This window comes from Bacteriovorax sp. BAL6_X (assembly GCF_000443995.1).
GTDB lineage: Bacteria > Bdellovibrionota > Bacteriovoracia > Bacteriovoracales > Bacteriovoracaceae > Halobacteriovorax_A.
The window spans coordinates 921,554-979,224 of record NZ_AUMC01000010.1 but is presented as its reverse complement, the minus strand read 5'-3'; the positions used below and the strand labels follow the sequence as shown (position 1 = coordinate 979,224).

Genomic DNA, 57,671 nt, shown 5'->3' with positions numbered 1-57,671 from the left:
ATCAGCAACGTACTCGTTAGCTGTTTGATCACATTTAGGAACAGAAATTCCGTAACCATTATCTTGGAATACGAATACAACTGGAAGTTTCTCACGAGAAGCTCCGTTAATTGCTTCATAACAGTAACCTTCAGAAACTGAAGACTCACCTTGTGAAGAGTAAACAACACCATCGTGCTTATAACGATTAAATGCTCTAGCAGTCCCTACAGCGTGTAGCGTGTGGTTACCAGTACAAGAAGATACGTTATGAATATTCCACTCCGGCTTTGCAAAGTGGTTAGACATGTGACGTCCGCCAGAAGCAAGGTCAGTTGCTTTAGAGATACCATTTAATAGGATCTCTTCTGCAGAAAGTCCCGCTGAGAATGCCGTTAACATATCACGGTAGTATGGAAATAAGTGATCCTTTCCAAGTTCGAAAGTTTGACCGATTGCTAGTTGGATTCCATCGTGTCCAGCATATGGAGCGTGGTAAGACCAACCAATTGCTTGCTTAAGATAGTTTGGCGCACGATCATCTAACATACGTCCAAGGCTCAGTAGTTCATACCACTGCTTAAGTGTTGCTTTATCTGTGTTTTTCCAAGTGTACTTTTTCTTAGGCTTAAGAACAGTTGCCATTATCAACCTCGTATTTTCATCTAGTTATAAATCTTAAGTGAAACGGAATTTAACCATAATTTAACGGAATTGGAAAGAAATAGTGGCGCTGTCGTAACTAAAGACAATACTTTTTATGACCAGTTGCGCAAGCGTAGTCTTGGTATTTTTTTGAAAGTACAGGGGATTCAGACTTAATCAACTTCCCAAGCTTTCCACACGCCAGCATATCTCCACCGCGACCTTGCCGACAGGCCCTATTTAATAGGCTTTTGTAATCGCTTAGCGATAATAATTTTTTTTTGATCTGGCTTAACTCATAGCATGAAGAAGCATCATCGATGGCGCATAGGTGTTCAATATACTTTAACTCTAGCTGTTTTTTATTGTCTAACTTGGCAAGTTTTCTGCCGTCAAGACACCCCTGAAGTTGACGTCCACGAGAAAAATTGTCACTAAAACATATCTTATCCGCATCGTTTCTCAGCTTATCTTGTTCTACTTGAACGACTCTTTTTTGCAATATCTCCATTATTGGGTTTAAGAATATAACTGCGACTCCCACTATGATTGTAAGAAATAACCAACCAGGAATTAATTCCCAAATTTTATTAAGCTTCTTCACATTTTAGATCAATAAATTCGAATTTTGTCACATCCACAAGTCCCATATCTGTAATCTTAAGGGTAGGGATTACAGGAAGAGCTAAGAATGCCATCTGAATGAAAGGCTCACTTACGGCCACTTCAATTTCTTTACAGGCAGCTTTTAACTGAATGATTCCTTCATTGATTGTCTCAGCAGATTCTAGGCTCAAAAGACCAGCAATCGGAAGAGACAGAGAAGCTGTTACTCTCCCCTTATCAACAACACAGAAACCACCTGCATTTTCAATGACCTCATTTGCGGCAGTTGCGATATCCTGTGGAGTTTTTCCGATGACAACAATATTGTGAGAATCGTGAGCAACACTCGAAGCAATCGCACCACGAGTAAGGCCCATCCCTTTAACAAGACCTAGGCTAGGCTTTCTATTTTGGCCGTATCTTTCAATAACAGTGATATATGAAATATCGTCTTGTTCAAAATCTTCACCATCAAACTTTACTTTAAGGTGATTTGTGATGATTTCATCTTTTACAATTTCCATCACATTATAAGTCCCAACGCTCAGATCATAATTAAAATCAGTTGGTGCTAAGAAATTTCTCTTGATTGTATTTTCTTTTGGAGGTCGAGACTCATCTAGTTTCTCAGAAACTTTTGATGGAAGATCTAATTCACTTACAAGCTTTCCTTTCTTGAAAACTTCTTTCACATCAACATCTTCAAGCTTTCCAACAAGCACGATATCAGCTTGTTTACCTGGGGCGATTAACCCTAACTTCTTTAGACCAAAGTGCTTGGCCGCTGAGAAGCTTGAAAGCCTATAGGCGATGTGGGCTGGAGTCCCTAGCTCATTGATCATTTTTCTAATCATATAATTAATATGACCTTCATTAAAAATTTCATATGGGTTTCTATCGTCTGTACATAAGAGGCACTGACAAGAATTAAATTCATTAACAACAGGAGCAAGAGTCTTTAAATTCTTAGCAACAGAGCCTTCACGAATGATAAGTCCCATTCCCTTTTGAAGTTTCTCCTTTGCTTCATCTGCAAAAATTGTCTCGTGACAATTTTGAATTCCTGCCGCGATATAAGCATTTAACTGCTTTCCACGAAGCATTGGTGAGTGGCCATCAAGATTAAGCTCTGCAAATTCTTCAACTTTTTCAAGAACTCCTTCTACACCATTTATGACGCCTGGAAAATTCATCATTTCAGCAAGCCCAAGAACACGTGGGTGTTCTTTATATTTCTTCATGTCGATAATATCGAATTGCCCGCCATTTGTTTCAAAACCAGGAAGGGCCGGGATACAAGAGCTCACCTGAACAAAGAGATTTTGATCCATAAGCTCACTACATCTTAGAAACCAAGAAAAACCTCGGTCTCCCATAACATTTGTAATCTCATGCGGGTCACAAATGGCCGTAGTTGTCCCAAGAGGTAGAGTCAGTCTTTCAAACTCAAATGGATGCATCATTGAAGATTCAATATGTAAGTGACCGTCGATGAAGCCCGGTACAGCAGTTGCCCCCTGCGCATCGTAAATACGTTTAGCAGGTTGTTCATCGTATTCTTTTCCAATTCCTGCAATGGTTTTACCTGAAATGGCAATTGAGCTCTCAACAACTTCCCCGTTAACAAGGTCGAGAATCTTTACATTCTTAATAAGTAAATCAATCTCACCATCACCGCGAGCCGTTTTCAAAACTTCTCTTAGTTCCTCAGGTGATAATTTTTGTGTTTCCTTATTTGCAAGTGACATCTTTGACCTCTATAATATTGTGGAATCTTAATCTTACTATAACTAAAAGGAGCACTGGATGCCAATAGCTACTTATGAACAATACTGCGATATGTTAGACAGCGCAAAGAAAGGTGGATATGCTTATCCGGCCATTAACGTAACTTCTACTTCAACAGCAAATGCTGCCATTAAGGCCTTCGCTGATATGAAGTCTGATGGAATTATCCAAGTTTCAACTGGTGGTGGTTCATTTGCTTCAGGACAGGCCCTAAAGGATGAAGTCTTAGGAGCAATCTCACTTGCTCAACACGTTCACCTTGTAGCAGCTAAGTATGATATTCTTATTGCGCTTCACACAGACCACTGTCATCCTGAAAAAGTTGATAGCTTCCTTATTCCTCTAATTGAAGAAACTGAGAAGAGACGTGCTGCTGGCCAGCCTAACCTTTTCCACTCACATATGTTTGATGGTTCAGTTTTACCGACGAAAGAAAATATTGAAATGAGCAAAAAGCTTTTAGAAAGATGTGCTAAGAGTGAAATTATTCTTGAGATTGAAACTGGTGTTGTTGGTGGTGAAGAAGATGGTGTTAATAATGAAGATACACCAGCAGATAAACTATATACAACTCCAGAGGAAATGGTTGAAGTAACAAAAGCACTTCGCCCTCTTGGAAAATTCATGTACGCAGCAACTTTTGGTAATGTTCATGGAGTCTATAAGCCAGGTAACGTTAAACTTCGTCCACAAGTACTAAAAGACGGACAAGCGGCCGTAACAGCAGAGCTTGGAGCCGACGCTGAAAATTGGCTTGTATTCCATGGCGGTTCTGGTAGTGAGCTATCAGAAATTCACGAAACACTTGGATACGGTGTTGTGAAAATGAATATCGATACTGATACTCAATATGCTTACTCTCGCCCAGTGGTTGACCACATGTTCAAGCACTACGATGAAATGCTAAAAATCGAAGGCGAAGTTGGAAATAAGAAGCAATACGACCCAAGAGCTTGGATGAAGAAAGCGGAAGCCGCAATGACTGAACGTATTGCACAAGCTTGTCGTGACCTTAAGTCTGATGGGAAATCGATCAATCTTTAATTAAACTATTCTAAAGAGTGGGTATTACGAAATTCGTGATACCTACTCATACTTCGCATATAAATTCTTCACATTTCATCCATATACTAAAAACATGAAAGTATTAATTAGTGGTGGTTCAGGCTTTATTGGAACAAATATAACGCAATCTTTGCTTGATCACGGCCACGAGGAAGTACGTATTCTCACTCGTAATACAGCTAATAAACAAGGCAATGAGCAAGTCAAGTACTTCAAGTGGGATGTAGAAAATGGTGAAATGGATATGGCCGCTCTAATGGGCGTGGACGCCGTTATTAACCTTGCGGGAGAGAATATCGCAGACTCTCGTTGGAGCGAAGAAAAAAAAGATAAAATATATAATTCTCGAATAAATGCAACCAACTTACTACACGATAAATTAAAACAGCTTAAAACAAGAGGGCTTCCTCTTCCCAAAAAGTTTGTTAGTACTTCTGCCATTGGTATTTATGGTGACCGCTCAGATGAAGAACTTACAAGTGATAGTAGTATAAGTAGCGACTTCTTGGCAGAAGTGTGCCAACACTGGGAATCAAGTGCTCTAAGAATTCAAAATTTAGATGTTGATGTGAAGATTATTCGTGTCGGGATAGTGCTCTCAAGTGAAGGCGGTGCACTGGCAAAAATGCTTCCTGCCTTTAACCTTGGACTTGCAGGACGCATTGGTGATGGACATCAATACATGAGCTGGATTCACATTAGAGACCTCTGTGATCTCTACCGCTTTCTTATTGAACACGATACCGAAAAACAAATCATCAATGGAGTTGCTCCTAACCCAATTGAAAATATTGATTTCACACAAACTCTAGGAAGAGTTCTTCATCGCCCAACACTTATTCCATTACCTGAATTTGCAGCAAAAACAATTTTTGGTGAGATGTCTCAAATTATGCTAGGAAGCCAGAAAGTCTCTTGTGAAGAGACTAAAGCATGTGGATTTGAATACTCATTCAATTTTCTTGAGGCCGCCCTTAGAGATACTTTAAAAAACCATAGCGAATAAAATTTATCCTCCACTATCTTTCTATCTCAAAAAGAGTCATAATCAACTTATGGAAGATTTCACATTAGTTCAAGCGGTTACAATATTCATACTCATTACATTTGCAGGTTTTATTGACTCCATGGCCGGAGGTGGCGGATTAATTACAATTCCTACATATATTGCAACGGGAGTTCCAGCTCACCTACTTCTTGGAACAAATAAGTGTGTTTCTTGTATCTCTAAATCTCTTTCAATTATTCGCTATATAAAACGCGGCAAGATTGACTTTAAATTTATCCTGCCACCAACGATCGCGACATTTAGCGCTTCATTAATTGGTGCTCAACTTAGTACAATTCTTGAATCAAAGCATATGGTCTATATTCTTATTCTCATCATTCCAATAATTTTCTTTATGAATCACCTAAAGAAGAAAAGAGAATTAGTGGATCACGCACCTCTTGAAAAAATACAAGTTCTCTTTCGCTCAGTTCTTATTGGGCTTGTTATTGGTGGATACGATGGTTTCTTCGGTCCAGGAACGGGAACATTTCTTATCATCTCAATGATGTTCTTTCTGCATTTTGATATTCTTGATGCCTCACCTCATGCGGCATTTATGAATTACGTGAGTAATATTGCCGCCTTTATTACATTCCTAATAAAGGGTGCCATCATGTGGAAGATTGTTGCGATTGCGCTACCTGCGGGACTTCTCGGAAATTATCTTGGATCGAATCAGGTTATCAATGGGAATAAGGCCACAGTCACAACAGCATTTAATGTTGTTCTTGTGGGCCTTTTATTTAAGTCTATTTACGATATTAGTACGATGTAGGACAAGAAACTTTCTTAAGCTTGAAAGTAAACGAGCGATTGATACGTCGAGCATATGACTTAAGTTCAACACTGCCCTCAAAGTATAGACCAACTTTTTCAACTAATAGTTTTAAACGATGATCGACTTTTTCATACATCTCTTTTTGAGATCGGTACATATAAATATCTTCGTCGACTTCATAGCTCAGGGTATTTTCGTCCCACTTATATTCACCTAGGTTTTGGAAAAGAATTATTGGTGAATATGAGTAGTAAACATCATCTCTAACACCTGTAAAGAAATTGAAAACATTTATTGGCTCTACGAGATTTGTCTCTACATTCTTATATGTTCGAGAGAAGCTATAATCTTCATATGTCGAAAGATTTCTCTCGTAATCTGGCCCATGAGGAACCGACTGCTGATTATGTTCAATTGTTTCAAAACACCCGTAAAGGTCCTGTGGTGTTATAGCAAATAGATTTGCAGTTATAAGTAAACTTAGTATGTACTTCATGAGGGAATCCTTTTCGTAATTAATTCTAAGTTACTATTTTAAGTGACAATTAAATTATGAGCAAATGATGAAAACTTACATTAGCATTTTAAATTAAGAATTAATTATAATCCATACGCTGCTCATTCGTTATGGCATCATATGGAAATGCAGGATAAGGCCACTTACAACTTGATATCGATAATCTTCGCTACTGTTAATTGGGTGCATTCATGGATAAGAATCAAGTATCACTAAAGTTTAATTTAGTTCATTCAACAACTGATCTCAAAACTCATTTAATTCTAGTATTGAGACAAAGCTGACTCCAAGTAATTAGGTATAAAGTAAAAAGAGCTTCTTAGTGTTTAATTATAAAGTCTTCTTTTGGAAAACGAAACTGAGGGCCATACACGCCCTTAGCAGATCTCTTTCCAACTCCAAGAATCATTGTTACGTGATCCTTACATCCAAGCCCTAAGAGCTTCTTAACTCTCTTAGCATCAAAGCCTTCCATAGGAAGAGTGTCATAACCCTGAGCACGAATAGAGAGCATAATATTTTCACATGCAAGAGCGGTTGTCTTATGGGCCCAAGTTCTTAAATCAGATGGAAACATAGGTTCACGAAAGATCACTTGGAAGAGGCCAATAGTATTATAGAAGGCCCACTTTAGAGGAGAAAAAATTCCAAATGGACCCATATAACCATAGGCCATCGGAGCGATTTTACTATAATAGGCTTTTACGGCATTTGGTACTTCAATACCATCTTTCTTTGAAGTGGCCTCTAGGGAAGCAAGCATGCGTTGGCAATTATTCTTCCAAGTTCCAGTCTTTGCCACACAAACAATTAAGTGCTTTGCAGTCTTTGCGCCATTTTGGCCAAAACACATTTTAGAAAGAGCACTTCTTTTATCCTCAGACCTTACCCAATGAAACTCCCATGGCTGAAGATTTGAAGAATTAGGAGCTAAAAGTCCGTGTTCGATTGCTTTTTGGACAACTTCTTCTGGTACTTCCTCATCTCCAAAGACACGAACAGAACGACGTGAAGTGATAACCTTTTCAAACTCTACAAAATCAATTTCCGGAGCAACTTCCGTATAATTTAATTCAAGCTCTTCTGTAAAAATATTATCACTCACGCCAGTCTCCGTATTTTATGAATCTAATGTTTTAGAAAGTTTTTCAAAAACGTTCTTTGACGTCTTCTCGTCGTTTACAATTGCCTCTAGCTCAACACGAGCAATTTCTTTTAAGTCTGGCGGCATCTTACGATAGTCATTGAATGCACCAGCAAGTCTTGATCCAGACTGAGGATTAATTGCGTCAACCTTTCTAATCATTTCAGCGATGAACTTAAGGCCACGTCCACTTTCGTGATTAAACTGAACTTTATTGCGTGCAAAAGTTCCAATTAGTGAAGACACAAGATTAGGAACATTCATATCAAAGACTTCATCTTTCATAAGCTCCCCAACACGATCAAAAGTAGAATCATCACATGAACTTGCTTGAACACTTAGCCACTTTTGCATAACAAGAGTTTGATCTTTAAAACGTTCGTAGAATTCTTTAAGAGACTCATCAGCACCAGGAAGCATTTCATGTACCATAACTGATAGAGAGTTCATCATATCTGTCATATTTGTCGCAGACTTATAGCACTTGCGAGCAAGTTCTTTATGGCCATCAATTTTTGCAAGACAACTAAGGGTAAAGCCTCTAAGTCTTCTCTCTCCCATTGCCTTTGCATCAACTTTAAAATCTCTTTCAGTGCTTAGATCATTATAAATTGTGACAAGCTCTTGTTCAAAAGTACTTGCAAGAAGTTTATATAGCTGCTCTTTTACTTCATCAATTGCACGGTAATTTGGAATATCAATAGTTGAAGCAACATCCGTCATCGATGGAAGTCCAAGACATACTGCCTTAAACTCTTCATCAATATTTTGATCCTTAAGGATAGCTCCCCAGGCCTGAACAAACTTATCGTCAATTTGGAAATTCTCATCTTTAAGAAGTGCGTGGATATTTTTAAGGGCCAGAGTTTGTCCAGCTTCATAGCGATTAAAGTCATCATTATCATTGGCCATTAGGAAAATGAAATCATTGTCAGTTAGGTCTGATCGTAGAACAACTGGAGCACTAAAGTTTCTATTTAGTGAAGCAACAGGTCTCTCTGAAACACCTTCAAAAACAAAAATTTCTGAATCAGCTTTGATATGTAAAAGTCCTCTATCAAGATCAGTTTGATCGTCTCTATTTTTAAGAGTAAGCTTCATATCAGCACCTTTGCTATCAAGAAGTCCGATAACAAATGGCATATGGAATGGCTCTTTTGTTGGCTGTCCAGGTGTAGCAGGAGTCGATTGGTTTACTGTTAAAGTAAACTCTTTAGCTGCTTCGTCATAGCTAGTTGTTACATCAAGAACAGGAGTCCCTGCTTGATCGTACCATCTTCTAAATTGTGAAAAGTCATAATTGTCGTTTGCAACACTCATTGCATTTGTGAAGTCTGCTGTTGTTACGGCCTGACCATCATAAAGCTCAAAGTACTTATCCATACCACGTTGAAAACCTTCCTCTCCTAGAAGAGTGTGATACATACGAATAACTTCAGAGCCTTTTTCATAAATTGTCATTGTATAGAAGTTATTCATTTCAATATACGACTTTGGTTGAATTGGGTGTGACTGAGGCCCTGCATCTTCTGGAAATTGAGCCGCTCTAAGGTTAATAACGTCATTGATACGACACACTGATCTTGAGTTTAAGTCCGCAGAGAACTCTTGATCTCTAAATACCGTAAGACCTTCTTTAAGAGTAAGTTGAAACCAGTCGCGACAAGTAACACGGTTTCCTGTCCAGTTGTGAAAGTACTCGTGTCCTACTACAGATTCAATACCGAAGAAGTTATGATCTTCTGCTGTCTCTTTTGAAGCCAGGACATAAGCAGAGTTAAAGATATTTAAACCTTTGTTTTCCATGGCCCCCATATTAAATGAGTCAACTGCTACGATCATGTAGATATCAAGATCATACTCAAGTCTAAATCTGTCTTCATCCCATTTCATTGACTTCTTAAGAGACTCCATTGCGTGGTGAGACTTATCTTCGTTTCCTTTATCAACAAATACCTGAAGCTTAACATCGCGTCCTGACTTCGTTGTAAATGTATCTTCGATTAGTGCAAGATCCCCTGCCACTAGAGCATAAAGGTATGCAGGTTTTGCAAATGGATCATTCCAAATGGCAAAATGCTTTCCATCATCAAGCTCACCTTTTTCAATTAGGTTTCCGTTTGAAAGTAGGAATGGGTAGTCTTTCTTATCTGCAACAATCTTCGTTGTAAAAATACTTAAGTTATCTGGGCGATCGATAAAGTAAGTAATTCTTCTAAAACCTTCTGGCTCGTTTTGCGTACAAAACATTCCACCTGATTTATATAAACCATCAAGTGCAGTGTTGGCCTTTGGATTAATTTCATTGTGAATTTCTAAAGTAAACTTTTCTGTTGGAAGAGCTGAAAGAGTTAGAATCTCTTTTTCCTCGTTGAAGATTTTAAACTCTTCACCGTTAACTTTAACAGACTTCAGAATTAACTCTTCACCATTAAGTTCAAGAGTTTGGCCATTTACCGGCACGACTTCCATCTTTGAATATACTTGAGTTTTTGTATCGTCTAAGTGAAATTCTAATTCCACAGTTTCGATTTTGTGAGTTGGCGCTTTATAGTCCGCCAAATACTTGACCACAGGAGTTTCGCTTTTCATATATACCTCGTTATTTCCTATAATTTTGAGTATTTATTTGTAGAATTTGCCACAATTTGAACTGAATGAAAACTTTGATTAGAATATATTTAATATTAAACACTTAAATTAATTTAGATATTATTAAAGTGAGAACTTGATGGATGCGAATAAGAAATTTTATTTCTCAGAAATACCCTTTGAAGAGAAGATAAGTTTTTTAAAAAGGGCCCTAAGCGATGGATTAATCATTGAAATCTGGCGTAAGGGACAAGAAAAAGATAAAGTGGAAAGCTTCAAAATTAAGTCATTTAATGAAAATGATCTCGAATTCACTCTTGATTTTGACGCAAGCCTCATTGCGAAACTCGCCGGTTCAAAAAACAAGGATAGCGAAGTTCTTCTAAAAATTAAGTTTAAATCAGTTATTTTGTTTTCAAGTTCATTCTTAAGCTTTCTTCCAGCAGAAGAAGTCTATAAGTTAAAAGTTGACCGTCCAGTCTACAAGAGTCAGCAAAGGTCTAACTACCGTTTACATGCAAATGCTTACATCCCTATTCAGATAAAAATCGAAGATAATGTCTTTGATTGCAACGATATTTCAGCTGGTGGTATCAGCTTTAATTGTCCAAAAGATTTCGTTGATAAATTCAAGAAAGAATCAATCTTTGATAATGCAACCGTAAGACTTGCATCAAAAAGATTTGAAATACCTCAAGCTAAAGTTGCAGCTACTTGGCCTATTGAAAATAATGAAGAGACACCAATGGGTATTGGTATTGCATTTATGAATATGGATAAGGAAGTTGAAGAAGATCTCGTTCTTTCAATTAATTCAGAGGCCCGCGGTGAAGAGCTTAGGAAGCAGGCGGCAATGAAGAAAGGCACTTAGAGTCTACATTCTCTTTAAGCTTTAATTCCTTAAAATAAGTATTAAGCTCGTCTTGCTTAAGAATATCTTTTAGCACCCTCTCATTCCCCTGCGAGAAGTGATCCTTAAAAGCTAGAATCGTTTTAAGCTTTGGACAGCCAATAGGCATACTAAGAAGAAAAGCACTAATGTCTTCATCTTTCACATTCTTATTTAAAAACCGTTTGTAATTACGATCATGCCATCCTTCTTGGTAGCGGGCGAGATAAACAGAGACACCGGACTTGTGAGAGTCTATCTTAAAGAAGTTCCTTGCAACAAAATCCTTAAGGACTTCATGGTTTGGAATCGCACTGATTAACGCTCCAAGATCTTTATATTCAATTTTTTCTCCATTCTTCTCAAGTAAATGAATATACATTCTTAAGTCACCAGATTTTTCAAACCAAGGTCTAGGGAGTTTAATGGCCATTAAGTAAAAAGACTTCTTGGCCTTAAGCGACTGTGAAGAATTGGCCAGCTTTAAAAACTTATGTCGTGAGCCTTGAAAATAATCATAGCATTTATAATGATGACAATTGGCCATGGCGATGAAGTATAGCTCAATTTGCTCAGGGGACAAATCGGCTTGTTCTAATGACAAATAAGAGCATCCTCCTACAGAAATAAGCTTTCCACAGATGTAGTATATATAATCTGCGTAGTGTAGCTGATATTTTTGAAAGCTCTCTTTTGAAAGATTTAAAATACTTACAAGGGATTGTCGATATTCAATAGGCCCATTTAAAGAGCTTAAAATTTCTTTTCGTCCACAGAGTGAATTTAAATCACATGGAGGCTCCCAGTCAGAAACTTCGACTTGAGTTGTTTCATCCTGATTAGTCCTGCTCTGACACGAGACACCAATAGTTAATAGAATGAATATGATGCATGTTTTCAAAGTGAATAATTTAAATACCATAGCTACTGTCACTGTGCGCATAATTTGTTGACTTGTCAATGTATACTGGCTAAATTCAAACCTACCTCTATTATTAATACTAATCGAATGAGATGTGAAATATGGCCCTTAAATTCTCTAGCGCAGCTGACCGTCTAATGGACAAAGCAGCAATGCTAAAGTCAAAAGATCTTTACCCTTTTTTCCGCCAAATTGGTGATTCAGAAGGAACAATAGTTAAAATTGATGGAAAAGATCAAATCATGATCGGCTCAAATAACTACCTAGGCCTTACACATCACCCACATGTAAAAGAAGCGGCCATCAAGGCCATCGAAAAATATGGAACAGGATGTACAGGCTCGCGTTTCCTAAATGGTAACTTAACCATACACGAAGAACTTGAAGAGAAGCTTGCTCGCTATTTAGGACATGAGAAGGCCCTTATTTTCTCTACAGGTATGCAAACAAACCTTGGTGCTCTTTCAGCAGTATGTGGGCCAAGAGACTGTATGCTCTTTGATTCAGAAAATCATGCATCTATCATTGATGCTTCTCGCTTAGCAATGGGAACGACTTTCAAATATCGTCACAATGATATGGAGTCCCTCGAAGAACAGCTAGAAGCAAATATTGACCGCTTTCAAAAAGTTATTATCGTAGCTGACGGTGTCTTCTCGATGACTGGTGATATTGCAAACCTTCCGGAAATGGTTAGGCTTGCCGAAAAATATGGTGCTTATATTTACGTAGACGATGCCCACGGTATCGGTGTTATGGGAGATAAGGGCGCTGGAACAATGAACCACTTTGGAGTAACAGATAAGGTTCATTTGAATATGGGAACTTTCTCGAAGTCATTCGCATCGATTGGTGGTGTACTTTCAGGTGATGCTGAAACTATCAACTATGTGAAGCACCTAGCAAGATCATTTATGTTCTCAGCTTCAATGGCGCCTTCTGCAGTTGCAACAGTGTCGGCCTGTATTGACGTGATCAACTCTGATGACACAATCCATGAGCGTCTTTGGGATAATGTTAAATTTATGAGAAACGGTTTTCAAGAAATTGGTTTCTATACTTATAATTCTCAAACTCCAATTATCCCTATTTTCATAGGTGATGATGTTAAATCAATGCTTGTGACAAAATTCCTAAGTGAAAATGGTGTTTTCGCAACTCCAGTTGTGCCACCAGCAGTACCTAAAGGTGAAGCGTTAATTAGAACTAGCTATATGGCCACTCATAACAAGAGTGAATTATCAAAAGTTCTAGAAGTATTTGCAAGAGCGAAGAAAGAGTTTGATATCCCTTCAACAATGGGACAATAGTTAAATTTTAAGGAGATAAATCTATGGCCATTTATATCGAGAAAGTTGATATTTTAAACGATAAAAAGGCCCGCAAAAGATTTATAGATGTCCAATTTAATGTCTACAAAGAAGATAAATATTGGGTTCCACAACTTCGTATGGAACTCAATAAGCTCTTTAGTCAAAAACATCCATTCTATCAAACTGCACAATGTGCTTTCTATATTGCAATTAAAGATGGAAAAGATGTTGGCCGAATCATGGCCATCAATAATCACAACTATAATCAATTCCACCATACGCAAGAAGGCCATTGGGGCTTTTTTGAGGCCATCGAAGATATTGAAGTTTTTAAAGCACTCTTTAATTCGGCAATGGAATGGACCAAGTCATTAGGCCTAAAAAAGTTTGTAGGGCCATTTAACCCTTCGACAAACTATGAGTGTGGAACACTGATTAAGGGACATAGCGAGATACCTGTACTTATGATGATGTACAATTATGAGTACTATCACCAATACTTAAATGAGCTTGGCTTCACAAAAGCAAAGGATCTTTTGGCGTATCATATGAAAAGTGACTTCGAGATGCCAGAGGTGATCAAGAAAGTAGCACTTAGGGCCGAAGAGAAGGCCAATATTACTTATCGAACAGTTTCAAAGAAGAACTGGACGAAAGAAATTGATTTAATGTACAGCATCTATAACGATGCGTGGGAGCAGAACTGGGGCTTTGTTCCAATGACAAAAGATGAGTTCTATGCCATGGCCGCAGATCTAAAAACTGTTGCAGATGAAAAACTGATTCTCTTTGCTTTAGTTAATGGAGAAGTGGCCGGTTTTATTGTTTGTCTCCCCGACTTCAATCAAGTGCTACACAAAATTCCAGATGGAAAGCTATTTCCAAAAGGAATCTTTCAAGTCCTTCGCGCGCCAAAACTTATCGACGGTGTTCGCGTCATTACAATGGGTGTGAAAAAGAAGTACCGTTTATATGGACTTGAATCAATTCTGTATTACAGATGCCATGAGAATATTAAGCAATATAAAAAATATAAGAATGTAGAGATGAGTTGGATATTAGAAGATAATCTTAATATGAATAAACCACTCATTCGCATGAACGCGGTTCCATATCGCACATATCGAATTTTTCAAAAAGAGTTATAATGAAAGTTTTAGTTACTGGTGCAACAGGTTTTGTCGGCTCACATCTATGTGAAAAGTTAACTCAACAAGGTCATGAGGTTTTTGCCCTTGTAAGAAGTCCTCAAAAGGCAGAGAGACTAGAACTACCTGGTGAATATATCAAAGGCAACCTTGAAGAAGAATCAATTAAATCTTGGGTAAAGAGACTTCCACAAGATATCGACTGTATAATCCATACGGCCGGTGTTGTATCTGCAAAACATTCACTTACCTTTGCAAAAACTAATCATCTCGCAACTGAAATTTTAATTAAGGCCTTAAAAGATAAATATGAAAATCTTCACTTTATGCTTATCTCTTCTCAAGCTGCCGCTGGCCCTTCTGCACAACTAATAGACGAAAGCATCGATTGTTTACCAGTCTCTGCCTATGGCCACTCTAAGCTGGCCGCCGAAAACGCTGTTAACAAGCTTTCACCAAAGAGTTGGAATACGACAATAATTCGTCCACCTATGGTTATCGGCCCTCGTGACAGTGCTGTTCTTGATGTCTTTAAAATGGTAAAAGGTCGAATTGTTACTGGCCCTGGACTTAATTTTAAAAAGAAGAAATATAGCGTCGTTAATGTCTTTGATCTAGTGGATGCGATTATACTTTGTGCCTCGCAAACAAAGACAGAAGTTTATAAAGAAACATACTTTGTGACATCTATTGATGAAGTAACGTTTGAAGAGCTAATCAATGAAATTTCAGCTGCACTTGGTATTAAGAAGGTCATGTTTATGGCCCTACCTATTTGGTTTCTAAGGATTGTAGCAGGGATTATCTATACTCTTCCAATTCACTTACCTCTTACAGGGGATAAGATTAATGAACTAGAACAAGACGCCTGGCTTTGTAGCAACTCAAAGATTAAGGGCCTAGGCTTTATTCCAAATTACAACTTGAAGGATACCATTGAAATGACAGCTAAGGATTACCAAGAGCGCAATTGGCTCTAATCTAATTTAATCTTCCTTAGGCCCCGTCACTGTTCTAAACACATAGTCCCATAGCGGTGAACTTACACCGTACTTCGCTTTCTCATGTCTAAAGTGGTGTTGTAGGTGAAACTTTTTTAAGTAGCGCCCTACTTTTCCACTCATCTTAAAATGATGAGTCGCATAGTGAATATAATCGTAGCAAAGATAGCCTACTGTGAAAAAGGCCATAAATCCTGGCATGTAAAAAGCAGGAATAAATAATGAAAAGAATAACCAAATCAAGGCCATAATAAGAATGGCCGGTACAGGAGGCATAACCAGTCTTGTCGGGTCATTTGGGTCATCGTGATGAAGTCCATGAAAAAGGAAGACAAATCGCTCAGAAAGAGGACCAATCGGCCTTAAATGGAAAACAAAGCGGTGTAGAAGGTACTCTGTAAGAGTCCAAATAATAAGACCACTCACAGCACATAGAAGCATCTGTAAATGAGTATAACCAAGTTCAAAATATGAACGATAAATTAGAAATCCTATAAATGGTGTCCAAAGAACCAAAGGTACAATTGGATGGACATGCGTAAATGACTCAAGAATAGGATTTTTAAATATTCTAATTGATTCGTATTTTTTCACTTCTTCTACCTAATTAAATATCACATATTTCTATCAAAATTTTTCTTTAAAGTCAGCACAGGCCAGCTATTTGAGCATGTAAAATTCGTTTCACTAAGTCATCAAAATATTAAATCAAAAATAGTAATATTTTATAATGTCAGAAAACAGAGAAACATATTTTATAGAGTGTGTAAATACCCTATAGTAAGTGCATAAGAATAATGGACTAAGTTAATCTCTAGTGCGAGCTACTGTAAGAAAAAATCTCTTGTGGTTTCTGTAAAATAGAATAAACTTATTAATAAGCAGAGACAAAAAATTAAAGACACTTCGGCGTTTCGGGAAAGGACTTTTTAGGAACGTCGTTTTTTTTACCTCAACTCACTTCAAAATACCTTCAATCCCCTTTTAACTAGTTCTAATTTCTTCGATATAGGGCTTCCACTGTCCCATCCACTGATTCATTGACGCATTAACTAATGATTTGCTCTCGGGATGTACAGTAACACTACAATAAGTAAGACTTAACGTATCTTGGTGCTTTCCTGCATCAATAGAAGGGATATTATTCCAAGTTCCGGTATTAAAGTAATAGCGTCCTTCTGGAAATCGTCTCCACTCTTGTAGGTGGGTATGTCCCATAACAACTGTATGGATTGAGCTGTCGCGATCCAGGATTCGTCTGGCCATACGCTCATAGCGTGGATAGATTGTGATTTGTTGTAGGATTTTTATATTAGTTTTAAAATTTGAATTTTGACGTGTGTAATAATTTGAATGAGTCTTGATAACATAATTTATACAAGTCATAAAAAGCCGCCAAAAGAATCTCGTATCATTAAAAAGACACCACTTCACGTATGAAGACATTGGCCTAACCTTATCAATATAAGGTCGCTCTTTTTTAAGCTTTGGAAGGACATTGATGCAAAATAGAGAGCCCCATGGAAAGTTAAGAATTTCTTTTCCTCCAGGTCCACGAATGAATTGCTTGGCCTTTGGAACAGTGTTGACTGCCTCGAAACGATGTCCGTGCTCTACATGAAGGCCATTTTCTAAGAAAGTTTCAGTAAAGAAGATATTATCACCACAAATTTTAGAAAACTTCTCTTGAGCTCCCTTAAAAAGCATCCCTACATCATGATTTCCAACAACATAGACGACCCTCTTATGAGGTGCCCTTAGAAACTTTTTAAGTCCAGCAAAAAAGCGAGGGTGTCCTTTTGCAATATCTTCAATTTGCTTGATTGTCATTTGCTCATCTACAACATGAGTAAAGACACCGTCTGAATCAATTTGAATAAGATTTAGAATATCTCCATTCATAATGATTGTGACAGGTTTTGAATAATACTCATTCGTTGAGAAGTAGTCACAGAATTCATAGAAACGATTATCTTCGAAGAAATCTTCTAAGATATTAAATTCACCGTTTTGCAGGTAACTACCTTTGCCTAAATGGAGATCAGATAAAATTAGATACTTCATATTTATGAGTCTGCTACACAGACTTTGCCACGTCCAGACTTTTTTGCTTCATACATCATTCTATCTGCCATTCCGATGATTTCATTACGTCCAGAAGCGTTAGTTGGGTAATTGGCAACACCAATTGAGACACTCAGTTGGACGTCTTCATCCTCATGAGTATTGATTTCAAGATCAGCTTCGATCTTATAAACAGTCGACTTAACTCGGTTAAGAATTCGTTGACCAATCATCTTAGCGTCTTTTAGAGAAGAATATGGGGCAAGAACAACAAATTCGTCTCCCCCATAACGATAACAAAGATCATCTTCTCTAACTGTTGCACGAATAGTTTCAGCAACCTGCTGAAGTAAACTCGTTCCAATTAAGTGGCCATGGCCATCATTGATACTTTTAAAATAATCAATATCAATGAAAATCAAAGAGAATGAGCGCTCTAATGCTTCAAACTCTCTAATAGCAGCATCAATATCACTTTTAAACTTTCTTTGATTATACAGTCCTGTGACATCATCAACATGTGCTAAGGCCTGAAGACGTTGTAGTTCTTTGACTCGTAAAAGGCTTCTAAATTTCGATTGAATATAATTTTCTATTTGATTAAAGATTTCTGTTGAATACTCTCCATTAAGAACTAGGTATAAGCTTTGGCTACCATTAAAGCCGACTTCCACGAAGCGGTACTTATCACCTTCGATATCAACGTGCAGCTTCTGCGTCTTTAAGGCCCCCATAAGTTCTTGATAGACCTTACTTGGGTACTCTTCAATAACTTTATTATTATAGAAATCTCGAATGATGGGATTTGCCGAATCATTATCAAGTGTTGCAAAAACAAGTGGCGTTTTTGAATCAAACTCTGTCCTAATAAAATCACGAAAGGACTTCAAAATGATATTGAAGTTATGCTCTTCAACATTTTGACAGATAAAATCTAAAAGTGCTTTATATTGTTTTTCCAGCATATTAATTATTAATCATCCAATCCTAATTCATCATCTAATTCTAATGTATCAGCAACCACATTCAAAGATCCCCTTAAGTTTGTTATAAGACGTTCAAGTTTTTGCTGCGCTAGCATTCTCTCTTTCTTCGCTTGTCTCTCGTTGATTGTAGTATTTTCCATATTAAACTCAAGAGTATCTATTTTACGCTTAAGCTCCAAGATCTTTTCATCTCTTGCTTTAATCTTGTTATCACTGTCAATGGCCATTAGCTCTAATTGACTTTCCAACTCCTGTTCACGTGCTCTAATACTTGTATGATCAATCTTTAGGCGCGTGCCAATCTCCGCCATCTCTTCTTTCATGGCCTTATTTTTCGCCTCACTTAATTCTAGGCCATGCTTATACTTGTCAAGCATCGACTTAGTCTCTTCAAATTCGATAGCATGACGTTTTTTGGCTATTGATAGCTCAATATTTTTTTCATCAACTTCTGTTCTTAAGTTAAGTGATTCTCTTTTTAAAATTTCAATCATGGCCTTAAGTTCGTTTAACTCAGATAGTAGATTGATTCGATCTTCCTTCAATTCAGTTACAGTAACTCTCAGATCTAGAAGCTGGTCTTCACTCAGTGAGCTTAAAATGTGCCCAGGATGAAAATTAATATTTGCACTGGCATAAGTTCGAGAAGTCCCATGTTCAGATGAAGCAAAGTCTTGTGGAGCTTCTGCTACAGGAGTCTCAACTGCTCCATGGCCATTCATATCAAAATTAGAAGTTTCATCTGTTGGCGATACAGCTGTCACTGTTAGTGTTTCTTCTGATGAGACAGAAGGTATCTCGTGGTGTTCTTGGTTTGCCTCAACCATACCATCAAGCTGTGCCATTGTATCTTCAGCTTCAATTGAGTCTTGCACCATAAGACTTTCAACTTCGTCTGTGATGTCATCTTGCTCAAATGTATCAAAAGACATATCAAGGTCTGAATCTAAGTCTGCATCAACATCCTCGAAGTCTCCTAAATCATCAAGCTCCCCTAGACTATCTAGGTCGCTCAAGTCTCCAAGGTCATCATCGAGTTCATCATCAAGATCATCACCTAGTGACATTTCAATTTCACTGAGTTCATCATCCAGATTATCCAAGTCATTCAAATCGTCTGCATTGTCCATTTCGCCTAGGCTCATCTCAATGTCATCTTCAGAGATATCTTCTTCAAGTTCTTCAACTTCTTCTACTTGGGCCTCTGGTGTATCCGCAACTTTATCTTCAACAATAATGGGATTATTATCCAGGTCGAGATCATCCTCACGAGCAGCATCAATTGATGCATTAGGAATAGTATCGCCTTCTTGAGTTAAATTAATCTTAATGCTTGATGAAAAGTCCATATCTAGATCGTTTGGAGAATCTGAATTTGCTGGAGCATTCTCAACAATATCCCCTTCAGCACAAAGATCAATGGCACTTACATCATCAAAGTTAAGCTCGATTCCTTCGTCTAGTGGAGAGCTAGCTTCATTATTTAGTTGAGAAAAGTCAATATTTGTGTCAACGAGCGTTAAGGAAGTTTTCTCCTGTGCGTCACTAATTGTCTCAGTATCGCTTCCAAGAACTTCATCAACTGCATTTTGAATTTTCTCACTTTCAGCAAGTAAATCTTCTTGTTGCTTCTTTTCTGCTGACATATTTTTCCCCATCGCGGCCATGCAAAACGTATGAAATTTATTTAAATATGGCCTATTCTTAAATCCTTACCCTCTGCTTTTCGCCTTTTTTTGAAAAAAGTTAAGTATTTACGACTAGTAAAGATATTTTATCGAAAGTTATTTTGCTTTTTAGGGGATAAATACTTGAGTAGTGGTAAAAAAATGTTCTACAATATTAGGTAGTTATCAAATATAAAGGCTTTTCATGATTAAAAAACTATTATTTTTATCGACTATTATTACATCGACTATTTTTTCTATGAGTAGTGTCGCTCAGGAATTCTATCCATCAAATCTGCTTTTATTAAATGATTACTTCGCACACCATGTGATCGTTGCAGAGAAATCAACTCATACACTCTATCTATATGAAAATAACAATGGCCTACCACGATTAATTAAAACTTATCAGATGGCCACAGGTCAAAAGGTTGGAAATAAGTCTTACCAAGGTGATCGTAGAACACCAGAAGGTGTTTATCATTTCAATCAATTTATTGAGCACAAAGACCTCATCAAGAGACATGGAGAACTTGGTGCGCAATACGGGGTTGGAGCATTTGTTCTTAACTACCCTAACCCAATTGATAAGGCCCAAGGAAAAACAGGTGGCGGAATCTGGCTTCACTCAACAGACAACGAACCAAGAATTGACAAAGGTCTTGATTCAAAAGGATGTCTAGTTGCTCACAATATCAACTTAATTGATATTTCAAAGTTTATTGAAATTAATAAGACTAATATTGTTGTTGTTCACAACCTGAAATTTTTCAACAAAGAAACATGGTTAAAAGAAAAAAATGAAATATTAGATACAGTTAACGGTTGGCTAACAGCTTGGTCAACGGAGAATATTAAAGACTACCTAAGCTTCTATTCACGTACAGAATTTGTTGATCCAAGCCGTGGGAACTATAACTCTTTTGCACAATACAAAAGGGCCGTATTTGCAAACCCTGGCACACCATCAATTCAACTTAAGAATCTTACCGTCTTAAAAGCTGATGACTATGTTGTCGTAACGTTTAAGCAAGATTACACTAGTAATACAATTAACGATATTGGAAAGAAAACACTCTATTTAAAACGTGACGCTTACTACAAGTGGAAGATTGTAGCAGAGCGATGGCAGCGTATTCCAATGGATATTACAAACGAGAGGGAGCACTTAAGTTTTGAACCATCACAAAGGTTCTTTACTTCGCAAGACCCAAAACAAATTTTCACATTGAATCTCACTTTAACGAGACCATATAGCGAAAATTAAAAGGGAACGGGATGTCCACACCATCAAGTAATTCGAAGGCAAAAAATAATTTGTCTTTTATTCTTTATGAAAATAATAAAGTGCCAAGGTACTTACAGCTTTCTCCACGTGAGTATAAAGCAATTCTTTATGTACCAGTTGTGCTAACAGTCTTTTCCATCTTTGCCCTAGCTGGGTCATATTTCTATACGAAGAATATCGAAAAGCTTATTAAGGCCAAAGAACCTCTTATTATAAAAAACCTAAGAGATGAGAACTCTACTCTGGCCCAGAAGAATACTGAACTAACAACTCTTAACCTTGATTTAACAAACCGTCTTGCAAATGAAACAATTAGTGCAGTGAGTGCAAGTTCACTTAATATTATTGCTCCTGTAAAAGGTCAAAAAGATCTAACTAGTCCTTCAAGTATTAATATTGAAGATCTTAAGGTTACTAAAAAGGATGATAAGGCAGAACTAAACTTCAATATTATCAATATAACTAAAGATAATAATAAGGTTTCCGGCTATATTCATATCTTCTTATTTGATGGAAATAACTACTTTCACTATCCAGAAGGTGGAGACTCAATTAGAAACTTCTCTCTTAACTACACAAAAGGTGAATCATTTGCGACATCACGCTTTCGTCCTGTAACAGCGAAGTTCGATATGCCTAAGAATAAAACTGTAATGTTTAAAATTCTAATCTTTAACCGCCTTGGTGATATTGTTCATCAACAACTTTTCAGAGAAGAGATTAAATAAGGGCATATTATGGATTTAAGAGATCAAAATTTTACTTTTGTCGGTATTGGCTCGGTTATAAAAGGTGATATCGTTCTAGCAGGGCCTTCACATATTTGTTCAACGATCGAAGGTGATATTCAAATCGATGAGAAACATCAACTGACAATTGAGCCTCAAGGTAATGTAAAAGGACGAATTCGCTGTGGAGACCTAAATATCTATGGCGTTGTTTGTGGTGATATTACCGCACAGGGAAAGGTAAAGGTCTTCCCTACAGGAACAGTTAAAGGTCAAATTGTTGCTAAGAATATTAATATTGCTCCAGGAGCAAAGGTTAATATGCAAGGGCATACTCTAGAGTCGTAATTTATTTTTTTTTTAACGAATTAAACGATCAAGAATTCCGCGATTAAACTTAAAGACAATCCCTAACGAAATTAGATTCTCGTGTCCATTACCATTTTCTTGGTAAGTATAACCTGATTGAAAGTGTAGCTTTCTTCCAATATGAAAAAAATCATATGCTACGCCTAGTCTTAGGCCACCTAATGTCGTATTTCTTTTCAGCCCGTAAGTACTTGCGGCCCCTGCAAAAATATTGTCATCCGTGTTGTTTTCAAGGTAATCATTAAATGACGAAAATGCGTAACCTAACTTTATGGCAAGCCTCAGGGTCGGATAAAAGTGAAGTTCAACACCATAAATATTGAGAGATTGTACGGCCACACGATTAACTCCCCCATGACTGATATCGCCACTTAAATCTATACTTGTATAAAATGCCTCAATTCCAATGACTCGATTTCTTACCCCATAAGAAATATTGTAACCGATACCAGTGGTTGCCGTATCATATTGGTCCATTTTATCATTTGTTCCAATTCCAAAGATTCCATCTATTTTCAGGTATGAAAATTCGGCGCTGGCAGCTTGGCCAAGAAAGCACAGAATGAGTAGTGTGAATAGTTTTAAATATTTAGCTAAGCTCAATTAAACACCTCTAAGTTATTGTAACAAAAAGAAAATAAAATTTCCTGAAATGAGATAACCGGAAGATTTTTCTCAATTTAATCTATTTAAAACTAGAATTAACTTTATTTTCGGCCCACCCCGATTCTTTAGGCATGAGAAAGTTTAAAATTATACAGCTAATATTTTTTATCACCTTAATCCATGGCCTAACTTCTTGTGAGGAGGTTGAATCAGTTATTAAAGCAGAGCCCCTGCCAGCACCTAGTGGTAACTATCTAGAGCCAGGAGATATCATTGTAATGAATTACACTGCCGATTCGATTGTCCAACTTGATAGTAATGGAGTTTTTAAAAGAACAATCTATCAAGTGACAGGCAATAGTGTTTTGCTTTTGGCACTAGGTTGGTCAAATGAGAAAAACCAACTTCTATTTACAACTGATGGTAATGACCGAGTTTTAGGAGTAAATGCTTATACAGGAAAAGTTTCTGATGTGATTGTTCACTCAGGTCTTAATGGTAGCCTTAGGGGTGTGACAGAATTAGTAAATGGAAATATTGCTGTTCTTGAGTCAAATAATCTCGAACTATTTACACCTCTAGGAGATGGCCATCAAAGAGAGACTTCTGGTTTTCCAATTACAAATATTATTAGTACTGGACAAGGAATGGCACCACTAGCAGATGGTGGATTTTTAATAAGCTCTCGTGGCTCTGATCAGATAAGAACTTATGATGAAGATGGTGTACAACAAAATAGTGTTGGAAGTCCTGCCGGCGCAAATGATGGCTACTTTGCTATCGAGTTAGATAATGGAGATATTGTCGGTATATGGAATGGAACGACAGACCAAGTAGTTGAATATGACAGTTCTCTAAGCGCAACAGGAGCGAGCTATAGTAATACAACATACCTTACAAATCCAAGAGGTGTCGCACAACTACATAGTGGTAATATTATTGTTTCTGATTATTCATATAATCACTTAGTGGAAATTGATATTAGTGATTACTCTTTAGTTAGAACAATTGGGCAAGGCCTTTCAGGCCCTACCCATGTTCTGGTTGTACCAGATTATTGATTAGAGAAAATTCTTATAAGAATAAGTTTTAATCTTTCCTATTTTGCTTAAGGCCTTCTTCATAGACTTATCACCAAGAACTACAATTTGTACCTTATCATATGGGAAGGCCGCATAGATTGTCTTTGCGACATCCTCCTGCGAGATCTTATCAACAGACTCCGTGTACTCAAGGAATCGTTTGATATCAACTTGAGAATTATCAAGACTTACAAGTTGTCTCATAAAGCTTGAAGGCTTTTGAAATTGAAAAGCAAATCCACCCTTAACGGCCTTTCTAACTTTTTCAATTTCTTCCATCGATATATTTGTTGGCACAGAATTGTCTTTTAATATCTTCACGACTTCTTGAACCATCTGCCCTACTGTTTCTTCCTTTGTAAAAGTAGAAAGAATCGAGCGGCCATAATCTTTTTGCATACCAGCTGTAGCCCAGGCCGAATATGTTAGCCCTCTTTTTGTTCTTAGTTCTTTAACAAGAATCGATGTGAATCCACCACCTAAGTATTGAGACATAAATTCTAGATTTTCAAAACCAGGATCCTCTTTTTTTGCAATATAAACCCCTGCTCTAACTTGTGCTTGATTTGCCTTAGGGACTTCAACAAAGTGTATAAGAGGTTTCTCAGGATTAAATTTCTTTATCTCTTTAACCTCAGTATCCAATCTTCTGATGAAGCTTGCTTTAGCATTGAAGCCACATTCGTCTGTAATAATATTTTTGACTTTAAGAAGTGAACGTGGCCCAGTGATATAAACTTTCTTTTTCACATCATCTCTAAAATACTTCAGGCGACTTTGAAGATAGGCCCTCTTAATACGCTTAATATCTGCAAGCCTACCTCTAACATCTGAAACGTATGGAGTTCCCTTAAGGCTTATTGAACGAAAGGCAATAGAAGCTAGCTCACCGTGATTAGATACTAGGTTTTGCCTTTGAGCGATGAGAGACTTCTTTGCCTTAGATAACTCTTGGTTTGGATAAACTGCATCCCTAAATATATGACAAATTTTCTTTGTTGTTGGAATCACATCTTTTGCAAGTCCACTATAAGAATAGCTTGAGAATTCATGTGTTACATTTGAAGTAGTTGAAACACCATAGAATTCTAAATTGTCCGCAATTTCATTTAAGCTAAAACGATTTGTCCCACTCTCTAGTAGGTCAAACATCATCTTAGTTACACCTTTAGTACGTCCGTCTTTAATTGCACCATCTGCAAAGAAGATCGTAACATTGTAAGTTGGAAATTTATCATCTTGAATATAAGTGACATCAATATTGTCCCACTTAAACTTTTCAATTTTATCGACAAGTTCATTGGCACCAACACTTACGAATGTAGATGCAATGATTAATGATTTTAAAATTTTATTCATAGCTACTAACCCTTTCATTCTAGTTACGATCCCAAATTGATAAGAATACATATTCGTTACCAGAGATATAACGACGACAAACATCACGTACCTGATCAACAGTCATTTCACTGTAGCTCTTTAGCTGTTTCTTATATTCTTTATAGTCACCATTAAAAAACTCTGATGACCCTAAAAAGCTTGCTAAACCATCATTTGTAGAGATCGCTTCATAGTACTGCTTAAGCAGCATATTCTTAGTTTTTTGAACAGCACGTGGAGTGATTGCTTTAGAGCAAGATTTCTTTAATGTTCGTAGTAATCGACGGCGAGTATCTTTGATCCCTTTCTTTGGAAGCAGCTCTCCTCCAATAACAAAAATTCCGCCATTTTTTAGGCCATAATTATATGAATAAACTTTTGAAAGTCTTGGCGACTTAGAAACAACATAATTTTTAACAAGATAAGAGCTTGTTCCAGTTCCTAAAATATCAGATAAGAAATCTAGGGCATATGAGTCTTCATGAGTAACTGAAACTGCAGGAAAAGCTAGTCTAAACATTGGGTTCTTAGATTGCCCCTTAAGGCTTCTAACGTAAGGAAGCTTTGCTTGTCTCTTATATCTTCCAGCATCATCAAGCTTTGACTTTTTTGCTTCAAGATTCTTATTCATTGGAATTTTTCCAATTGTTTTTTTCACTTTAGAAAGTATTGAAGAAGGATTGATATCTCCAACAATTACCATAATAGCATTATTTGGAGCATAGAAATCATGATAAAACTCAAGCATTTGCTTACGATCTAAATCCTTTACGTCTTTAGCATCACCAATGACAGAGCCTCCATATGGAGTTCCTTTAAACATTGCTTTCATCATAGCAAGGTGAATCTTTCCACTTGGCCTATTTTCATAGCGCATCTTTCTTTCTTCAAGAACAACTTGTCTTTCTTTTTCAAAAGGCACTTCTTCAAGCATTAAATTTGCCATTCTTTCAGCTTCAAGTTCAATCATTTTTTCAACAGTAGGAGCTGCAATATTTTCGTAGTAAACCGTGTTATCAAATGTCGTGTATGCATTTGAGTTCCCACCATATGTTTCAATATAGTCTGAGAAGTACTCTGCTGGAAAATTCTTTGTCTTCTTAAACATCATATGCTCAAGAAAGTGAGTTGCTCCAGTCGTGCCCTTTCTTTCGTAGCGGCCACCGACATCATAAAATGTGTAAATTGAGGCAATCGGTAATTTCGAGTCTCGAACAAGTAGTAAGCGCAGGCCATTATCTAAAGTATACTTTTGCACATCAATATTAAGCTCAAGAGACCCTAGATCTGTGTTGCCAGAGTGTTTTGCTTCATTTGTTGATGAACATGATGAGTTTAGAAAAAGAGCTGCAGTAATAAAGGCAAATAAATTAATTGCTTTAAACATCAAATCTCCAATAAAAGTTAATATAAATAGCTTAAAAACTTATGATTTTCTTGGCAATATAAAGTTATGAATTTATTAGTTACGTTCCTAGGTACCGGAACAAGTACAGGTATTCCAATGTTAGGCTGCAGCTGTCCAGTTTGCACGAGCTCTAATAAACACAATAAACGTTTGCGAACATCATTTTTAATCCAACATGATGATACCACAATTCTCTTTGATACGGGGCCAGATCTTCGCACGCAATTATTGCGTGAAGGAGTTCAAGATATCAGTGCGGTGATTATTTCACATGCTCATGCAGACCACTTGAACGGTATTGATGACATAAGGCCATTCACTTTTAAACATCCTATCAACCTCTACACAGATCAAAGCAGTGCCCATATTATCAAAAATAGATTTGGTTATATTTTTGGAAATAACCCTGGTCACATTGGCTCAAGTCCGAGGCTTTTGCTCAACGAAATTGAACTAAATGCAATAACTAGGATTTGTGATTTAAGATGTGAATTTATTGAACTGCCCCATGGTAATGGTATATCACTTGGCCTTATTATTGGAAAGCTGGCGATCATATCAGACTGTCATGAAATCCCACAAAGAGAGATCGATAAGTTGCGCTCATATGATTTAGACTCACTCATTATTGACTGCGTGCGACATAAGCCACACCCGGCCCATCTCTACGTAAAGCGCAGCTTTGAATACATCAGAAAAATAGGTGCTAAGCATAATTACCTGACTCATATGGGCCATGAGCTTGATCACAGCAGCTTGCAAAAAGAGTGTGACCATCACTTTCCAGATGGAAGTGTCAAAGTTGCCTATGACGGGCTAAAATTCGAGGTTTAATATATTGTAATAGCAAATGAAAACAATTATATTTGCCTCATATATTTTATGAGTATTTTAACGCCTTCAATTTAATGGAGTTTTTATGATTATTGGTGTTCCTAAGGAAATTAAAAATAACGAAAATCGCGTAGGTCTAGTTCCAGGTGGTGTAAGACAGCTTATCCACGATGGTCACGAAGTTTACGTGGAAACTAATGCAGGTATTGGAATTGGTATTTCTGACGAAGCATATATTCAAGCTGGTGCAAAGATTCTTCCATCTCTTGAAGAAGTATTTGAAAAATCAACAATGATCATTAAGGTTAAAGAGCCTCAAGCAAGAGAGATCGCTCTTTTAAAACCACACCATATTCTTTACACATACCTTCACCTTGCGGCGGATGAGCCACAAACAAAGGGTCTTATGGAGTCAGGATCAACTTGTATTGCATACGAAACGATCCAACCAGCAGATGGCTCACTTCCACTTCTAACTCCAATGTCAGAAGTAGCAGGAAGAATGGCAACGCAAATTGGTGCTTCTTACCTACAAATTGACCACGGTGGAAAAGGTGTACTTCTTGGTGGTGTACCAGGTACAAGAAGAGCAAAAGTAACTGTTATCGGCTGTGGTGTTGCGGGGACTAACGCAATTAAGATGGCAATGGGAATGGGTGCTGATGTTACAGCAATCGACCTTTCGACTAAACGCCTTGCTGAGCTTGATGACCTATTTGATAACAGAATCACGACTCTATTTTCAAATATCGACAATATTGAAAAAACAGTACAAGAGTCAGATCTTGTTATTGGTGCAGTTCTTGTTCCAGGAGCAAAGGCACCAAAACTTGTAACAAGAGAAATGATTTCTAAAATGGAAAAAGGTTCAGTTGTAGTTGATATCGCTGTCGACCAAGGTGGATGTATTGAGACTTGTAAGCCAACGACTCACCAAAATCCAACTTTCCTAGTTGATGGAGTTGTTCACTACTGTGTTGCAAATATGCCAGGTGCTGTAGCTCAAACTTCTACTTATGCACTGACAAACGTAACTCTTAAATATGCTCGCATGATTGCAAAATACGGGGTTGAAGAGTCTGCAATGATGGACGACGCATTCAAGAAAGGGATCAATATCTACAAAGGTAAACTTGTGTACAAGCAAGTTGCTGAAGATCTAAACCTTGAGTACACTCCACTTAACCTAAACTAAGACTTAAAATATTGGCCCCAAGCTGGGGCCATTTTCTTACCAAAAAGAGCTTACTCCCTAAATATCCACACTAAATAACTGTCATTTTTCTTAAAATATCTTACATTGTGAAGTTAATTTAAAATTAACCTTCGTATTTTTTTCAATTTCACTTAATTCTCGATAAAAACTCTCAACTGTTATTTTTTAAGGGGGAGAAATGTCAAAAATTCTAATCGGGCTTATGCTCGTATGTTACACTCTCGCTGCGAATGCAAGCGATCATCAATTAAACTTCTCATTCAACGGTGGTGATAATGATGTACAAGTACTAGCTAAAGAAGTTGAAGTTACTAAGTACAAAGAAGAGCCATACGAAGGGACATGCTACCGCCAAATTCCATACCAAGAAACAGAATGTGGATATGAAACAGACTATCGTAGAGAATGTCGTTGGGAGCCAAGTCGTCAAGTCTGTGAAACAGATTACGATTACCAATGTCGTTATGAAACAAAATATCGTCGTGAATGTACACGTGGGCCTTCGAGACAAGAATGTCGTACCGTTCCAGGTCAAAGAGTTTGTCGCACAGTAAATGGAAGACAAGAGTGTCGTCAGCGTGATAGCCGTCGCGTGTGTGAAACAAAACCAGGTCGCGAAATTTGTCGTTCAGTACCATATCAAGATCGTGTTTGTCGTAATGTTCCAATTAGAAGATGTCACACTCGTCCAGGGCGAAATATATGCGACAATGTTCCTTACCAAAAATATGTATGTCGTGATGTTACGAAGTACCGTTCAGAGCCGTACTCTTGTACAAAGACTCGTACAGTTGCATACAAAGAGATGGAAAACGTAACTCACAAAGTGAAAGTACAATATCTTGGTGCAATTGATAAGGCCGATGCTAACTTCACACTTAAATTCAGTGATGAACTAAAGAGCTTTGATACTCTCGTACAAAACTTAAATAAGGAAGCGACTCAAGTGAACTTCCAAGTATCAGACTTCACAAGAACTTCTGACTACAGCTATGAGTCAACTCTTAAGGTAGAGTTCTTCGATCTAGATGAAGCAAAAGCTCCAATTCTAGTTAATCCAGAAAAAGTAAAAGTTGGCATTAAAGGTCAATTCGAACTAGAGCTTTCTAACTATACAGAAGGCATGGAGCAACTTAGAGCAGAAATTGTAGTTTACGATAAAGAAAAGAAGAAGATTCACTTTAAGAAAATAATTGATCTCTTAACTTTCAATAAGTCTCTACTTGAGAATGGAAATATTCTATTCAAAGAAGAGCTAAAGAAACATGGGTTTGAAAAGATTAAGAAATTTCCTCTCGGACCTTTTGAAAAGGCACGAGAGCTTAAGGTTACGCTTACATTCTTCCCACTAGTATCAAAAGTACCAGGGCAAGAGCTAAAGTCAGTAACGTACACATTAAATACAAAAGCTAAGTTTTAATAAATTGGCCCTTATTTAAAATAAGGGCCTTCTTCAATATTAGGGAATTGATGAAGGCCACTTATAATAAAGAACCCTCTATTTTCGTATAGAGGGTTCTTCTATTATTTTCTCCTCACAATTATCTAGTAAAAAGAAGTTATATTTAATCGAATTGCCGCTAGGCATTGTTTACGGGACCTTAAATGCTACGTATCATTTTGATTAAACAAAATTTAATTTATTTTAAGTAAGGGAGAGAAGAATGCTTAAAAGCTTAATGGCCGTACTAATGATGGCCACACTAGTTGTCTCATGTTCAGGAAAGAGCGGCGCCAATAAATCAACTTTTGTCTATTGTTCAGAGGGCTCTCCTTCTGGTTTTAATCCACAATTCTTAACAGATGGGCCTTCACATAATGCTGCAGTCTACCCTCTTTATAATCGACTTGTTAAATTTGAAACGGGATCGACCAATATCATACCTTCAATTGCTGAGAGCTGGACGATCTCTGATGATCAGCTAACTTATACTTTCAACATTCGTAAAGATATCAAGTTTCATACAACAAAAGAATTTAAGCCAACTCGTAATCTTGATGCCAGTGATGTCGTCTGGTCATTCAATCGAATGTTCAAAAAAGATCACCCATACCATAAAGTAAGTGGAGGAATCTATGAGTATTGGGATGGAATGGGAATGAGTAATATTATTAAGAGTATTGAGCAAACAGATAAGCATCAACTCCAAATTTCATTACACCACCCAGAAGCTCCCCTACTTGCAAATTTTGCCATGGCCTTCACTAGCGTTCTATCTCGCGAATATGGTGAAAAAATGTTGGCCGCACAAACTCCGGAGGTTCTGGATCGAAAGCCAGTTGGTACAGGACCATTTATTTTTAAGTCTTACCAAAAAGATACAATGATCCGCTATATTGCAAATGAGCAATACTTTAACGGTGTTCCAAAAATTAAGCGTATGGTTTTTTCTATCACACCAGATGCCTCTGTTAGAACGCAAAAACTTGTCGCCGGTGAATGTCACCTAGCAACTCAACCTGCACCAACTGATATTGCTGCACTTGATGCTAATAAAGACATTAATGTTCTTTCTGGCCCAGGGCTAAATGTTGGCTATCTTGCTCTTAATACACAGAAAAAGCCATTTGATAATATTCATGTAAGACGTGCCATTAACTATGCACTTAATCGCAAAACATATATTGAACCAATATATCTTGGATATGCAACAGTTGCTAAGAACCCAATGCCACCAACTATTTGGGGATATAATAGCGACATTAGAGATTATGATTACAATATTGAGATGGCCAAAGAAGAGTTAAAAAAAGCAGGACTCGCCGATGGCTTCAGTACAACTCTTTGGACCCTTCCTGTTTCTCGTCCCTATAATCCAAATGGAAAAAAGATGGGTGAACTTATGCAAGAAGACCTTGCAAAGATTGGTATTAAGGTTGAGCTAGTCACTTACGACTGGCCAACTTACCTTAAGAAGGCCCATGCAGGCGAACACGCAATGCTACAAATGGGTTGGACTGGTGATAATGGTGACCCTGATAATTTTCTCTATATGCTTCTAAGTTGTGAAGGTGCGAAGGCCGGATCAAATTATGCTAACTGGTGTAATAAAGATTATGACCGCGAAGTTATTGCGGCCAAGCGTCTAAGCGGTAAGAAAGAACGTGCGGCCCACTACATGAAGGCGCAAGAAGTATTCAAAAAACAAGTTCCTTGGATCACTTTATTCCACTCAACTGTACACCGTGCAATGAGAAGTAATGTGAAGGGATATAAGATTCACCCACTAGGAAATGATATCTTTGATAAAGTTTCACTAGAGTAATTTAGATTAATATATGAAAAAATTCTTAAAAAAACGCTTTCTACAGCTAATCCCTACACTCATTGGGATTAGCTTATTTTCTTTTATTGTCGTGCGCTTAGTTCCAGGTGACCCAGTTCTACTTTTACTAGGTGAACGCGGAGCTGATCCAAAAGTCTATGCGGCCATGCAAAAAACCTTAGGTCTTGATCGTCCAATCTTAGAACAGTACTTCATTTATATGAAAAATATTTTCACTGGTGATTTTGGAATCTCCATTGTAACAAAACAAACTGTTACCAATGAATTCTTTTCACGATTTCCTGCAACCTTGGAGCTTGGAATTTGTGCCATGATCTTTGCTATCTTAATAGGAATACCGGCCGGTGTTTATGCTGCCTTAAAACGCAACTCTTTCATGGATTACCTCCTAATGGGTACTTCACTCGTTGGCTATTCAATGCCTATTTTTTGGTGGGGATTAATTCTTATCATTATCTTTTCAGTTAATATGGGAATCACACCAGTATCTGGTAGAATGGATGTTCTCTTTGACGTACCTAGAGTTACAGGTTTGATGTTAATCGATACACTAAATCCAGAGGTAATTTCTTTTGATGGATTTGCACCTTTTAGCTCTGCACTAAAACACCTCATTCTTCCAACAATTGCCATGGGGACAATTCCTCTTGCCGTTATATCTCGAATGACGAGATCAAGTGTCCTTGAAGTATTAAAAGCACCTTATATTCAAACGGCCAAGGCCAAGGGACAAAGCTATCAAAAAATCGTTTGGAAGCACGCTGTACGCAATGCTCTGATTCCTATTGTAACGGTAATTGGCCTTCTTTTTGGAAGTATCATCACTGGCGCTATCCTAACGGAGACAATCTTTTCTTGGCCAGGAATTGGACGCTGGCTTGTGGCAAGTATTCACGCCCGCGACTACCCAGTTATCCAAGGCGGAATTCTCTTTATTGCTCTGATGGTTATTTTCATAAATATGTGTGTGGATATTATCTACTCAATTGTTAATCCAAAAATCTCAGGTTCTAAATAATGGAAGTGCAAAACACTCAAAATTCAAATGTAACAAATATTCAAATTTTAAAAGAATTTATTGATCACTTCAGCGATAATAAAGGTGCGGTCTTTGGGCTCGCTCTTGTTTTAGGCTTTATTATTATCGCACTTCTTGCTCCTTTAATTGCCCCACACGGAGCAAGTGAGATCTTCCCTGGTCAATTACGTCTTCCTCCCTTTTGGGCAAATGATGGCTCATTCCAATTCATCTTAGGAACAGATGACCTAGGTCGAGATGTCTTCAGTCGTCTGATCTACGGTGCTCAAGTTTCACTCTTTGTTGGTATTTCAATTGTTCTAATCTCAACACTAGTAGGAACAATGCTAGGCCTTATAGCCGGATATTTTGGCGGTAAAACGGATGCCGTTATTATGCGATTTATTGACATCCTAATGGCCTATCCAAGTATTTTGCTTGCCATCATTGTTGTTTCAGTTATTGGACCTGGCCTTATGAATGCAGTTTTTGCTGTTGCTCTTGTGAGCATCCCATCATTTACACGTCTTATTCGTGCAAATGTTTTAGAGATTAAAAACCTTCAGTACGTACAAGCAGCAAAAACATTTGGAGCCTCTCCTATTCGCATCATGCTTAAAGAAATTTTACCAAACTGCATGGCCACATTAATTGTTCAAGTAACTCTTGGCCTATCAGAAGGGATTCTCTCTACTGCGGCACTAGGTTTCCTAGGACTTGGAGTCCAGGCTCCTACACCAGAATGGGGAATTATGCTAAGTGATGCAAGGCCTTATATTCAAAGTGCTCCTTGGCTTGTGACACTACCTGGTCTTTGTATTCTGGCAGTTGTATTGGGACTAAACCTTTTTGGTGACGGTCTTAGAGATGCACTCGACCCTAAACTTAAACGATAAAGAAATAAAATATGAGCTTATTAAAAGTAAAAAATCTAAATATACAATTTAAAACCAAAAAAGGACTCATTCATGCTGTCCGAAATGTTTCATTTGAAGTTGAAGCAAGTGAGACACTAGGAATTGTTGGAGAATCGGGCTGTGGAAAGAGTATCACGAATATGGCGATCATGGGTCTTCTTGATGACAACGCCGTTGTAACAGCAGATGAGTTAAGCTTTAATGGCGTTGATCTGCAAAAGCTTAACGAGAAATCATGGCAACAAATTCGCGGTGGAGATATCAGTATGATTTTCCAAGATGCCATGAGTAGTCTTAACCCATGCTATACAGTTGAAAATCAAATTGAAGAAGTTCTACTGATTCACGAACCAAAGCTTTCAAAACAAGAACGAAAAGATCGTGTTGAAAGACTACTCGTCCAAGTTGGAATTCCTGCACCAAAAGAGCGTATGAAGGCCTACCCACATGAACTCTCAGGAGGGATGGCCCAAAGAGTAATGATTGCCATGGCCATCGCCTCTGGCCCAAAACTTTTAATTGCGGATGAGCCAACGACGGCCCTTGATGTTACTGTTCAACAACAAGTCCTCGAACTCTTAGATGAAATTCAAAAAGAAACTGGTATGGCAGTTATTTTTATTTCTCACGACCTTGCGGTTGTTAAGGACTTCACACAAAACTTACAGGTAATGTATGCAGGAGAAGTAATTGAAAAAGGGCCAACTATGGCCGTGATTAACTCTCCTCGACATCCTTATACATCAGGGCTTCTTAAATCAATTCCATCATTTTCGAATGATATAGACGCTCCCCTTTACTCAATAAAAGGAATAGTACCAGATTTAGGAAATCGCCCTACTGGTTGCCAATTTAGAAAGCGTTGTGAATATGCGACTAAGCAATGTGAAACAAGGCCAAAACTTGTCATTCATGACGATCGCTCCCTTCGTTGTATTCACCCATTAAATTAAGAATTAGGTATAAATTATGATCAATACGATTACAGTAAATAATTTAAAGAAACACTATCCTGTTGGGACGAAATTCGTCAAGGCCATTGATGGACTTAGCTTCACACTACAAGAAAGAACGACACTTGGAATTGTTGGTGAATCCGGCTGTGGAAAGTCGACTCTTGCTAAGTGCCTTATGGCACTTGAGCAATTAACTGATGGGAGTATTACAATTGGTGGAAAAGATTTCTCAACTCTTTCATCAAAAGAATTATATAAGTCCATCCAAATGGTTTTTCAAAATCCTCTTGAATCACTTAATCCAAGAAAGAAGGCCTGGGAGATTATTGCAGACCCACTTCTTATTAATGAAAAGGTAACTAAGAAAGAAGCTTTTGAGCGCGCCTGTGACCTAATGGAAACAGTAGGCCTTCGTCGAGCTCATGCTCACAAATACCCTCATATGTTTAGTGGAGGACAGCGCCAAAGAATTGGAATAGCCAGAGCACTTATCTTAAAACCAAAAGTTTTAATTCTCGATGAGCCGGTATCCGCTCTTGATGTTTCAGTTCAGGCACAAGTTCTAAACCTATTAAGAGAACTTCAAAAAGAGTTTAATCTTACTTATATTTTTATTTCACACGATCTATCTGTTGTTCGTTATATCGCAGATAAAGTTCTTGTCATGTATCTTGGAAAAGTTTGTGAATATGGAAAGAGTGACGTAATTTTTAATACTCCTCAGCACCCATACACAAAAACACTTTTAAAGTCGGCCCATGCTGTTGAAAGTGAAATAATAAAAGCATTTCCTCCGCTTAAGAATGTGGAACTTCCCTCACCTCTTAATCCACCAACAGGATGTAATTTCCATACCCGTTGCCCTCTTGCGGTTGATCACTGTAAGAGTAAAGCTCCTGAGTGTCGCCATATTGATTGCAGAGATGTCTTTTGCCACGAAGTCATTGAAAAATAGAACGAGTGCCTCTCCACTTACGGGCCACAGGGGTACTCACTGTGAAACCTTTACAATAGTTTTTACTTGGCCGAGAAAATCTGCTAAATCTCCATAAACATAAAAATCTAAGGAGAGAAGATGTACAAAGTTATAGTACTTCTAACACTAACAACCAGTGTATTTGCAAATTTTTGTGCAGAGGAGGCCATATTTAACCCAAATTGGCCTAAGAACATAATTTCAAATGTTATTAAGTGTAATCGCGTGAATGCCAAATCATATGTTCTTGAAGAAAATATGCTACTTGGTGAAGTCGCTTGTTTTGGAATTATAAAGAATCAATTCTCAGACTATAAGAATACAACTTATAAAGTATCTTTCTGGAATACTGAAAAGAATTACGAAGGATTAAATATTATCCCAACAATTCTTGAAAACGGTAGAATGTTTGAAAAAGCGAAGGTTGTAGTAAACGATAATGGAGAAACACACCTCTCTTTTAGAGATCCAAGTCGTGGTTATACTACTGAAGTTGACTTCAACCTAGATAATCCATCAACAATGAAAGTCCATGTCTTTAATAAGAAATTCTTTTCAAAAAAATCAGTTGAAACAGCTGAATACGAATGTGATTTTGAATAATAAGTCATAAAAAAAGCCTCGCATTGCGAGGCTTTTTTTATATTTAAATTTGATAAATCAAATTATTTAATTTCTTTGTGAAGTGTATGCTTTCTTAAGAAAGGATTGTACTTCTTAACTTCAAGTCTCTCTGGGTGAGTCTTTTTGTTTTTAGTCGTTGTGTAACGAGATGGAGTTTGTCCATTCTTTCTCGCTTCTGTACACTCAAGTGTAATGATAACTCTTGGCCCCTTTGCCATAACTGCCTCCTAAAATATATAAAACCTTAAAATTGTTTTCTCTAATTGATACAAATTACAATTCGTAGGTTAGAAACTTACTAGAAATACATTGTCATGGCAAGGGCCAACTGCTAAAAATACAGCATGGAAACACAAAATCTTGTAAATCTAAAGAACTGGAACTTCGCTCACTTTAATAGCGAGCACTTTAAGTCATTCATTGGTATGACTGGAGATATCCAGGAGGTAGACGGACAAATGAAAGAGCTTATCCTCTACTCAGTTACCGTTGTTGACGGTGAGGATATGGAGGTATTCCAACGAGATTTCAACTCCTTAAAAAGCGCTATAGACTTTATCAATGAAAAATATGGACATTGGCAATTCAATGATCCAACCGACAAGTCAGGTGGAGGTTGCGGTTCTTGTAGCGCTCACTAGGAAGTACTGGAAGCACTACATTAGATCTTGACAAATGGTCCTATATGGGCGAAATTGCTCAAATCTCTAATTAATACTAAATCAGCATTGTACCAAGCAATGCAAAAGATAACGAGGTTTAAAATGAAAAAAGGTATTCACCCAGAGTACAGAGACGTTCTTTTCCACGACATCTCTGCAGACACTAAATTTGTAGTAAAATCAACAATCAAAGCTGATTCAGAAGAAGAGTTTGATGGGAAAACTTACCCATACGTAAAGCTTGATATCTCAAGCCTTTCTCACCCATTCTATACTGGGAAAACTAAAGTTCTTGATACTGAAGGTCGTATTGACAAGTTCAGAAAGAAATTTGGTACTTCTTACGCTTCACTTGGGAAGAAAAAGTAATTATCGAATTAAATTTTTCGAATATAAAAGAAGCCTCGCAATGCGAGGCTTTTTTTTTAGATACCTGTACAGTGTGAGTAGTATACATCAAATGAAATATTTGGATCATAACCATATGGTGAAGTCCAATTTGATCCGTTATAAATATTGATCCTACTCGTCGGTAAGTAACCAGGAGTCGTTATAGACATCGAAAAATCACCACCAACCCCATCAACAATAAGATAATAAGTTTTCCCTACCTGAAACGGAACAGGAGAAGAAAAGTAAAGATCATGCTCAGTCGCGGGGTCAGCACTCCCCAGGCCACTAGTCAAAGTAGCTGCTCCTACAAGTGTTCCATCATCAGGGGTATGTGAATGTGACTCTTCAATGTCTTTATAAACCTTAACACTAACAGAAGATAGATTCTCTGAAGACATAAAGAGCCTGATACGATCCATATAAACAGTTGCCCCGATTATACCGTTCATCGATAACTCCTGAGCAACTCGCTGGCCAGCTGTAATATTTATCGTTGAGCCAGGACCTGATATATCTTCACCTGTTGGACAATAAGCTAGTGCTGTATCTAAATCGTCCTCAGACACACAACTAGTTATAGTAGTAAGAATAAATAATAGTATGATAATTTTCTTCAAGACCTCTCCCCTTTATCATAGTCAATCACTCGAATACTACTCGGTTTAACTAAATAAAAAGATGAGAAGAAAAACTTATAACATACTGATATTATTAAACATACCAGAGTGGAGATATTATAAAATTGAATGATTATGTAACTAAGCTTAAGGAATTATCTACAAAAAAATTTGGCTCATTCATGCTCATAAGCTTATTCCATGTTAAAATTTTAAAATATAAAGACAGGACTTCTATGCGTAAGATTTTATTTCTCTTAATTTTTCTACTATCAAATTCGGCATTGGCAAACCTTGATAATAAGATCAATTATATCGCCGACATTCTTATCAAAGAACAATACTTAATCAACGATTCAAAAGAGCGTGCTGATTTTGTTAAAAGACAATTGATAGAAAAGTCTGCCAAGAGTTTGGATAATAAGAAACTCGAAAAAATTATTGATGACAATACAAGCTTCGTTGATATCAAAGAAGAAATCAAAAAGCGTATAAAGGCCAATTACACTGAAGAAGAAGTTAATCGACTTATGGCCATTCTCGAAACGAAAGAGATGAGAAAACTAGCTAAAGATGTTCTCTCTAAAGTTTTAACGATGCCACACTTCAAAATGGATAAAGAAAAAATTATCTACGAAGTCAAAGAGTTAAAAAATAAATAATGGGGCAGTCTAACCAAGTCTCAACTCCCCTATTCGAAACCTTCAACTTCAATAGTCTTAACTCGAACAGTAGAGTTTTCAAGTTCTTTATCAACTGTATAACGCACGCAAATACCAGAAGAGATTTCTTCTAGTTGTTTGACAACTTTCTTTTTAAAGAGCTTCTTTGGTACTTCCAAAGTATGTGACTTATTATTTTCATCACAGACATCCCAAAGAAATGCATGCTTAATATTCTTTTTTAGACGGATGATTCTAGCTTTTCCGGCCTTTTGCTCAACATGTTCAAGTGCATAGAAGTGGATTGTTGCAGGCATGACCTTACGGTCTAGCTTTGCAACTTGGGATAGAGACTCAAGTTCAAAATCTAGTGATGTTTTAATTGATTGGTGGCACCAATCATCAATGCCTACAAGAGGACAAGTCCCCTGTCCCATGCAAGGATATTGAATTTTATAATCAATAAGAAGAAGTTTCTTTCGAAGAGCAAGCAGGTCTTTGAAAACATCCTTTGTTCCTGGCTCAATACAGATAATGAACTTAGGATTATAACGTTTAATGATTTTAAAGGCAGCTGGCATTCCCATCTCATTAATCGAGTTTCCAAAAATAAGAGTCCTTGGCGCATCATCAACATTTGGAAGTGTCTGAGAAAAACTAATTTTAGAGTTTTGAAAATACTCATCATTTAGCTTATTTGCTTGGTCAATCATTAGCTTCGATTCATCGACTCCCGTAAATGAAAGAGCATCTGAAAATAACTCACTGGCCGCAAAGGCATAAGTTCCTGGCCCTGTTCCAATATCGAGGATATGAGTTTTTGAGATTTCAGTCTTCATCTGCTCACTTAAATGCTCTACTAGGAATTCAAGCTTCAGAGCATTTGTAGGAAAGTAAAATGATGTATAAGCACTGATTAAATCTTCATCTGAGTAATTATTCTTAAGCTTAGTACGCTCACTTGTAAATTGAGTTGATTGAGTCCCAATAAGTTTTGCAAGCTGTTGCTTATTAAGATTTGGATTTAAAAGACTCTTTAAAATTTTATCGTATTCAAACATTCCTACTTCCTAAAAAAAAGGCCCAAGAAGTCCTTGGGCCTAAATTAAATATGCTTTAAAAGATTATACTATCTTTTTTCTGGCGCTACGTAATCTCTTTCATTCTCACCCATGTAAACCTGACGTGGACGTGAAATACGTACACCATCTTCTCTAAGCTCTTTCCACTGAGATAGCCAACCTGGAAGACGTCCTAATACGAACATTGCTGTAAACATATTAGTTGGAATACCAAGTGCCTTGTAGATGATACCTGAGTAGAAGTCTACGTTTGGATATAGGTTACGTTTAACAAAGTACTCATCTTTAAGAGCAACTTCTTCAAGACCTTTTGCAATGTCAAGAAGAGGGTCTTGAATATCAAGCTTTTCAAGAATTGTGTCACATGCTTTTTTAATGATTTTTGCACGTGGATCAAAATTCTTGTAAACACGGTGACCAAATCCCATAAGACGGAATGGATCTTCCTTGTCTTTCGCTTTTTCGATGAATTTTTGGTAATCACCGCCATCTTTTCTAATTTCTTCAAGCATCTCAAGTACAGCTTGGTTTGCTCCACCGTGTAATTGTCCCCAAAGAGCTGTAACACCAGCTGCAATTGAAGCAAATACGTTAGCATGAGATGAACCAACAACTCTTACAGTTGATGCTGAACAGTTTTGTTCGTGGTCTGCGTGTAGAATTAATAAAGTATCAAGAGCATCTGCTACATCTTTATCAACTTCACCATCAAACATTAAATTTAAGAAGTCTGATGAGTAATCAAGCTTAGCGTTTGAAGCTAGAGGGCTTTTTCCCATCGTCTTGCGATAGAATTGCGCCATCATAACTTTAACTTGTCCCATCAGTTGAACAATTGCTTTGTTCTTGATTTCTTCTGTTGCTTCTGGATCTAAGAACTCTGGGTAGAAACCACTTAGAGATGAGATCGCAGCAGCTAGAACACCCATAGGGTGAGCAGAACCAGGGAATTGGTCAATGATTTTCTCAACACCACCTGGCAGCTTGCTATTAGCAGAAATTTCTTTATTGAACGTATCTAGTTCTTTAACAGTAGGAAGCTTTCCATTGTAAAGAAGGTATGAAACTTCAGCAAAGTTTGAAGATTCAGCAAGTTGTTCAATTGGGTAACCACGGTATCTTAGAATACCCTTTTCTCCGTCTAAGAAAGTAATCTTCGACGTACATGATCCTGTGTTAACAAAACCAATATCTAAAGTAATTGCACCTGTTTGTGCTCTTAGCTTTGAGATGTCTAAAGCGACTTCGTTTTCAGTTCCTTTAATCACAGGAACTTCAATAGTTTGACCATTGATTTCAATTTTTGCACTATCGGCCATTTTATTCCTCCAAAATTTAAGTTGGATATAACTTAAATACGTTTAAAAATACGAATTAAATTAAATAGATACATATCTTTTTTTGCTAAATCTGTCGACACGTCTTGCGTCTAAAATGCACAGCATTCCATTAATTTTCCCAATTATCTGGGTCTTGCTGCCATTTCATAAGAAGGGCGTGGCCTCTTACTTCGATCAATTTTTGCGACAAACAAATATCGGCTAATTGATTCAGATTTATTAAAGAAAAAATCTCAATTCCTAGCTCTTTGGCAACTCTTTTGGCATTGGGAGTTTGGTAGTCAACCAAACACAGCACAGAGTCTACCACATGGCCCTGCTCGCGAATAAGCTTAATGACTTTTTCAATACTTGAGCCTTGATTAACGAGGTCTTCCACTAAAAGTAGTTTACTATTTTCGCCAACTTTTCCTTCCACTACTTTACCAGTGCCATGGGCCTTCGGCTTTGAGCGAACATAATTCATTGGCTCACCTCGATGATATGCTAATGCTGCTGCGTGAGATATTCCAGCAGTTGCAACACCAGTGATAAAGTCATAAGAAAGTTGATTTTCATCAATTTGCTCACACATTAATTCAATAGCAAGCTTCCACATTTTTGGATCTGAAGACATAAGACGATTGTCGCAATAAATAGGCCCTGTTTTACCAGAAGCGTACTTAAATGGATTTTGTGGAGAAATTTTAATTAAGCCAAATTTTATCATCTCTTTTACAAGAGCGACTGTCTTTTCTGTCATGCTAACCCCTTTAAAATAGTTTAAACAAATTTATCCATCTTAAAAAGTCGAATTCTTGTATAATTACCAATTGTTTGCTTATTTTTTTTACTAACTAAATTTTATTATTTCAATAACTTACCGATGTAGAGGGTATATTTTAAAGAGTTGATTATTTAGTTGATTTAAGGAGTACGTTTTTGAAAGCATTATATATTTGTGATGAGAAAGATGAATGGGGATATATTAGAGATTCGTTCTCTAATTGCTTTCCAAATATCCAACTTCATTGCGCAATAAGTGGAGATGACGCAATAGACCTTTTAAGTTTTGAAGGTCCATTTGCCATGATCATTATAGAAGTCTCTCTTAAAAACGAAGACCCTTCTCAGCTAGCAGGAAAAATACTTTCTATTACCGGTCAAAGGCCATTTATTTTTATTGGCATGGAAGCAATGATCAAACAAAGAATTCCTGATGCTCTATATGCACGAAGTGAATCAAGCTCGGCCCTTTTGCGCCCAATTGAAGAAGCAGACTTTATGACTGCGGTGAACAAGGCACTAGCTTGGGTAAAAAGTGAAGACTTTGGCTCAAGCATTGAAGAGTTCGAGGATGAAGACTTACTTCCAATGAAAATTCGTGGTTTTTATCTATTTGATACCATCGCCTATGATGTCTACTTAGAGTTAACACAAACAAAGTATACGAAGATCATTTCAGCAAATAAGAAGTATTCTCATTCAACAATCCACTCTTATGCACGAAAGAATATTAAAGTTCTCTATTTAAAGAAGAATGATTATTTAAAATTTCTAGAAGAAGGAATCGAGAATCTTCTTAGAGTATTTGAAAGTAGAAAGAAACTACAGGACTCAGAAGTTATTGAGAACCAAATTAAGGCGGTTCTTCTTATTCATCAATATGTAAAAACAGTTGGTGTCTCAGAGAATGTCATCAAGTTATGTGATGAAGTTATTCTTTGCAGTCGCGACATTATTCTTGAGAATAAGAAGTATCGTAATGTTCTTTCATTATTTCCAAAAGGGCCATTCGATGTTGCAACCCAGTCGATTATGACACTTTATTTATCTCACTTTATACTCCAAGCACTTGGATGGGCCTCCGAAACTTCTAAAAAGAAGCTTGGACTTGCTTCTCTTCTGTATGACTCAATGCTGGATAACGAAGACCTTGCTTCAATTCAATCCCTTGAGGACCCACAGCTTAAAATGTTTAAAGAAAGTGAGCAGGAAAATTATCGCATACACCCTATTAAGGCCGCTGAAATTGCACAACATTTCACAGGCTATCCTGAAGCTGACTTTGTCGTGGCCCAACACCACGAAAGACCTAAGGGTGATGGCTTTCCTCACAAGTTAAGTACAAATAAACTGACGGCCCACTCATGTGCATTTATTTTAGCAAATAACTATATTTTAAAGTTATGTACGAGCACTGGTGGAAAAAAGAATTTATTAAATATATTTCGAGAGATTAAGGAAGTTTATAATCAAGGTAACTTTAAAGATCCACTTAATGCTCTACAAAGGACGATTCTGTAAATTAAAAATTTCTTAAAAAATGGAGAAGTTTTACTCACTTAAAAACGAGCTAACTTTAATTTACATTCATCCTTAGTCAACTAAACTCTTTATATTGTTTTACAAACATCTCAATATTAAGGAGTTTATTGATGAAAAAACTATTATGCGCGGCACTTTTTACTGTTCTTACTTCTTCAGCAATTGCAGCTCACGGACCAGCGGGGTGTGGTCTTGGTGCCGTAATTTTCGAAGGTAAGTCAGGACTAGCTCTTAACGTACTAGCAGCAACAACAAACGGTATCTTTGGTAACCAGACGTTTGCAATGTCAACTGGTACTCTTGGTTGTGAAGATGCAAAATCAGCACGAGTATCTGCAATATCTTTTATTGAAAACAATATGATTGCTCTTTCAAGCGATATTGCACGTGGAGAGGGAGAAAGCCTTGATGCATATCTCGCACTAGTAGATGCTCCAACAGCGAACAAAGCTAGCCTTAAGCAAAACTTTGATATGATTTTTGCACAAAATACTGACGCTCAAGCAATTCACAATAATATCCAATCTGTATTAGCAATGTAATCTTATCGCCTACAGCTTAGGCTGTAGGCTTTATTTCGTACGCCAGAGTTGATTTAGAATGAAATATATAATTACTGCAACACTACTCGTCCTACTCTTTGGACAAAAATCTTACGCAAAGTTTGCGCCTCATCACTTGGACTCTTTTTCAAAATCGAAAAAGTGGTTGAAGCTTATCCGATATGAAAAAGGACTCCTAGGTTACAAATCCCTTGTGAAGGCAGATGAGTACTTCCTCTCTAAACAGGGAAAAACTTCTCCTCTTCAAGAGTTAAAAAAATCAATTTCAAGCATTCAATCTGTTGAAGTCGAAGACATGAATAATCACCCTAAATGTCTCTTCCCTGCAAGATTTTTGCTTTTAAAAGAACATCGATTAATTAAACAGTCTCTCAATTTAAATGACTGTCCTGCTTATCAAGCATATATTAAGAAAATAGATATATCATCTGTATCAATTATTTTTTCTTCATACTTTATTGAGAAACCAGCTTCAACCTTTGGCCACACTTTCTTTCGTGTTCGATCAAAATCTTCGAAGGGGCAAGATAATGACCTATTAGATTACGGAGTCGATTTTAGCGCTAAGGTTGATACCGTGAATCCTCTTGTCTATGGTTACAAAGGAATTTTTGGTGGGTTTAAGGGCATGTATGCAATGATGCCATATTATGTGAAGGTTAAAGAATATAATAATATGGAATCGAGAGACCTTTGGGATTATGAATTAAACCTAGACAAAAATGATCTCATTTATTTTCAGGCCCACCTCTTTGAAATGAATAGGGCCTATTTTGACTACCTCTACTTTACGAAAAACTGCTCTTATCATATCTTGGCATTTGTAGATGCCATAAAAACAGACTGGAAACTAATCGATAATCTTGATACCACAGTACCACCTGTCGATACGATCTATGCTCTCTTTGAACAAGACAATATCGTAAAAAATATTAAAGTTAGACCTGCTTCTTATACAAAATTAAAAGCAAGATATAATGAGATGATTCCGGAACAAGTTGAACTCTTTAAAAAGCTTGTAAAGAATACAAAAAACATTAGCAGTATCAATGATAATCCAAAAGAGCTTTTTGTCTTAGACACTTACAATCTCTATATAGATTTTAAGAATGCTGATGTTGATGCAACAAAGTCCTTAAAGAACAAAGAAAAGCAAGAGTATCGTAATAAGAAGTTTCGTATCAATAGTAAGCGTGCAAAGCTTGCATCAAACTCACAAGAAATTAACTATGAATTTCTTATGCCAAAGTCCCCTGATAAGGGCCACCACACAAATCAGATCACTCTAGGTTCTAGTTTTGATACACATGGAGAATACCTAAACTTCGAATTTCGTGGTGCTCTTCACAATACACTTGATCTGCAAGATGGCTATCTCCCAATGTCTACAACAGAACTCGTTAATCTAAAGCTAGATTACAATCGCTATCAAGAAAACCGTCTTAGATTAGTAGATGCAAAGCTTGCCCGCATTGAGGCCTTAAGGCCAGTTAGTGTCTTTGCAAAGAAGCTTAGCTGGCAATTTGGATTTGGTTTTGCAGAGAGTTTTACATATCAAAGCCGCACACTAAATCCATATCTCGATTTTGACCTTGGCTACACTTTTGGAACTGAAACATTTGCAATTGCCGCATTTATCGCTACTCAAAACTCTTATGTCTACGAGTCAGAGTATGACTACTCTCTAAGTTATGGACCAAAGCTAAGATTCATCTATTCAGGCAAGTATTTTTCATGGCAAGGAAGTTACCAGTACGTCTTTAGAAATCATTTAAACTTAAATAAGCTTCATGAATGGAATACTGAGGCAAGGTTTCATGTCACTAAAAATATTAGCTTAAAGATTTCTTATGAATACTACGATAGTATTTATCACAGAGCGATGGCAGGAATAAATTACTTTTACTAATCAATACTAGTTAAATTTTAATCGTTGCCAGTGTTTCAATAATTTTCTTATACGTATGCTTAGTAAATCGCTCACGTAATTTAGTGATCACATCTTCAACATTGATTTTCTGACGGTCCTCAATTCGTTGATATATTTCTTCTGTGAATGCTTCGGCAATAATTAAAACTTTAGCAAGTGGAGAGATATCATCTTTAAAACTTGTGGCAAAACCTAGGCCATTTGAAGTTCCATGATGCTGCATAATAATAACATCAGCACCTAGTGGACAGGAAGGATAGCGCCTAATAGCATCTGCTGCCTCAGCAGCATGGTTAATAATAATCTCCTTATCCTCTTCAGAAACTTGAGGATCGAAGATAATTTTATCTTCATACATAAGATCAGGATATTTCTTATAGACTTGAACAAGGTACATATCATGAAAGTAGAGAACAAATTTTAATTTTTCTTTATGAGCAGGGCCACCCCATTCAACATTCTCTAGGATATGTGAAGAAACATAACCTGCAATAATCGAGTGGCTATAAAGGAAGCCTGACTTTAGAGCAGCTAGATCTTTTAAAATAGACTTTAGATCTGGCACACTATCAATAACTTCTTCCATTGTGTCCATACACATTTGAGATAATTGGACAACTTCTTTAGTCACTCCCTCATCTTCAAATAATTGTTCAGCAATGGCATCAATACTTTGCTCTACAAAGTGAAGAGACTCTTGTTGCGGTGTTTCTGGTGTTACTTTTTTCATACTTTCAATGAGTAGTTCAGTAACTCTTTTCGTAAACGCAAAACGCTCTCTTGAAGGAATAAGAAGATGTGAAACATTCTGATCCAAAAACTCTCTTACCTTGGGCCAAACATCACTGTCTGTGTCATAGATCTTAGTTGGAGTTTTAATACCATCATTTTCCAGCATATAGTATGTGTCACAAAAGGCTTTATTAAATGGAAAGAAAAGACGAATTGGCATTTCATATAACTCTTCAGTTACAACGGCCAAAACTTCTTTTGGTGTAATTTTCAAGCATTCAAAAATATTTTGTAAAATTCCTGGAATATCAAATTGATTTTTTACGACATAATTCTCATCTGGAATAAGATCCCCTTCTCCAATAACAATTGAAGGGATATCACGATCATTTTCGATTAGATTATGAAAGGCCAAAAGAGCGGTATCCTCATCTCCAATGGATGCCATTGTTACGAGCAAATCAATTGAAACCTCTGTGTTTTCGATGTGCTTGAGGGCCTCATCTAATGAAGACGTAAAAATTAAATTCAACTCAGTATATGTCTTGAGATTTACACTATAGATTGCATTTAAAACTTCATTGTCACAAATAACTAAAGCGGTTTTCACAAAGTCCTCTTAAAATGATATTGTATTGCTAATTGTAACATATAATTACAGATGCTTAGCAACATACACACAAGGAAAAATATGCAATTTAAAGAGAAAGAATTGGTTTTAGGAACAATTATTGAACGCTATAAACGATTTTTATTAGACTTTAAATTGGATAAAAACTTTAAAGAGTTCAAGACTACGGATGTCTTAACGGCCCATCTCGCTAACACTGGAAGTATGAAGACATGTTGGGAGCCAGACTGGAAAGTTCTTATGACTCATTCCGATGATCCAAAAAGAAAACTAAAATTTTCTGCCCAAATGATATCTAATAATGAAACTTGGATTATGGTTAATACTGGACTGACAAATAAAATTGTTCAAGAGGGCCTTGAATTAGGAAAATTTAAAGAGCTTAAAGGTTATAAATACTTTAAGAGTGAAGTTAAAATAGGAAAAAGTAGAATTGACTTTCTCTTAAGCAATAAAGAGGTTGATAAGAAAGATCTACAGCTTGAAGACGCAAGTTTTAAGTATAATTTTGTTGAAGTAAAGAATGTTACATTAAAAGTTGGTGAACAAGCTCAATTTCCAGATGCAGTTTCAACTCGTGGACAAAAGCATCTTGAAGAACTTATGGCATTAAAAGAACAAGGTCATGAGGCAACAATGCTCTATATTATTTCACGTGAAGATGTTAAAAGCTTTAATGTTAGTGAAGTTGATATGGAATACAAGAAATTGCTAATTAAGGCCAAAGAAGTCGGGGTACAAATACTCGCCTATCAACTAAGTTTAAATGAAAAAGAAATAGCAATTGCAAAGAAATTGAAAGTTGTCCTATAAATTAGTGGATTCAAACTTTTCAATATGATTAGAGAGCTGAGAATAAACAAGACTCTCATTAGGAATCTTTGTCAGAAGTTGATTAAACTTCTGTAGATTATCTTTATTAATAAATCGGTAAAGCTCTTTTGTAATCAGAGAGTTCTCGTTACTACGACTAGAAGCTAAAACCATTACAATTTGATCACTTACCTTATCTTTAAAATCTTTAGATCCTGCATACTTTTCTAGTTCTAAAATAATGAGTGAATGAAGATCTTTCCCATACACCCCTTGAGATAACTGAATAAGAGCATTCAAAGATCTTAGATCACTCTTTTGTGTACTTAATAGTAGAACGAGGTTCTTCTTTAAATCTTCATTTCCAAGATCAATAAAGTCTAGAGCTGTTGTAATAATTGAATGAGAACGAAAGCCTCTTTTTAACGTGAAATTATATAGCTGATTAATATTTTCGTTAATCTTAGCTGTGACAAAATCCCCATATTTATCATAATTTTCAGAAACATCTTCACTTGTGAAATACTCCTGACAAATATTTCGCATACAACCTTTAAGCTTCGACAGGGACTCTTCATAAGATTTATATATATGCATATCCTCAACCCTTCTCTTTTTTAGAGCGCGGGCCGTAACGTCATCAGACAAGGATGCAATAGAGCGTTTAACAAAATCAGGAGAGCGATCAACATGTTTATAAGGGTTCGCACCACTACCAAGCTCTTGCTTAAGAGTACTTTCAATATCACTACTCGTGAAAAATACAAATGCACTTAATGATGCAATAACGACAGTATGAACTAAGCCTTTAATCATTTCTATCCTTAAATGTTTAACCAACCTTTTTACTCTTTTCGGTTAATATCAGGAAAGATTAAGTTTTACTTTTAGTTCATAAGTAAATTTAAAGACTTATAATTAATTTATATGATGATAGTGCTCGATTAATTGTTCAATACAATTAAAACCCTTTAGTTCCATATCCTTTAAGATGGCCTTATTAAGATCTTGTAAAAGCTTCGGCCCTTGAAAAACAAATGCAGAATAGACTTGTAAGAACTTCCCACCATCACACCAGTAATCCATAACATCTTCATATGATGAAAATCCACCTACGCCAATGAATTCTAAGTTTGGATAGTCTTTCATTTTAGTAAGACAGGCCTTTCGAATATCACGGGCCTTATTAAGTAAGAGCTTACCAGATATACCGCCAACACCTCGTTCCTGCATAATCGTCGTATTAGTAGCAATGATACCAGTAAGTTTATAGTCGTTGGCCACTTTGATAATACTATCAATCTCATCTTCATCGATATCAGGAGAGATTTTTAAATAGAGATCGACCTCGCCTTCTTTTCGTTCAAGAGCTGAAAAAATCTTTTCTAAAGATTCACGAGTTTGATGAGAGCGAAGTCCAGGAGTATTAGGAGAAGAAACATTAATGACAATATAGTCAGCTAGTTCTTTAAAATCTTGATATAATGATGCGTAGTCTTCGTAAGCAAGCTCATCAGGAGTATCCTTGTTCTTTCCAATATTCACTCCCAATGGGATTGAACGTTGGGCCAAGCGAACTTGATTCTTAAGAAACTCTCCACCTTCATTATTAAAACCCATACAGTTACGTATCGACTCCTCTTCTATATAGCGAAAGAGTCTTGGCCTTGGATTTCCGGCCTGAGCTCTAGGAGTAACTGTTCCAACTTCCACGGCACCAAACCCAAGGTTTGAAAGAAATTGGTAGCCTCGGCAGTTCTTATCAAGACCTGCAGCAAGTCCGATGGGAGTTGCCCAGATATTATTACCTATTTTCAATTTTAAATTATTACGACGATAGCTTGGAAAAATTTCTGAGATAACTGGAAACTTTTCCATAAGATCAATCGTTAAGTCGTGTGCATCTTCTGCATCGAGCTTAAATAAGAAATTGCGTGCAAGAGAGTAAATCATTAGTACAACTTAACAAAGTCACCTTCGTGAACAGAGCCTCCAGAATGTAAGATACCAATTGAAGCATCGGCACCAATAAAGTCCACAACCTCAATTGTTCCCTTAATCTCTCCTTTAGAAACCCCGATGAGTGCCCCAGTTTCAGGATCATAAATATCAACACCTTCAGTTACAACTTTTAAAACGTCACCAATATTAAGCCCTGAATCACGTCCAGCATTTATATAGATATTATTTCCAATGATTTTTGCAACACGGCCTATCCACTCTAGTTTTTGGGCAGTATCAAGAATTCTTGGGATTGATTTTCTAACAGATACCTTTGTTACATAACGAAGAAGATCTTGGCGATACTTTGATTGAGAATTTCGATCAGATTTAAAAAAGCGGTAGCTATTATCATCAGCATAACCATCAAGAGTATCTGTATATATTTCTTTATTTGAATTTACATCATAAATTCTTATTTCAACTTTAGCTTCACTGTAGCTCTTTGTACTTCTTACAAATCCAACCTCATCAGATTTCTCTCTAACTCTGGCCTCAATAATACGTCCAAAAACGACAAAATTTACACCTTCGCCTTTGGCCTTTCTTGTCATCTGTACAAGCTTAGATCCACCTTGAGAATAAACTTGCTTTGATGAACCAAATAATCTTGCCGACATAGGATCAACAATAAATTGTCCCGTCTTTTGAAGTTCACGGCGTAATTCTTCTGTCGCTACAACACCTAGGTCTTGCCCTCCAAACGGAGATTCATTAAAGAAAGTTAATAGTGCAACTTTCTTCTTAACACCTGTAAAGTGTTGACGTTGGGTCGTTCTTTCTTTTCTTCCGTGATAGTCTCTTCTTTGCGTAGGAGCTAGAAGAGAACACGATGTTGTAATAATCAGTAAAATTGGCAATAAATACTTAATCATAAATTCTTGGCCTTCGTGGCTTCTTTATTTTCTTTAATAACTTTTCCATTCTCATCAACATGAATAATATTGAAGACAAATGGTAGATTCTCGTCTCTTTTAATTAAAGCCTGTTCTGACAGTTTTGTATTTGAAAACTTTTTCAAAACATCCATGGCCTTATCCTTATCACCAGAGAATGTGATACTAATACTTACGACATTTTGAAGAGTCGAAGTAATTTGTGGGTCAAAGAAGTAAACAACACCTTCTTCTTTAAGCATACCTGCAAAGTCAAAGGCTTCATTAATATTATGAGTATTTCTTAAAACGATATCAAAAGAATTCTTTACAGAGACCTTCTCCTTGATAGTCCTCTTTAGGCCCTTCATTTCTGATATTGGTAGTTGATAAACAAAACTCGCAATATCTGAACTTTGCTTATGTGGATCGACTGTTGAATACTGTTGTCCTTTGGCATCAAAATCTTTGAAGTTTACAATTGTTCCATCACGAAGATCCGTTAAAACAATTCCTCCATAAGTTTGAATATTGATTTGCTTTTGCTTTTCATCCTTAAACTCTTTCTCAAGAACAATATCAAGAGTTAGCATAAGTGAATTTCTTAACTCTTCTTGACGAGTCCCTAAAATTTCACCTTCACTTGAGCGTAAAGCAGAAAGAGGCTTCTTTAAATGCTCAAATATTTCTTGTCTTGTCGAAGGGTTAACAATCTCAATTCCTTCAAGAAAAACACCACCTACATTTCCAGTTAGTTCTTTAATCCAGTGATCTTCAACAACATCTGTAAATTTGGACTGAGAGCTTACTCCCACTTCTTCCCAAGTAAGGTCTTTAAGCTTATAATTGATATTTAAGTATAATTTAGTAAAACTTCTTGTCTTTCCTTGCCCGATATAGCGGTAATAAATCTCAGAAACAAGTTTGCGATCAACCTTTGCATCAATATTGTAGTAGTGAGTATCAGCACGGGATAATGACTTAGACATTTTCTTAACGGTATAAGAAGAGATGATTGAGTTAAACCCACCAAATGAAGCACGAGCATTTAATCTCTTATTTCTTAGGCCTCTTTCATACCTTTCAAGGGCACTACCAGTTAGAGAGACAGGATTTCCTTCATCATCCACTGCGCCTGTTTGGCGATCATATGTTTCTTTAATTGGAGCAAAGTATTCTTCAAATTGCGTTTCGTAATTCTGCCAGAATGTCTTAGCGTCTAGACCTAGTTTTTCAAGTTCTGAATCGAGAACATTTCTAACAGCGTTGGCGTAAAGTTGCTCTTTAATAAAAGATAAAGAGTCACCTGTTTTTGATGTGAACTGACCTCTTGCACTTACAGATGCTGCAAGAGTATTTGTTGCTAAAAATAGCAATAATATTAGTTTCTTCATTATCCATCCCTAGATTTAAATATATCTTAAAGTATTTTACCCTACATCGCTGATTTTTCCATCAATAATAAACTTCACCGCGTCTGCATCAAAAATTTCATTAATTTTTGCTGCCATTTGTGGCGTTGGGTTTACTAGATAGTCACTTCCTAGTGGCATTCTCGCTCTCCCCGAATCATGTTCAAAAATAATATGAAGTGGAACAGTTCCCCTATGACCTAAAATCGTCTGCTTAAGACGGTTTAGACGGCCTTCATTTAAAGAAGTCATAGGAACATTAAGACGAACAGATGACACTCTTTCCTCGGCCTGCTCTTTAAGCTTTTGAATCTTTGACGGGAAGAATTTTCGCGGTTCCTCGGCCAAATTTACCTGTCCAGTCATAATGATTGGATCATCACTTAATAGAATCTCTTCATATTGAACAAAAGTTTTTGGAAAAACAATACACTCAATCTTACCTGACAAGTCTTCTAGGGTAGCAAAACACATGCGATCCCCTTTCTTTGTCATAATCGGCTTTCTTTCAACGATCATCCCAGCAAGAACCATATCTCTTTTTGATGTACCATCAATATCTTGAATTTGCCCAATAGGCATTGAGGCCATCTGCTCAATGACTCCCTGGTAACGATCAAGAGGGTGACCTGAAACATAAACTCCGATTAATTCAGCTTCGTAAAGAAGCTTTTCTCTATCGTCCCAATCGGCCGTGTATTCAATATCGAGTTGGTTTGCTCCCGTATCCTCAGACCCTTCGGCCATATCAAAGAGGTTAGTCTGCCCCATCTCTTTTTCTTTTTGGCGCTTACTTGCGTAAGCAACAACCATTTCCATATTTTCAAGCATAGTGCGACGGTTTAATTCTTTTTCACAACCATCGAATCCACCTACGCGAATTAATGCTTCAACTGTTCTCTTATTAACTTGTCTAAGGTTTACTCGCTCACAGAAATCAATGAAGCCAACAAATGGCCCATTTTCTGTTCGCTCACGAACAATCTCTTCAACCGCACCTTCTCCAACACCTTTAATAGCACCCATACCAAAACGAAGGTTGCCATCAACAACGTTAAATAACCAAAGAGATTCATTCACACATGGAGCAAGAACTTCAATATCGTGATTTCTTGCATCGTTAATAATTGTCGTGATCTTATCTGTATTAGAAAGTTCCGTACTTAATAGACCTGCATAAAACTCTGGAGGGTAATAAGTTTTTAAGAAAGCTGTTTGATATGCAATATATGAATAAGCAACGGCGTGAGATTTGTTGAAACCATATTCCGCAAATTTCGCCATCTGATCATAGAGAGTTTCTGCAATCTTAAGATCGTAGTCTCTCTCTTTTGCACCATCTAAGAAGATTTGCTTATGGCGCTCCATCTCCTTAAGCTTCTTTTTCCCCATTGCCTTACGAAGCATATCCGCTTGTCCAAGAGAGTATCCTGCAACCTTACGAGCGATATTCATTACCTGCTCTTGGTAAATAATGATCCCGTAAGTATCGTTTAGAATAGGCTTTAGATCTTCAAATGGATAAGTTTCTTCCTTGCGCCCGTGCTTGATTTCAACGAACTCATCATGCATTCCCGATCCCATTGGACCTGGACGATAAAGGGCGTTGATGGCCGTAATATCATCTAGAGTATCCGGTGAAATACGACGACATAAATCCTGCATCCCTGAAGATTCCAGCTGGAAGACACCAATTGTATCCCCTTCAGAAATTAAGTCATAAACTTTCTCATCCTCGTAATCAATGGCCTCAATATCAAAGTCTGGCATATAGTCACGCTTAATAAAATCAGAAGCGTAATCAATTACAGTTAGAGTCTTTAGCCCAAGGAAGTCAAATTTTACAAGACCAATAAGTTCTGAAAAGTCCTTATCAAATTGAACAACCTTTTCTCCCTTTGCACCTTTAAAAAGTGGACAGTAATTTACAAGTGGCTCAGAGGTAATGATAACTCCAGCCGCGTGAATACCAGCGTGACGATAAAGACCCTCAAGTCTTTTTGAAATAGTAAAGATTTGACGAATCTTAGGATCTGTTTCAATTAACTCCTGAAGCTTCGGCTCCATTTCAATTGCTTTATCAAGTGTGATTCCAATTTCATCTGGGATAAGTTTTGAAATCATATTTGCTTCAGCAAATGTTAAGTCGTAAACACGAGCAACGTCTTTTACAACGGCCTTTGCTTGCAGCTTACCAAAGGTAATGATCTGCCCTACTTTATCTTCCCCGTATTTTTGCGTTACATATTCAATAACTCGCTGTCGTCCTGCTTGACAGAAATCGACGTCAAAGTCAGGCATTGAGATACGCTCAGGGTTAATGAAACGCTCAAAGAGTAGATTATATGGAAGTGGGTTAATATTTGTAATAGTTAGTGCATAGGCAACCAGAGAACCTGCTCCGGAACCACGTCCAGGACCAACAGGAATTCCATTATCTTTTGACCACTGAATGAAGTCCGCAACGATCAGGAAGTAACCAACGAATCCCATTTGCATAATGAGATCCATTTCATATTGAAGACGCTCATAGTACTTTGGCTTTTGTTCTTCCCAATCAGGTTGATTAACAATATTTCTAAATTGTGGCCCATCAAAACGAGCCTGCAGTCCTTCCTTTGTTACGCGAACAAAGTAATCATCAAGTGATTCATCTGTATCGATTTCATAATCTGGAAGGTGATAAATTTGATTCCCTTTCTCATCAGTCCAAGAAAGTTCTACATTACACTTATCTGCAATCTCAAGAGTGTTATCACATGCATCTGGCGCATAGTGGAAGGCAGCTCTCATTTCTTCTGGGGACTTATAATAGAATTCTTGCGACGTCATACGCATACGATTTTCATCTGCGTAAGTCTTTCCTGTTTGAATACAAAGAAGAACTTCCTGAGCAGTCGCATCTTCAGGAGTCATATAGTGTGAATCATTAGTTGCCACAAGTTTAATATTATTCTTGCGTGCAAACTCAATAACTTTCTCATTTACAATTTTTTGTTCCGGAATTCCATTTTCTTGAATCTCAAGATAGAAGTCATCAGGGCCAAAGATATCGCTTAACTTTTCAATCGCACGAATGGCCTTATCATCTTGGCCGGTAAAAAAGTTGTAGCCAACCTCTCCCTTTAGACAAGCTGTCGTACAAATTAAACCTTCCGAGTATTCACGAAGTAGTTCAACATCGGCACGAGGCTTATAATAGAACCCCTCAAGATAAGCTTTTGAAAGTAACTTACATAAGTTTTGGTAACCAGTATTATTTTTTGCAAGAAGAATTAAATGGTGAATTTGTCTTGAAGATTCTTCAGCATCTTGCGAGCTTATATTTGCAGACTTTCTGGCCGCACGACGATCAAAACGAGAACCAGGTGTAAAGTAAATTTCAGAACCAAGGATTGGTTTAATCCCAGCGTCTTTACATCGAGTGTAGAAGTCAATGGCACCAAACATATTCCCATGATCAGTTTGAGCAATTGCCGGAACCCCAAGCTTTTGTGCTTCAGGAATAAGATCCTTTAATCTAATTGCTCCATCAAGGAGAGAGTATTGCGTATGTAAGTGTAGATGGACAAAGCTATCTGGGTGCGTTTCTTTAAGTGGCCTTTGTACTTCTGCTTCAGTAGTATCATTCGTTTCGACGTTACTATCTTGTTCCATGAATTCCTCAAAATGTCTTAATTAATCAGTGTGTCGTGCTATTTAATTATCCCATTTTAAAGGTCTTTTGTCATATTCTTAGAGCTTATTTGCTAACCAGATTACAAAGACATAACGCATTGCCTTGCCGATATACATTGTGAGAAAAACAAATTTGGGATGACAACGAAAATAACCCAGCGCGACGGCCAAAGGGTCCCCAATAATGGGAAGCCATGTCAAAACCGCTAGTCCTGGCCCATAGCTTTGAATTAAGTTCTGCCAGCGATTGATTTGACCTTTACTAATCTTTAGATATTTTTCACACCAGCTTAGCTTTCCCAAGTGACCGAGGTAGAAGCAACTAACCCCTCCCAAAAAGTTTCCAAGACTAGCAGACCAAAAGATATCGGCCTTCGATAGCCCCGCCTTTACAGCACCAAAGAGAAATGCTTCTGAACTAAAAGGAAGAATAGTTGCGGCAGCAAAGCTTATAAAAAAGAGTCCTACAATGCCATATTCATGAATAAATTCCATTACGAGCTATTATGATGATTTCTCTACATTTAATCAAAATCTTTTCAAGTTTTAACAATACAATTTGTCATATGTTCAAACGAAAAAGGGATAAGTAATGGTTAACTACACTCCGCCTATCGAAAGAGATAAGGCCCCAAGACAAAAAGAAAAAGAAGAATTATTCACTTCCAGCTACAATATTATCAATCGAGTTATCAAGGAGTTCATCCCCCTCCATACGGATATGGATATGCAGGAAGCTGGAGAATACTTTATTAAGCACAATATAACGGGACTTCCCGTGGTAAATGATTATGAAAATATCGTGGGCTTTCTTTCACAAAAAGACTGCCTCAAATATAGCCTCGATGCCAAGTACTACAACCACCCCACTTCTCTCGTTGAGCACTATATGAGCGAAAATGTTGTGACGATCCCGGCAAAATCCACACTGACCTTTATAGTGGAGCTCTTTCTCCATTACCCCTTCCATGCCTTCCCCGTAGTTGAAAATGGTAAAGTTATTGGAATCATTGAAAGAACCACTGTCTTTGAAGTGATTCACAATATGAAAGGGACCAATTGGTAGCCCAGACTACATAGATTTTACTGACACACCATCTAGCTGTTTACATTTTTGATACAGTTTGTG

At 37.1% G+C, this 57,671-nt stretch carries 54 protein-coding genes (1 of these 54 cut by a window edge); 28 read left to right on the top strand and 26 right to left on the bottom strand.

Annotated elements, in window-relative coordinates; all coding sequences use genetic code 11:
* The 3 genes from M902_RS15400 to adeD form a co-directional block, all read right to left on the bottom strand.
* Window positions 1-624 carry the beginning of a thiamine pyrophosphate-dependent enzyme gene (locus M902_RS15400; protein WP_021267820.1) on the bottom strand. 1,428 nt of this gene lie to the left of the window's left edge, so 624 of the gene's 2,052 nt are visible here — the first part of the coding sequence; its start codon is at window positions 622-624; the stop codon falls past the left edge of the window.
* A 97-nt stretch (window positions 625-721) separates the two neighbouring features.
* Window positions 722-1,228 carry a hypothetical protein gene (locus M902_RS15395; protein ID WP_040314915.1) on the bottom strand — a complete coding sequence of 169 codons (507 nt, stop codon included), beginning with the start codon at window positions 1,226-1,228 and terminating at the stop codon, window positions 722-724.
* Window positions 1,215-2,978 carry an adenine deaminase gene (gene adeD / locus M902_RS15390; protein WP_021268028.1) on the bottom strand — a complete coding sequence of 588 codons (1,764 nt, stop codon included), beginning with the start codon at window positions 2,976-2,978 and terminating at the stop codon, window positions 1,215-1,217. Before adeD ends, M902_RS15395 begins: the two co-directional genes overlap by 14 nt.
* Before the next feature lie 58 nt (window positions 2,979-3,036).
* Between adeD and fbaA the strand changes: the two genes are divergently transcribed.
* The 3 genes from fbaA (at window position 3,037) to M902_RS15375 (ending at window position 5,909) form a co-directional block, all read left to right on the top strand.
* Complete coding sequence (fbaA, locus tag M902_RS15385; RefSeq protein WP_021267939.1) at window positions 3,037-4,062, top strand: class II fructose-bisphosphate aldolase; 1,026 nt, start codon at window positions 3,037-3,039, stop codon at window positions 4,060-4,062.
* Window positions 4,063-4,156: 94 nt separating this feature from the next.
* The gene (locus M902_RS15380; protein WP_021268265.1) at window positions 4,157-5,089 is read left to right on the top strand and encodes a TIGR01777 family oxidoreductase; all 933 of its coding nucleotides are present in this window, start codon (window positions 4,157-4,159) and stop codon (window positions 5,087-5,089) included.
* Between the two features lie 49 nt (window positions 5,090-5,138).
* A complete protein-coding gene (locus tag M902_RS15375; protein WP_021268104.1) occupies window positions 5,139-5,909 on the top strand; it encodes a TSUP family transporter in 771 nt (256 codons plus the stop codon).
* On the opposite strand, the gene M902_RS15370 is transcribed toward M902_RS15375, so the two are convergent.
* The 3 genes from M902_RS15370 to pepN form a co-directional block, all read right to left on the bottom strand.
* Window positions 5,896-6,408 carry a hypothetical protein gene (locus M902_RS15370; RefSeq protein WP_021268134.1) on the bottom strand — a complete coding sequence of 171 codons (513 nt, stop codon included), beginning with the start codon at window positions 6,406-6,408 and terminating at the stop codon, window positions 5,896-5,898. The two genes, M902_RS15375 and M902_RS15370, sit on opposite strands and share 14 nt — an antisense overlap.
* Window positions 6,409-6,748: 340 nt before the next feature.
* Complete coding sequence (locus M902_RS15365; protein ID WP_021268058.1) at window positions 6,749-7,534, bottom strand: nitroreductase family protein; 786 nt, start codon at window positions 7,532-7,534, stop codon at window positions 6,749-6,751.
* Between the two features lie 15 nt (window positions 7,535-7,549).
* Entirely contained in the window at window positions 7,550-10,165 is a 2,616-nt protein-coding gene (gene pepN, locus M902_RS15360) for an aminopeptidase N (RefSeq protein ID WP_021268434.1), read from the bottom strand.
* A 139-nt stretch (window positions 10,166-10,304) separates the two neighbouring features.
* On the opposite strand from pepN, the gene M902_RS15355 reads away from it, so the two are divergent.
* A complete protein-coding gene (locus tag M902_RS15355) occupies window positions 10,305-11,036 on the top strand; it encodes a PilZ domain-containing protein (RefSeq protein ID WP_021268749.1) in 732 nt (243 codons plus the stop codon).
* Here the strand turns inward: M902_RS15355 and M902_RS15350 are convergent.
* Window positions 11,002-11,955, bottom strand: a complete 954-nt coding sequence (locus M902_RS15350; RefSeq protein WP_156979914.1) for a hypothetical protein — start codon at window positions 11,953-11,955, stop codon at window positions 11,002-11,004. The genes M902_RS15355 and M902_RS15350 overlap by 35 nt on opposite strands.
* Window positions 11,956-12,077: 122 nt before the next feature.
* On the opposite strand from M902_RS15350, the gene M902_RS15345 reads away from it, so the two are divergent.
* Genes M902_RS15345 through M902_RS15335 form a run of 3 tightly spaced genes read left to right on the top strand, consistent with a single transcriptional unit; the run spans window position 12,078 to window position 15,417 of the window.
* Window positions 12,078-13,286: a pyridoxal phosphate-dependent aminotransferase family protein gene (locus M902_RS15345; RefSeq protein ID WP_021268370.1), complete on the top strand. Its 1,209-nt coding sequence runs from the start codon at window positions 12,078-12,080 to the stop codon at window positions 13,284-13,286.
* Window positions 13,287-13,309: 23 nt separating this feature from the next.
* A complete protein-coding gene (locus tag M902_RS15340) occupies window positions 13,310-14,437 on the top strand; it encodes a hypothetical protein (RefSeq protein WP_021268469.1) in 1,128 nt (375 codons plus the stop codon).
* Complete coding sequence (locus M902_RS15335; RefSeq protein WP_021268149.1) at window positions 14,437-15,417, top strand: NAD(P)-dependent oxidoreductase; 981 nt, start codon at window positions 14,437-14,439, stop codon at window positions 15,415-15,417. Before M902_RS15340 ends, M902_RS15335 begins: the two co-directional genes overlap by 1 nt.
* A gap of 6 nt (window positions 15,418-15,423) precedes the next feature.
* Here the strand turns inward: M902_RS15335 and M902_RS15330 are convergent, their stop codons facing one another.
* The 4 genes from M902_RS15330 to M902_RS15315 all read right to left on the bottom strand — a co-directional run bounded on the left by M902_RS15330 (window position 15,424) and on the right by M902_RS15315 (window position 20,134).
* Window positions 15,424-16,032 carry a sterol desaturase family protein gene (locus tag M902_RS15330; RefSeq protein WP_021268132.1) on the bottom strand — a complete coding sequence of 203 codons (609 nt, stop codon included), beginning with the start codon at window positions 16,030-16,032 and terminating at the stop codon, window positions 15,424-15,426.
* Window positions 16,033-16,422: 390 nt separating this feature from the next.
* A complete protein-coding gene (locus M902_RS15325) occupies window positions 16,423-17,502 on the bottom strand; it encodes a metallophosphoesterase (protein WP_021268084.1) in 1,080 nt (359 codons plus the stop codon).
* A 2-nt stretch (window positions 17,503-17,504) separates the two neighbouring features.
* A complete protein-coding gene (locus tag M902_RS15320; RefSeq protein ID WP_021268626.1) occupies window positions 17,505-18,467 on the bottom strand; it encodes a GGDEF domain-containing protein in 963 nt (320 codons plus the stop codon).
* Between the two features lie 8 nt (window positions 18,468-18,475).
* Window positions 18,476-20,134: a hypothetical protein gene (locus M902_RS15315; protein ID WP_021268501.1), complete on the bottom strand. Its 1,659-nt coding sequence runs from the start codon at window positions 20,132-20,134 to the stop codon at window positions 18,476-18,478.
* A 226-nt stretch (window positions 20,135-20,360) separates the two neighbouring features.
* On the opposite strand from M902_RS15315, the gene M902_RS15310 reads away from it, so the two are divergent.
* The 3 genes from M902_RS15310 to M902_RS15300 are packed head-to-tail and all read left to right on the top strand — an operon-like array spanning window position 20,361 to window position 22,519.
* A complete protein-coding gene (locus tag M902_RS15310; protein ID WP_021267816.1) occupies window positions 20,361-21,422 on the top strand; it encodes a L,D-transpeptidase family protein in 1,062 nt (353 codons plus the stop codon).
* 11 nt (window positions 21,423-21,433) lie between these two features.
* Entirely contained in the window at window positions 21,434-22,171 is a 738-nt protein-coding gene (locus M902_RS15305; protein WP_021268738.1) for a hypothetical protein, read from the top strand.
* A 9-nt stretch (window positions 22,172-22,180) separates the two neighbouring features.
* On the top strand, window positions 22,181-22,519 hold the full coding sequence (locus M902_RS15300) for a polymer-forming cytoskeletal protein (protein WP_021268087.1): 339 nt from the start codon (window positions 22,181-22,183) through the stop codon (window positions 22,517-22,519).
* A 12-nt stretch (window positions 22,520-22,531) separates the two neighbouring features.
* On the opposite strand, the gene M902_RS15295 is transcribed toward M902_RS15300, so the two are convergent.
* Window positions 22,532-23,143, bottom strand: a complete 612-nt coding sequence (locus M902_RS15295; RefSeq protein ID WP_021267953.1) for a hypothetical protein — start codon at window positions 23,141-23,143, stop codon at window positions 22,532-22,534.
* A 134-nt stretch (window positions 23,144-23,277) separates the two neighbouring features.
* Between M902_RS15295 and M902_RS15290 the strand changes: the two genes are divergently transcribed.
* Window positions 23,278-24,207: an NHL repeat protein gene (locus M902_RS15290; protein WP_021268113.1), complete on the top strand. Its 930-nt coding sequence runs from the start codon at window positions 23,278-23,280 to the stop codon at window positions 24,205-24,207.
* On the opposite strand, the gene M902_RS15285 is transcribed toward M902_RS15290, so the two are convergent.
* Complete coding sequence (locus M902_RS15285; protein ID WP_198011913.1) at window positions 24,208-25,587, bottom strand: pitrilysin family protein; 1,380 nt, start codon at window positions 25,585-25,587, stop codon at window positions 24,208-24,210.
* 19 nt (window positions 25,588-25,606) lie between these two features.
* Window positions 25,607-26,995 carry a pitrilysin family protein gene (locus tag M902_RS15280; protein ID WP_021268141.1) on the bottom strand — a complete coding sequence of 463 codons (1,389 nt, stop codon included), beginning with the start codon at window positions 26,993-26,995 and terminating at the stop codon, window positions 25,607-25,609.
* Window positions 26,996-27,166: 171 nt separating this feature from the next.
* Between M902_RS15280 and M902_RS15275 the strand changes: the two genes are divergently transcribed.
* From M902_RS15275 to M902_RS15235, 9 genes are all read left to right on the top strand, one after another.
* Window positions 27,167-27,850, top strand: a complete 684-nt coding sequence (locus M902_RS15275) for an MBL fold metallo-hydrolase (RefSeq protein WP_198011912.1) — start codon at window positions 27,167-27,169, stop codon at window positions 27,848-27,850.
* Between the two features lie 85 nt (window positions 27,851-27,935).
* Entirely contained in the window at window positions 27,936-29,045 is a 1,110-nt protein-coding gene (gene ald / locus M902_RS15270) for an alanine dehydrogenase (RefSeq protein ID WP_021268161.1), read from the top strand.
* Window positions 29,046-29,244: 199 nt separating this feature from the next.
* Complete coding sequence (locus M902_RS15265; protein WP_021268280.1) at window positions 29,245-30,486, top strand: hypothetical protein; 1,242 nt, start codon at window positions 29,245-29,247, stop codon at window positions 30,484-30,486.
* A 244-nt stretch (window positions 30,487-30,730) separates the two neighbouring features.
* Window positions 30,731-32,332: an ABC transporter substrate-binding protein gene (locus M902_RS15260; protein WP_021267918.1), complete on the top strand. Its 1,602-nt coding sequence runs from the start codon at window positions 30,731-30,733 to the stop codon at window positions 32,330-32,332.
* Between the two features lie 13 nt (window positions 32,333-32,345).
* Window positions 32,346-33,371, top strand: a complete 1,026-nt coding sequence (locus M902_RS15255) for an ABC transporter permease (protein WP_021267996.1) — start codon at window positions 32,346-32,348, stop codon at window positions 33,369-33,371.
* On the top strand, window positions 33,371-34,267 hold the full coding sequence (locus M902_RS15250; RefSeq protein ID WP_021267859.1) for an ABC transporter permease: 897 nt from the start codon (window positions 33,371-33,373) through the stop codon (window positions 34,265-34,267). Before M902_RS15255 ends, M902_RS15250 begins: the two co-directional genes overlap by 1 nt.
* A gap of 11 nt (window positions 34,268-34,278) precedes the next feature.
* Complete coding sequence (locus M902_RS15245) at window positions 34,279-35,241, top strand: ABC transporter ATP-binding protein (protein ID WP_021268223.1); 963 nt, start codon at window positions 34,279-34,281, stop codon at window positions 35,239-35,241.
* A gap of 16 nt (window positions 35,242-35,257) precedes the next feature.
* A complete protein-coding gene (locus tag M902_RS15240) occupies window positions 35,258-36,199 on the top strand; it encodes an ABC transporter ATP-binding protein (protein ID WP_021268614.1) in 942 nt (313 codons plus the stop codon).
* A gap of 120 nt (window positions 36,200-36,319) precedes the next feature.
* Window positions 36,320-36,823: a hypothetical protein gene (locus M902_RS15235; RefSeq protein WP_021267969.1), complete on the top strand. Its 504-nt coding sequence runs from the start codon at window positions 36,320-36,322 to the stop codon at window positions 36,821-36,823.
* A 62-nt stretch (window positions 36,824-36,885) separates the two neighbouring features.
* Here the strand turns inward: M902_RS15235 and rpmG are convergent, their stop codons facing one another.
* Window positions 36,886-37,062 (bottom strand): 50S ribosomal protein L33, encoded by a 177-nt coding sequence (gene rpmG / locus M902_RS15230; protein WP_021268365.1) that lies wholly within the window; start codon window positions 37,060-37,062, stop codon window positions 36,886-36,888.
* A 126-nt stretch (window positions 37,063-37,188) separates the two neighbouring features.
* Between rpmG and M902_RS15225 the strand changes: the two genes are divergently transcribed.
* Together M902_RS15225 and M902_RS15220 are read left to right on the top strand one after the other, a co-directional pair.
* Window positions 37,189-37,485 (top strand): hypothetical protein, encoded by a 297-nt coding sequence (locus M902_RS15225; RefSeq protein ID WP_021268470.1) that lies wholly within the window; start codon window positions 37,189-37,191, stop codon window positions 37,483-37,485.
* 123 nt (window positions 37,486-37,608) lie between these two features.
* On the top strand, window positions 37,609-37,875 hold the full coding sequence (locus M902_RS15220; RefSeq protein WP_021268340.1) for a type B 50S ribosomal protein L31: 267 nt from the start codon (window positions 37,609-37,611) through the stop codon (window positions 37,873-37,875).
* A 56-nt stretch (window positions 37,876-37,931) separates the two neighbouring features.
* Here M902_RS15220 and M902_RS15215 read toward each other — a convergent pair whose 3' ends face one another.
* Window positions 37,932-38,516: a hypothetical protein gene (locus M902_RS15215; RefSeq protein ID WP_021268481.1), complete on the bottom strand. Its 585-nt coding sequence runs from the start codon at window positions 38,514-38,516 to the stop codon at window positions 37,932-37,934.
* A gap of 236 nt (window positions 38,517-38,752) precedes the next feature.
* Here M902_RS15215 and M902_RS15210 point away from each other — a divergent pair, with 236 nt between their 5' ends.
* Entirely contained in the window at window positions 38,753-39,178 is a 426-nt protein-coding gene (locus M902_RS15210) for a hypothetical protein (protein WP_021268155.1), read from the top strand.
* Window positions 39,179-39,207: 29 nt separating this feature from the next.
* On the opposite strand, the gene M902_RS15205 is transcribed toward M902_RS15210, so the two are convergent.
* The 3 genes from M902_RS15205 to pyrE form a co-directional block, all read right to left on the bottom strand.
* A complete protein-coding gene (locus tag M902_RS15205; RefSeq protein WP_021268224.1) occupies window positions 39,208-40,239 on the bottom strand; it encodes a small ribosomal subunit Rsm22 family protein in 1,032 nt (343 codons plus the stop codon).
* A 68-nt stretch (window positions 40,240-40,307) separates the two neighbouring features.
* On the bottom strand, window positions 40,308-41,579 hold the full coding sequence (locus M902_RS15200) for a citrate synthase (RefSeq protein WP_021267869.1): 1,272 nt from the start codon (window positions 41,577-41,579) through the stop codon (window positions 40,308-40,310).
* Between the two features lie 130 nt (window positions 41,580-41,709).
* Window positions 41,710-42,342 carry an orotate phosphoribosyltransferase gene (gene pyrE, locus M902_RS15195; RefSeq protein WP_021268500.1) on the bottom strand — a complete coding sequence of 211 codons (633 nt, stop codon included), beginning with the start codon at window positions 42,340-42,342 and terminating at the stop codon, window positions 41,710-41,712.
* Window positions 42,343-42,521: 179 nt separating this feature from the next.
* On the opposite strand from pyrE, the gene M902_RS15190 reads away from it, so the two are divergent.
* The 3 genes from M902_RS15190 (at window position 42,522) to M902_RS15180 (ending at window position 46,379) form a co-directional block, all read left to right on the top strand.
* On the top strand, window positions 42,522-43,886 hold the full coding sequence (locus M902_RS15190; RefSeq protein ID WP_021268135.1) for a metal-dependent phosphohydrolase: 1,365 nt from the start codon (window positions 42,522-42,524) through the stop codon (window positions 43,884-43,886).
* Window positions 43,887-44,017: 131 nt separating this feature from the next.
* The gene (locus M902_RS15185; RefSeq protein WP_021268283.1) at window positions 44,018-44,449 is read left to right on the top strand and encodes a DUF3015 family protein; all 432 of its coding nucleotides are present in this window, start codon (window positions 44,018-44,020) and stop codon (window positions 44,447-44,449) included.
* A 58-nt stretch (window positions 44,450-44,507) separates the two neighbouring features.
* On the top strand, window positions 44,508-46,379 hold the full coding sequence (locus M902_RS15180) for a DUF4105 domain-containing protein (protein ID WP_021268394.1): 1,872 nt from the start codon (window positions 44,508-44,510) through the stop codon (window positions 46,377-46,379).
* A gap of 10 nt (window positions 46,380-46,389) precedes the next feature.
* Here the strand turns inward: M902_RS15180 and M902_RS15175 are convergent, their stop codons facing one another.
* Complete coding sequence (locus tag M902_RS15175) at window positions 46,390-47,742, bottom strand: hypothetical protein (protein WP_021268643.1); 1,353 nt, start codon at window positions 47,740-47,742, stop codon at window positions 46,390-46,392.
* Window positions 47,743-47,823: 81 nt separating this feature from the next.
* Between M902_RS15175 and sfsA the strand changes: the two genes are divergently transcribed.
* Window positions 47,824-48,576 carry a DNA/RNA nuclease SfsA gene (gene sfsA, locus M902_RS15170; RefSeq protein WP_021268553.1) on the top strand — a complete coding sequence of 251 codons (753 nt, stop codon included), beginning with the start codon at window positions 47,824-47,826 and terminating at the stop codon, window positions 48,574-48,576.
* Here the strand turns inward: sfsA and M902_RS15165 are convergent.
* From M902_RS15165 to M902_RS15140, 6 genes are all read right to left on the bottom strand, one after another.
* Complete coding sequence (locus tag M902_RS15165) at window positions 48,571-49,392, bottom strand: hypothetical protein (protein ID WP_021268417.1); 822 nt, start codon at window positions 49,390-49,392, stop codon at window positions 48,571-48,573. The two genes, sfsA and M902_RS15165, sit on opposite strands and share 6 nt — an antisense overlap.
* 102 nt (window positions 49,393-49,494) lie before the next feature.
* Window positions 49,495-50,529, bottom strand: coding sequence for a quinone-dependent dihydroorotate dehydrogenase (locus tag M902_RS15160; protein WP_021267819.1), 1,035 nt, complete (start codon window positions 50,527-50,529; stop codon window positions 49,495-49,497).
* A complete protein-coding gene (locus M902_RS15155; RefSeq protein ID WP_021267983.1) occupies window positions 50,529-51,452 on the bottom strand; it encodes a lipoprotein in 924 nt (307 codons plus the stop codon). Before M902_RS15155 ends, M902_RS15160 begins: the two co-directional genes overlap by 1 nt.
* Window positions 51,449-52,846, bottom strand: a complete 1,398-nt coding sequence (locus M902_RS15150) for a hypothetical protein (RefSeq protein WP_021268089.1) — start codon at window positions 52,844-52,846, stop codon at window positions 51,449-51,451. The genes M902_RS15155 and M902_RS15150 overlap by 4 nt, the downstream gene beginning before the upstream one ends.
* Window positions 52,847-52,882: 36 nt before the next feature.
* Window positions 52,883-56,521 carry a DNA polymerase III subunit alpha gene (dnaE, locus tag M902_RS15145; RefSeq protein WP_021268493.1) on the bottom strand — a complete coding sequence of 1,213 codons (3,639 nt, stop codon included), beginning with the start codon at window positions 56,519-56,521 and terminating at the stop codon, window positions 52,883-52,885.
* A 78-nt stretch (window positions 56,522-56,599) separates the two neighbouring features.
* Window positions 56,600-57,037: a YqaA family protein gene (locus tag M902_RS15140; protein WP_021268316.1), complete on the bottom strand. Its 438-nt coding sequence runs from the start codon at window positions 57,035-57,037 to the stop codon at window positions 56,600-56,602.
* 97 nt (window positions 57,038-57,134) lie between these two features.
* On the opposite strand from M902_RS15140, the gene M902_RS16255 reads away from it, so the two are divergent.
* A complete protein-coding gene (locus tag M902_RS16255; RefSeq protein ID WP_021268458.1) occupies window positions 57,135-57,608 on the top strand; it encodes a CBS domain-containing protein in 474 nt (157 codons plus the stop codon).
* The last annotated feature ends 63 nt before the right edge of the window (window positions 57,609-57,671 follow it).

Coding starts and splice junctions, on each gene's coding strand:
- adeD (WP_021268028.1), bottom strand. CDS start 2,978: ATGTCACTTGCAAATAAGGAAACACAAAAATTATCACCTGAGGAACTA.
- fbaA (WP_021267939.1), top strand. CDS start 3,037: ATGCCAATAGCTACTTATGAACAATACTGCGATATGTTAGACAGCGCA.
- M902_RS15380 (WP_021268265.1), top strand. CDS start 4,157: ATGAAAGTATTAATTAGTGGTGGTTCAGGCTTTATTGGAACAAATATA.
- M902_RS15375 (WP_021268104.1), top strand. CDS start 5,139: ATGGAAGATTTCACATTAGTTCAAGCGGTTACAATATTCATACTCATT.
- M902_RS15370 (WP_021268134.1), bottom strand. CDS start 6,408: ATGAAGTACATACTAAGTTTACTTATAACTGCAAATCTATTTGCTATA.
- pepN (WP_021268434.1), bottom strand. CDS start 10,165: ATGAAAAGCGAAACTCCTGTGGTCAAGTATTTGGCGGACTATAAAGCG.
- M902_RS15355 (WP_021268749.1), top strand. CDS start 10,305: ATGGATGCGAATAAGAAATTTTATTTCTCAGAAATACCCTTTGAAGAG.
- M902_RS15345 (WP_021268370.1), top strand. CDS start 12,078: ATGGCCCTTAAATTCTCTAGCGCAGCTGACCGTCTAATGGACAAAGCA.
- M902_RS15340 (WP_021268469.1), top strand. CDS start 13,310: ATGGCCATTTATATCGAGAAAGTTGATATTTTAAACGATAAAAAGGCC.
- M902_RS15335 (WP_021268149.1), top strand. CDS start 14,437: ATGAAAGTTTTAGTTACTGGTGCAACAGGTTTTGTCGGCTCACATCTA.
- M902_RS15325 (WP_021268084.1), bottom strand. CDS start 17,502: ATGAAGTATCTAATTTTATCTGATCTCCATTTAGGCAAAGGTAGTTAC.
- M902_RS15320 (WP_021268626.1), bottom strand. CDS start 18,467: ATGCTGGAAAAACAATATAAAGCACTTTTAGATTTTATCTGTCAAAAT.
- M902_RS15315 (WP_021268501.1), bottom strand. CDS start 20,134: ATGTCAGCAGAAAAGAAGCAACAAGAAGATTTACTTGCTGAAAGTGAG.
- M902_RS15310 (WP_021267816.1), top strand. CDS start 20,361: ATGATTAAAAAACTATTATTTTTATCGACTATTATTACATCGACTATT.
- M902_RS15305 (WP_021268738.1), top strand. CDS start 21,434: ATGTCCACACCATCAAGTAATTCGAAGGCAAAAAATAATTTGTCTTTT.
- M902_RS15300 (WP_021268087.1), top strand. CDS start 22,181: ATGGATTTAAGAGATCAAAATTTTACTTTTGTCGGTATTGGCTCGGTT.
- M902_RS15290 (WP_021268113.1), top strand. CDS start 23,278: ATGAGAAAGTTTAAAATTATACAGCTAATATTTTTTATCACCTTAATC.
- M902_RS15285 (WP_198011913.1), bottom strand. CDS start 25,587: ATGAATAAAATTTTAAAATCATTAATCATTGCATCTACATTCGTAAGT.
- M902_RS15280 (WP_021268141.1), bottom strand. CDS start 26,995: ATGTTTAAAGCAATTAATTTATTTGCCTTTATTACTGCAGCTCTTTTT.
- ald (WP_021268161.1), top strand. CDS start 27,936: ATGATTATTGGTGTTCCTAAGGAAATTAAAAATAACGAAAATCGCGTA.
- M902_RS15265 (WP_021268280.1), top strand. CDS start 29,245: ATGTCAAAAATTCTAATCGGGCTTATGCTCGTATGTTACACTCTCGCT.
- M902_RS15260 (WP_021267918.1), top strand. CDS start 30,731: ATGCTTAAAAGCTTAATGGCCGTACTAATGATGGCCACACTAGTTGTC.
- M902_RS15255 (WP_021267996.1), top strand. CDS start 32,346: ATGAAAAAATTCTTAAAAAAACGCTTTCTACAGCTAATCCCTACACTC.
- M902_RS15250 (WP_021267859.1), top strand. CDS start 33,371: ATGGAAGTGCAAAACACTCAAAATTCAAATGTAACAAATATTCAAATT.
- M902_RS15245 (WP_021268223.1), top strand. CDS start 34,279: ATGAGCTTATTAAAAGTAAAAAATCTAAATATACAATTTAAAACCAAA.
- M902_RS15240 (WP_021268614.1), top strand. CDS start 35,258: ATGATCAATACGATTACAGTAAATAATTTAAAGAAACACTATCCTGTT.
- M902_RS15235 (WP_021267969.1), top strand. CDS start 36,320: ATGTACAAAGTTATAGTACTTCTAACACTAACAACCAGTGTATTTGCA.
- rpmG (WP_021268365.1), bottom strand. CDS start 37,062: ATGGCAAAGGGGCCAAGAGTTATCATTACACTTGAGTGTACAGAAGCG.
- M902_RS15225 (WP_021268470.1), top strand. CDS start 37,189: ATGGAAACACAAAATCTTGTAAATCTAAAGAACTGGAACTTCGCTCAC.
- M902_RS15220 (WP_021268340.1), top strand. CDS start 37,609: ATGAAAAAAGGTATTCACCCAGAGTACAGAGACGTTCTTTTCCACGAC.
- M902_RS15210 (WP_021268155.1), top strand. CDS start 38,753: ATGCGTAAGATTTTATTTCTCTTAATTTTTCTACTATCAAATTCGGCA.
- M902_RS15205 (WP_021268224.1), bottom strand. CDS start 40,239: ATGTTTGAATACGATAAAATTTTAAAGAGTCTTTTAAATCCAAATCTT.
- M902_RS15200 (WP_021267869.1), bottom strand. CDS start 41,579: ATGGCCGATAGTGCAAAAATTGAAATCAATGGTCAAACTATTGAAGTT.
- pyrE (WP_021268500.1), bottom strand. CDS start 42,342: ATGACAGAAAAGACAGTCGCTCTTGTAAAAGAGATGATAAAATTTGGC.
- M902_RS15185 (WP_021268283.1), top strand. CDS start 44,018: ATGAAAAAACTATTATGCGCGGCACTTTTTACTGTTCTTACTTCTTCA.
- M902_RS15180 (WP_021268394.1), top strand. CDS start 44,508: ATGAAATATATAATTACTGCAACACTACTCGTCCTACTCTTTGGACAA.
- sfsA (WP_021268553.1), top strand. CDS start 47,824: ATGCAATTTAAAGAGAAAGAATTGGTTTTAGGAACAATTATTGAACGC.
- M902_RS15165 (WP_021268417.1), bottom strand. CDS start 49,392: ATGATTAAAGGCTTAGTTCATACTGTCGTTATTGCATCATTAAGTGCA.
- M902_RS15160 (WP_021267819.1), bottom strand. CDS start 50,529: ATGATTTACTCTCTTGCACGCAATTTCTTATTTAAGCTCGATGCAGAA.
- M902_RS15155 (WP_021267983.1), bottom strand. CDS start 51,452: ATGATTAAGTATTTATTGCCAATTTTACTGATTATTACAACATCGTGT.
- M902_RS15150 (WP_021268089.1), bottom strand. CDS start 52,846: ATGAAGAAACTAATATTATTGCTATTTTTAGCAACAAATACTCTTGCA.
- dnaE (WP_021268493.1), bottom strand. CDS start 56,521: ATGGAACAAGATAGTAACGTCGAAACGAATGATACTACTGAAGCAGAA.
- M902_RS15140 (WP_021268316.1), bottom strand. CDS start 57,037: ATGGAATTTATTCATGAATATGGCATTGTAGGACTCTTTTTTATAAGC.
- M902_RS16255 (WP_021268458.1), top strand. CDS start 57,135: ATGGTTAACTACACTCCGCCTATCGAAAGAGATAAGGCCCCAAGACAA.